The organism is Aeromonas sp. FDAARGOS 1416 (genome assembly GCF_019048085.1).
In the GTDB taxonomy this organism is placed as follows: domain Bacteria; phylum Pseudomonadota; class Gammaproteobacteria; order Enterobacterales; family Aeromonadaceae; genus Aeromonas; species Aeromonas veronii.
This window is the reverse complement of sequence record NZ_CP077301.1, coordinates 4,127,164-4,184,709: the sequence shown is the minus strand read 5'-3', so window position 1 is coordinate 4,184,709 and position 57,546 is coordinate 4,127,164. Positions and strand designations below refer to the sequence as shown.

At 59.3% G+C, this 57,546-nt stretch carries 53 protein-coding genes, 1 pseudogene and 1 riboswitch (1 of these 55 only partly in view); of the genes and pseudogenes, 13 read left to right on the top strand and 41 right to left on the bottom strand.

Features of this window, described 5'->3' with window-relative positions; all coding sequences use genetic code 11:
• Positions 1-231: 231 nt before the first annotated feature.
• Positions 232-1,122, bottom strand: a complete 891-nt coding sequence (locus tag I6L46_RS19065; RefSeq protein ID WP_216976746.1) for a sensor domain-containing diguanylate cyclase — start codon at positions 1,120-1,122, stop codon at positions 232-234.
• A 349-nt stretch (positions 1,123-1,471) separates the two neighbouring features.
• Here I6L46_RS19065 and I6L46_RS19060 point away from each other — a divergent pair, with 349 nt between their 5' ends.
• From I6L46_RS19060 to I6L46_RS19045, 4 genes and pseudogenes are all read left to right on the top strand, one after another.
• Complete coding sequence (locus tag I6L46_RS19060; protein WP_005355042.1) at positions 1,472-1,789, top strand: hypothetical protein; 318 nt, start codon at positions 1,472-1,474, stop codon at positions 1,787-1,789.
• Positions 1,790-1,812: 23 nt separating this feature from the next.
• Positions 1,813-2,448, top strand: coding sequence for a Vat family streptogramin A O-acetyltransferase (locus tag I6L46_RS19055; RefSeq protein ID WP_181223424.1), 636 nt, complete (start codon positions 1,813-1,815; stop codon positions 2,446-2,448).
• A 28-nt stretch (positions 2,449-2,476) separates the two neighbouring features.
• Positions 2,477-2,905 (top strand): GNAT family N-acetyltransferase, encoded by a 429-nt coding sequence (locus I6L46_RS19050; RefSeq protein ID WP_216976744.1) that lies wholly within the window; start codon positions 2,477-2,479, stop codon positions 2,903-2,905.
• A pseudogene (locus I6L46_RS19045) lies at positions 2,905-3,362 on the top strand (GNAT family N-acetyltransferase); the annotation flags it as partial. The gene I6L46_RS19050 and the pseudogene I6L46_RS19045, both read left to right, overlap by 1 nt.
• Before the next feature lie 148 nt (positions 3,363-3,510).
• Here I6L46_RS19045 and I6L46_RS19040 read toward each other — a convergent pair.
• The 13 genes from I6L46_RS19040 to I6L46_RS18980 form a co-directional block, all read right to left on the bottom strand.
• Positions 3,511-5,397: an ATP-dependent endonuclease gene (locus I6L46_RS19040; RefSeq protein ID WP_254203112.1), complete on the bottom strand. Its 1,887-nt coding sequence runs from the start codon at positions 5,395-5,397 to the stop codon at positions 3,511-3,513.
• Between the two features lie 335 nt (positions 5,398-5,732).
• Positions 5,733-6,959, bottom strand: coding sequence for a 2-iminoacetate synthase ThiH (gene thiH / locus I6L46_RS19035; protein WP_302054303.1), 1,227 nt, complete (start codon positions 6,957-6,959; stop codon positions 5,733-5,735).
• Positions 6,960-6,976: 17 nt separating this feature from the next.
• The gene (locus tag I6L46_RS19030) at positions 6,977-7,744 is read right to left on the bottom strand and encodes a thiazole synthase (RefSeq protein ID WP_118854336.1); all 768 of its coding nucleotides are present in this window, start codon (positions 7,742-7,744) and stop codon (positions 6,977-6,979) included.
• A 1-nt stretch (position 7,745) separates the two neighbouring features.
• Positions 7,746-7,952, bottom strand: coding sequence for a sulfur carrier protein ThiS (gene thiS / locus I6L46_RS19025; protein WP_005308183.1), 207 nt, complete (start codon positions 7,950-7,952; stop codon positions 7,746-7,748).
• Complete coding sequence (locus I6L46_RS19020; protein WP_216976740.1) at positions 7,949-8,743, bottom strand: HesA/MoeB/ThiF family protein; 795 nt, start codon at positions 8,741-8,743, stop codon at positions 7,949-7,951. The genes thiS and I6L46_RS19020 overlap by 4 nt, the downstream gene beginning before the upstream one ends.
• Entirely contained in the window at positions 8,733-10,340 is a 1,608-nt protein-coding gene (gene thiE / locus I6L46_RS19015) for a thiamine phosphate synthase (RefSeq protein WP_216976738.1), read from the bottom strand. Before thiE ends, I6L46_RS19020 begins: the two co-directional genes overlap by 11 nt.
• Positions 10,337-12,328, bottom strand: coding sequence for a phosphomethylpyrimidine synthase ThiC (thiC, locus tag I6L46_RS19010; protein WP_302054274.1), 1,992 nt, complete (start codon positions 12,326-12,328; stop codon positions 10,337-10,339). Before thiC ends, thiE begins: the two co-directional genes overlap by 4 nt.
• A 280-nt stretch (positions 12,329-12,608) precedes the next feature.
• Positions 12,609-12,721, bottom strand: a riboswitch (TPP riboswitch).
• 74 nt (positions 12,722-12,795) lie between these two features.
• On the bottom strand, positions 12,796-13,950 hold the full coding sequence (locus I6L46_RS19005; RefSeq protein WP_216976736.1) for a glutathionylspermidine synthase family protein: 1,155 nt from the start codon (positions 13,948-13,950) through the stop codon (positions 12,796-12,798).
• Positions 13,951-13,952: 2 nt separating this feature from the next.
• Entirely contained in the window at positions 13,953-14,501 is a 549-nt protein-coding gene (locus I6L46_RS19000) for a DUF1190 domain-containing protein (protein WP_021231603.1), read from the bottom strand.
• A 7-nt stretch (positions 14,502-14,508) separates the two neighbouring features.
• Positions 14,509-14,922 (bottom strand): DUF350 domain-containing protein, encoded by a 414-nt coding sequence (locus I6L46_RS18995; protein WP_019446515.1) that lies wholly within the window; start codon positions 14,920-14,922, stop codon positions 14,509-14,511.
• Between the two features lie 124 nt (positions 14,923-15,046).
• Positions 15,047-16,510 (bottom strand): aerolysin AerA, encoded by a 1,464-nt coding sequence (gene aerA, locus I6L46_RS18990; protein ID WP_216978072.1) that lies wholly within the window; start codon positions 16,508-16,510, stop codon positions 15,047-15,049.
• A 260-nt stretch (positions 16,511-16,770) separates the two neighbouring features.
• A complete protein-coding gene (locus tag I6L46_RS18985; RefSeq protein ID WP_128815695.1) occupies positions 16,771-17,256 on the bottom strand; it encodes a hypothetical protein in 486 nt (161 codons plus the stop codon).
• An 86-nt stretch (positions 17,257-17,342) separates the two neighbouring features.
• Positions 17,343-17,765 carry a hypothetical protein gene (locus I6L46_RS18980; RefSeq protein WP_216976734.1) on the bottom strand — a complete coding sequence of 141 codons (423 nt, stop codon included), beginning with the start codon at positions 17,763-17,765 and terminating at the stop codon, positions 17,343-17,345.
• An 88-nt stretch (positions 17,766-17,853) separates the two neighbouring features.
• On the opposite strand from I6L46_RS18980, the gene I6L46_RS18975 reads away from it, so the two are divergent.
• The 3 genes from I6L46_RS18975 to I6L46_RS18965 are packed head-to-tail and all read left to right on the top strand — an operon-like array spanning position 17,854 to position 20,292.
• On the top strand, positions 17,854-18,522 hold the full coding sequence (locus tag I6L46_RS18975) for a response regulator transcription factor (RefSeq protein WP_128814791.1): 669 nt from the start codon (positions 17,854-17,856) through the stop codon (positions 18,520-18,522).
• On the top strand, positions 18,519-19,742 hold the full coding sequence (locus I6L46_RS18970) for a HAMP domain-containing sensor histidine kinase (protein ID WP_216976733.1): 1,224 nt from the start codon (positions 18,519-18,521) through the stop codon (positions 19,740-19,742). Before I6L46_RS18975 ends, I6L46_RS18970 begins: the two co-directional genes overlap by 4 nt.
• Entirely contained in the window at positions 19,735-20,292 is a 558-nt protein-coding gene (locus tag I6L46_RS18965; protein ID WP_216976731.1) for a hypothetical protein, read from the top strand. Before I6L46_RS18970 ends, I6L46_RS18965 begins: the two co-directional genes overlap by 8 nt.
• A 71-nt stretch (positions 20,293-20,363) precedes the next feature.
• Here I6L46_RS18965 and rimK read toward each other — a convergent pair whose 3' ends face one another.
• Together rimK and metH are read right to left on the bottom strand one after the other, a co-directional pair.
• Positions 20,364-21,260, bottom strand: a complete 897-nt coding sequence (gene rimK, locus I6L46_RS18960; RefSeq protein ID WP_005340088.1) for a 30S ribosomal protein S6--L-glutamate ligase — start codon at positions 21,258-21,260, stop codon at positions 20,364-20,366.
• 231 nt (positions 21,261-21,491) lie between these two features.
• On the bottom strand, positions 21,492-25,187 hold the full coding sequence (gene metH / locus I6L46_RS18955) for a methionine synthase (RefSeq protein ID WP_216976728.1): 3,696 nt from the start codon (positions 25,185-25,187) through the stop codon (positions 21,492-21,494).
• A 216-nt stretch (positions 25,188-25,403) separates the two neighbouring features.
• Here metH and I6L46_RS18950 point away from each other — a divergent pair, with 216 nt between their 5' ends.
• Positions 25,404-26,681, top strand: coding sequence for a sodium:proton antiporter (locus I6L46_RS18950; protein WP_019446508.1), 1,278 nt, complete (start codon positions 25,404-25,406; stop codon positions 26,679-26,681).
• A 505-nt stretch (positions 26,682-27,186) separates the two neighbouring features.
• A complete protein-coding gene (locus I6L46_RS18945; RefSeq protein ID WP_005340085.1) occupies positions 27,187-27,363 on the top strand; it encodes a hypothetical protein in 177 nt (58 codons plus the stop codon).
• 153 nt (positions 27,364-27,516) lie between these two features.
• On the opposite strand, the gene I6L46_RS18940 is transcribed toward I6L46_RS18945, so the two are convergent.
• Positions 27,517-28,014: a GNAT family N-acetyltransferase gene (locus tag I6L46_RS18940; RefSeq protein WP_216976726.1), complete on the bottom strand. Its 498-nt coding sequence runs from the start codon at positions 28,012-28,014 to the stop codon at positions 27,517-27,519.
• Positions 28,015-28,142: 128 nt separating this feature from the next.
• Entirely contained in the window at positions 28,143-28,964 is an 822-nt protein-coding gene (locus I6L46_RS18935; protein ID WP_019446506.1) for an HDOD domain-containing protein, read from the bottom strand.
• A 169-nt stretch (positions 28,965-29,133) separates the two neighbouring features.
• On the opposite strand from I6L46_RS18935, the gene I6L46_RS18930 reads away from it, so the two are divergent.
• Complete coding sequence (locus tag I6L46_RS18930; protein ID WP_216976724.1) at positions 29,134-29,400, top strand: hypothetical protein; 267 nt, start codon at positions 29,134-29,136, stop codon at positions 29,398-29,400.
• Between the two features lie 73 nt (positions 29,401-29,473).
• Here I6L46_RS18930 and aphA read toward each other — a convergent pair whose 3' ends face one another.
• Both aphA and I6L46_RS18920 read right to left on the bottom strand, forming a co-directional pair.
• A complete protein-coding gene (aphA, locus tag I6L46_RS18925; protein ID WP_005342927.1) occupies positions 29,474-30,193 on the bottom strand; it encodes an acid phosphatase AphA in 720 nt (239 codons plus the stop codon).
• A 106-nt stretch (positions 30,194-30,299) separates the two neighbouring features.
• Entirely contained in the window at positions 30,300-30,974 is a 675-nt protein-coding gene (locus I6L46_RS18920) for an adenine nucleotide alpha hydrolase (protein WP_216976722.1), read from the bottom strand.
• Positions 30,975-31,140: 166 nt separating this feature from the next.
• Here I6L46_RS18920 and I6L46_RS18915 point away from each other — a divergent pair, with 166 nt between their 5' ends.
• From I6L46_RS18915 to I6L46_RS18905, 3 genes are all read left to right on the top strand, one after another.
• Positions 31,141-32,460: an MFS transporter gene (locus I6L46_RS18915; protein WP_216976720.1), complete on the top strand. Its 1,320-nt coding sequence runs from the start codon at positions 31,141-31,143 to the stop codon at positions 32,458-32,460.
• 138 nt (positions 32,461-32,598) lie between these two features.
• Entirely contained in the window at positions 32,599-33,321 is a 723-nt protein-coding gene (locus I6L46_RS18910; protein ID WP_158113721.1) for a MarC family NAAT transporter, read from the top strand.
• Positions 33,322-33,480: 159 nt separating this feature from the next.
• Positions 33,481-33,684, top strand: coding sequence for a hypothetical protein (locus tag I6L46_RS18905; protein WP_005340062.1), 204 nt, complete (start codon positions 33,481-33,483; stop codon positions 33,682-33,684).
• A 131-nt stretch (positions 33,685-33,815) separates the two neighbouring features.
• Here the strand turns inward: I6L46_RS18905 and tldD are convergent, their stop codons facing one another.
• The 21 genes from tldD to I6L46_RS18800 form a co-directional block, all read right to left on the bottom strand.
• Positions 33,816-35,264, bottom strand: coding sequence for a metalloprotease TldD (gene tldD / locus I6L46_RS18900; RefSeq protein ID WP_216976718.1), 1,449 nt, complete (start codon positions 35,262-35,264; stop codon positions 33,816-33,818).
• A 133-nt stretch (positions 35,265-35,397) separates the two neighbouring features.
• Positions 35,398-36,204, bottom strand: a complete 807-nt coding sequence (locus I6L46_RS18895) for a carbon-nitrogen hydrolase family protein (protein WP_216976715.1) — start codon at positions 36,202-36,204, stop codon at positions 35,398-35,400.
• 25 nt (positions 36,205-36,229) lie between these two features.
• Positions 36,230-36,550, bottom strand: a complete 321-nt coding sequence (locus I6L46_RS18890; RefSeq protein ID WP_216976713.1) for a Dabb family protein — start codon at positions 36,548-36,550, stop codon at positions 36,230-36,232.
• Between the two features lie 34 nt (positions 36,551-36,584).
• Entirely contained in the window at positions 36,585-40,481 is a 3,897-nt protein-coding gene (locus tag I6L46_RS18885; RefSeq protein ID WP_216976712.1) for a YhdP family protein, read from the bottom strand.
• Positions 40,482-41,951, bottom strand: a complete 1,470-nt coding sequence (gene rng / locus I6L46_RS18880; protein WP_005340056.1) for a ribonuclease G — start codon at positions 41,949-41,951, stop codon at positions 40,482-40,484.
• A 95-nt stretch (positions 41,952-42,046) separates the two neighbouring features.
• A complete protein-coding gene (locus I6L46_RS18875) occupies positions 42,047-42,634 on the bottom strand; it encodes a nucleoside triphosphate pyrophosphatase (RefSeq protein ID WP_005340055.1) in 588 nt (195 codons plus the stop codon).
• A 2-nt stretch (positions 42,635-42,636) separates the two neighbouring features.
• A complete protein-coding gene (mreD, locus tag I6L46_RS18870) occupies positions 42,637-43,122 on the bottom strand; it encodes a rod shape-determining protein MreD (RefSeq protein WP_005340054.1) in 486 nt (161 codons plus the stop codon).
• Complete coding sequence (gene mreC / locus I6L46_RS18865) at positions 43,122-44,012, bottom strand: rod shape-determining protein MreC (protein ID WP_064337478.1); 891 nt, start codon at positions 44,010-44,012, stop codon at positions 43,122-43,124. Before mreC ends, mreD begins: the two co-directional genes overlap by 1 nt.
• A 42-nt stretch (positions 44,013-44,054) precedes the next feature.
• Positions 44,055-45,095, bottom strand: a complete 1,041-nt coding sequence (locus tag I6L46_RS18860; RefSeq protein ID WP_005340051.1) for a rod shape-determining protein — start codon at positions 45,093-45,095, stop codon at positions 44,055-44,057.
• A 204-nt stretch (positions 45,096-45,299) separates the two neighbouring features.
• The gene (locus I6L46_RS18855; RefSeq protein ID WP_216976710.1) at positions 45,300-48,983 is read right to left on the bottom strand and encodes a DUF6701 domain-containing protein; all 3,684 of its coding nucleotides are present in this window, start codon (positions 48,981-48,983) and stop codon (positions 45,300-45,302) included.
• A complete protein-coding gene (locus tag I6L46_RS18850) occupies positions 48,983-49,456 on the bottom strand; it encodes an MSHA biogenesis protein MshP (RefSeq protein ID WP_216976708.1) in 474 nt (157 codons plus the stop codon). Before I6L46_RS18850 ends, I6L46_RS18855 begins: the two co-directional genes overlap by 1 nt.
• Positions 49,446-50,375, bottom strand: coding sequence for a PilW family protein (locus I6L46_RS18845; protein WP_216976706.1), 930 nt, complete (start codon positions 50,373-50,375; stop codon positions 49,446-49,448). The genes I6L46_RS18850 and I6L46_RS18845 overlap by 11 nt, the downstream gene beginning before the upstream one ends.
• Entirely contained in the window at positions 50,375-50,935 is a 561-nt protein-coding gene (locus I6L46_RS18840) for a prepilin-type N-terminal cleavage/methylation domain-containing protein (protein ID WP_216976704.1), read from the bottom strand. Before I6L46_RS18840 ends, I6L46_RS18845 begins: the two co-directional genes overlap by 1 nt.
• Positions 50,922-51,416 carry a prepilin-type N-terminal cleavage/methylation domain-containing protein gene (locus tag I6L46_RS18835; RefSeq protein ID WP_150997636.1) on the bottom strand — a complete coding sequence of 165 codons (495 nt, stop codon included), beginning with the start codon at positions 51,414-51,416 and terminating at the stop codon, positions 50,922-50,924. Before I6L46_RS18835 ends, I6L46_RS18840 begins: the two co-directional genes overlap by 14 nt.
• A gap of 56 nt (positions 51,417-51,472) precedes the next feature.
• Complete coding sequence (locus I6L46_RS20795) at positions 51,473-51,922, bottom strand: prepilin-type N-terminal cleavage/methylation domain-containing protein (protein WP_021231582.1); 450 nt, start codon at positions 51,920-51,922, stop codon at positions 51,473-51,475.
• Between the two features lie 14 nt (positions 51,923-51,936).
• On the bottom strand, positions 51,937-52,608 hold the full coding sequence (locus tag I6L46_RS18825; protein WP_216976702.1) for a prepilin-type N-terminal cleavage/methylation domain-containing protein: 672 nt from the start codon (positions 52,606-52,608) through the stop codon (positions 51,937-51,939).
• Positions 52,609-52,685: 77 nt separating this feature from the next.
• Positions 52,686-53,147, bottom strand: a complete 462-nt coding sequence (locus tag I6L46_RS18820; protein ID WP_216976700.1) for a hypothetical protein — start codon at positions 53,145-53,147, stop codon at positions 52,686-52,688.
• Between the two features lie 77 nt (positions 53,148-53,224).
• Entirely contained in the window at positions 53,225-54,445 is a 1,221-nt protein-coding gene (locus I6L46_RS18815; protein ID WP_005340027.1) for a type II secretion system F family protein, read from the bottom strand.
• 3 nt (positions 54,446-54,448) lie between these two features.
• On the bottom strand, positions 54,449-56,158 hold the full coding sequence (mshE, locus tag I6L46_RS18810; RefSeq protein ID WP_203119415.1) for a GspE/PulE family protein: 1,710 nt from the start codon (positions 56,156-56,158) through the stop codon (positions 54,449-54,451).
• A 74-nt stretch (positions 56,159-56,232) separates the two neighbouring features.
• Positions 56,233-57,312 carry a tetratricopeptide repeat protein gene (locus tag I6L46_RS18805; RefSeq protein WP_216976698.1) on the bottom strand — a complete coding sequence of 360 codons (1,080 nt, stop codon included), beginning with the start codon at positions 57,310-57,312 and terminating at the stop codon, positions 56,233-56,235.
• Positions 57,309-57,546, bottom strand: the final stretch of a protein-coding gene (locus I6L46_RS18800) for an ExeA family protein (RefSeq protein WP_216976696.1). Its footprint extends 653 nt past the window's final position; 238 of the gene's 891 nt are visible here — the last part of the coding sequence; its start codon lies beyond the right edge, outside the window — the gene reads right to left on this strand; its stop codon occupies positions 57,309-57,311. The genes I6L46_RS18805 and I6L46_RS18800 overlap by 4 nt, the downstream gene beginning before the upstream one ends.

The window sequence follows — 57,546 nt, the reverse complement described above, 5'->3', positions numbered from 1 at the left end:
TCGTCACCCAAAACCCGATTCAAACCTGTTTGATAACATACCGATAAAACCTCATGCTGTTGCCCAACAACATAAATAAGACCAGCGATCAGGCCGATAATATTAACACCTTAAGCTGTGGAATATGAGTTAAATAATACGGCCAACTTTTCTACTAATTGACAGTGATGTCAGCCAATTTATTCAGGGTAAAAGCGCAGGCTATTTCCGACAGCGACCGGGGTGGCACTCTTAACCTGCCGGGCAGTGCGCCACCCGGTTACGGCCTGCCCGCTTGGCCCGATAGAGCCACTCGTCGGCCCGAGCCAGCGCCTGATTGATCTCCTCCTCCGGCTGCACCAGGGTTGTGCCCAGACTGACCGTGATGGCGACCGGATCGGCAGGCAGCGCTTCGACGGCGGCACGGATCTGCTCCGCCATCTGCTGCAAACCGGCTTCATCGATCCGCGGCAGCAGGATCAGAAACTCCTCGCCACCGCTGCGCACAAAGAGGTCATCCGCCCGCAACAGGGCATCGATACAACAACTAAAGCGCTGCAAGGCCCGATCTCCCTGCTGATGGCCGTAACGATCGTTGAGCTGCTTGAAGTGATCGATGTCGAGCATGATAAGACCACAGGGGGCCTCCCCTGCCCGCAACGGCTGGCAGTGCTCAAAGAAGAACCGGCGGTTGTAGAGGCCGGTCAGCTGGTCGGTTTCACTCTGGCGCAGCAGTCGCTGCTGCAACTCGTACTGGCGGGTGATATTGCGGGTCACCCAGGCCACCGCCCGCTTGCCGTCATAGAGGGAGGGCAGCGGCGCAATCTTGCCCTCGAAACGCTGTATCCCTTGCGGCCCGGCGGCGGCATTAATCCCCCCCACCTCGGCGGCGGAGAGCTCATACTCCACCACCCGCACCTGACCGCTTGCCAGTGACTCGGCCACCTGCGCCTTGACCCACATGGCCATCTCGGGTGGCAGCACATCGGCCAGCTGCTTGCCCGCCAGCGGATTGCCATCGTGGTAGGATTGCTGCTCCATGCCGCCGATATATTCCACGTAATAGCCATCTTCACTGAGGATAAAGACGGGATCTGGCAGCTGGGCCATCACTTCATAAAGCTGGGTTACCGAAAGCGCCACGGAGACTCCTGTACTTCAGCGTCAAACAGGGGGGAGATATTCTGCCTCAAGAGGACTCACGCACCCTCATCGGCAGCGCAGAAAAATCTGCGGCCACAGCCAACAATCCTTTACATCTAGCAGCCTGCCAGCCTCTCGGCCACCACAGGTGGCCAGCGCGTTGCTACTCCCGCCACTGCGCTCGCTCACGGCGGCGAAAGCCCCCTCCCCCGGTCGCGCATATCCCGTTGTTTCAACTCACAAGTTCATTTACGCTGGCCGTCCTGAGTCCAGTTTTCACCTCATCAGCCATCAGGAACGCCAGCCACCCGCAACCGCAGGGGCTGTACCACGGAAAAGGAATCGCCAGATGAAAAACGCCATCGTTACCGCCCGCTTCGACGCCATCAGCACCGAAGGGGAACAGCTCACCCTCAAGATCGCCATCAAGGCCCCCGAGCCGGATCCCAAGTCCGCCAGCGGTGACTGGCGTTGCAAGGTGAAGCTGGCGGGGCTGAGCGACAAGACCTTTATCTACGGCATCGACAGCCTGCAGGCCCTGAGCCTCGCCATCAAGTTTGTCGAAACCGAACTGCGCGCTTTCTCCGATGCGGGCTGGCAATTCTATCTACCCAATTGCCCCGATCACCCCATCGACATGAGCGCCTGCTACTTCCCGGCGCTCTAGCCCGGCCCATCCAAGGAGACCAGATGCACGGACCCGATCCCGCCAATCCCCACCCCATGAACGGCTTTCCCCAGGTGTGCTTTATCAAGAACACCATCAAGGGGCCCAATATCGAGGTGGGTGACTACACCTATTACGACGACCCGGAGGATTCGGCGGGCTTCGAGCGCAACGTCCTCTACCACTTCCCCTTCATCGGCGACAAGCTGATCATCGGCAAGTTCTGCGCCATCGCCCGCGGGGTGAAGTTCATCATGAACGGCGCCAACCACCAGACCTCCGGCTTCTCCACCTACCCCTTCTTTATCTTCGGCAACGGCTGGGAGCATGCCGCACCCGCCCCGGGCAGCCTCCCCTACAAGGGCGATACCGTCATCGGCAACGATGTCTGGATTGGCTATGACGCCCTGATCATGCCGGGAGTAAAGGTCGGCAACGGCGCCATTATCGCCGCCCGCTCCGTGGTTACCGGTGACGTACCCGCCTACGCCGTGGTCGGCGGCAATCCCGCCAAGGTGATCCGCTACCGCTTCGACGACGACACCATCGCCCGTCTCAATGCCATCGCCTGGTGGGACTGGCCGGTGGAGCAGATCAGCCGCAACCTGCCGCTTATCAGCGGCGGTGAGATAGCCGCGCTGGAAGCGGCAACCCGTTAGAGACAACCACCATCAAGCAGGAAGCACTATGCAACTCACCCCACCCCAACCGCCTCAGGACGATGAGATCGAAGCGCTTCGTATTGGTCTCTCGGGCTACAACGTAAGCCAGGCAGGCCCTCAACTGTACGAACTTCGGCGCGAGCGGATCGCCAGCTTTATCAAAGATAAAGAGGGCAAGGTACACGGCGGCATCATCGCCGACATCAAGTGGGGCTGGCTGCATGTCGACTGGCTCTGGATCGACGAAAGCATCCGCCGTGATGGCTGGGGCGGCCGCCTGCTCAGCGCCATGGAGCAGTACGCCCAAAGCAAGGGCATCAGCAACTACCACTTGGAAACCACCAGTTTTCAGGCCCTCCCCTTCTATCAGAAGCAGGGTTACGAGGTCTTTGGCCAGCTGCCCGATATGCCGCCGGGGCATATCAGTTACTTTCTGAAAAAGCAGGACAAGTGATGACACTCCCACGCCTTGCCAACGCCAATATCGTGATCCGCCCGTTCAAAGCGGACGATGCCGACGAGTTTGTCCGCGCGGCCCACGAATCCATCGAGACGGTCGGCAAATGGATGAGCTGGTGCTCCCTTTCATTTACCCGGGAGAGCGCACTGGAGTGGTTTGCCAGCTGCGAGCAGGATTGTGCGGCGGGACGCGCCTTTGACATGGGCATCTTCTGCGCCACCACCGGCCAATTGCTGGGTGGCGCAGGTATCAACCAGCGGTCGCCCTGCTCCGTGACTTTGGCTTTCAGCAGTTGGGACTATTTCGACTGGAGATCGTGATGGGGGTTGGCAACAACGCCAGCGAAGCTGTTGCCATCGCTGCAGGGGCCGCCTTTGAATGCCGGGCAAGGAACCGTATCTTTCTTCATGGCCAGCCTCTTGATGCTCATATCTATGCTCTTATTCCAGCTGACTTCTGTAGTAAGGAAGATTATATAGCGTTATCCGAGGTGAACGGTGATAGGCAATCACACTCTCCGTCACCTCTTATATCCGGTAATCCTCTACGTTACGGACAAAATAATAAATATTCTGTCATCTAGCTAGATGATTCATCCGCTATGCTTTCGTGAGGATAAGAGGCGGCTCTGAGTTCTCAGCGGTTGTTCTTTCTAATGAAATAGGTGAAAGCTTTAGCTTCTTAACAATTATTTCAATCACCGGTTCGAAAGCCGCAACAATACCTTTTGAAAGTAATTCATCATCACTCATGTTCTTAATGTATTGACTTACATGTCGCTTACCTTGATGTGTGAAAGCATAATCAACGATAAATCTCTGGTAACCTGACAAATCAGCCTTATATGTAATTGGGCTTATGCCACTATTAAATAGCTCTTTGCGCTTACCATCAGTAAACTTTTGCTCTTCATCAAGAATTTCTTCAAGCCAAGATTGTTCTAATGCATAACTCCAAATACACTCTGGATAGAGGTGTTCCAATTCCACTCTCCACACATAACCTTTAGCCTTAAGTTGCTTAGGAGCTTCATGTGGAGGATAGGTTGCAGCACTAACGGGTGATTGTTGTCCCTTAAAAAATTCTGTTAATTGAGTTTTTGCATCTTTACCAGCTGCATCATCATCCAGAAGGAGAAGCCCTAAAATTTTTGCTTTCTCATGTTTCTGAAGCAAATAAAATGCCTTAGCTCTATCACTAGCAGCATTCGCACTATTATAAGCATTATCTGGAACATCAATAAAAACTTCATCTGCCCTGTTTAAATACTGCAGAACCCTATTAATTACAACACGATCACTAACACCCTCAAGAAATAATCTTGGCTTGGAAGATACTGCCAACTGAGATGACAAAGTACCTAATGTGCTCTTATATTCATCTTCTCTCTCTTGCCATACTTTCCGATGCTCTTCAATTAACGGTGTTACAAGATTTAGAAATCCTGTATTACCGTGAAGATCATACTCACTACATGATTGTAGCTTAGTATCATGTCCCTTTTTATCAACATAATAGCTAATACTCTTTAGACCCGATGGCAATGAAGAGTTAAACGAAAGTGAGTATATAGCAGGTGAGTGTGTTGTTATAAATATCTGCGTATGCTTCTTCGCCGCCTCAACTAACTGGTTATTAAGTTCAAAGCACGTTGAGAATTCAACATTATTTTCAGGTTCTTCAAATCCCCAGATCTGAGGCCGGATAGTTATTTTTGCGCCAATGCTTTGCTGTTTCAGAGCAATAAATGAAAGCATCATGGGGATATGCCTGATTTTTATCCCATCACCTCTGCGGCTTAAAGGTATATTGTCGGCTTTAAACTCAAGGGCGCCAAAGATATTTCTTAAATTTTGAGGGAGTTTTATTTCATTATTGCTACTAGCGAAGACAGTATCAATCTCCCCCATCAACTCACTGATATGCTCATTGATCTCTTGCTCAAAACTATTCGCTGAAGCGTGCAATCCTTGTTCAGATGAAATAGCTAGCACATCGTATAACTTACCTTGCAGGTCTCGAAAAAAATTAGCATCTTTAATTGCTGGTATATATATGTAGTTAATACTTTTCAACAGGCTAGGTATTTTACTTCTTTTAGGGAAATTCTTTTTGTTTACTACGACGCCACTTTTAATTTCACAGTGCTGTTGCACTTCAGCGTGAAAACCATCCGCACGCCATGTTTTACTCCAATATACGGTGTCAGGTTGCTCTGGCTTGCGATAACTTCGCGGAAGTTTAAGAACTAACTCGACTTTAATTTCCTTCGCTTTCCTTTGCTGCACAATAGCATTAATATTAAAATCAGATTGAAAATTATAGTCAGCATCGGCATCAGTCTTACCATTAAAAAATAAATTCAATGCTCTAAGAAGATTTGATTTTCCTGCGTCATTTTTACCCACCAGAGTGGTAATTTCTTCCGTTGATATTGTCTCTTTACGTATAGAGCGAAAGTTAGTTATGGTAATCTGTCTGATCATGATATATGCCAAAATTGCCAACTTATGAGTATTGTATGGCATATTTATGATAAGTCTAGATATTCTACTGATGGTTAATAGCTTTCACGTTCCTCATTTCTCATTGCGCCTCGTTTATTGCATGAAGAAACCAATTTATCTGATTAGAACAGCTGGCAACTCATAAACAACAGCAGCAAGCATCTCGTATGTTGTTGGGCTTCGCTACGCTCAGCACCAACCTACCACAGATGTAGGTTGCGGCTGAGCTTGCGAAGCCCAACGTTTACCGCGAATAGCTATTGAGTTTCGGCATCACACTCCCCGATCTGCGTATGGCAAAGTGAAATCACCCTCTATCTCCCCAAAAACGGTTCCCAGTCCTTAAACACCGGCTGCAACCCCGCCTGCCGCACAGCGGCGGCGACTTCACCGACCGGGCGATCGTCGTGGATGGCGAACTGCTCCAGCTCCTCTTTATCCCCCTCGGCATAGCCACCCGGTTGGGTGCGCGATTCGGCCGACATCTGGGTGATGCCAAGGCGCACCGCGCCGTTGCGAAAGGTGGCGGACTCGCGGGTGGAGAGGGACAAGTCCAGGGTGGGCGAGAAGAGGCGCCAAGCGCAGATCAGCTGGGCCAGCTGGCGATCCGACATGACCACGGCAGGCTCCAGCCCACCGGTGCAGGGGCGCAGGCGCGGGAAGGAGAGGGAATAGCGGCTCTGCCAGTGGTGGCGCTCAAGCCAGCTCAGGTGCTCGGCGACAAAGTAGCTGTCGGCGCGCCAGTCCGAGGAGAGGCCAATCAGCGCCCCCAAGCCAATTTTGTCGATACCGGCGCGGCCCAGCCGATCCGGTGTGGCGAGGCGCCATGCGATGTCCCGCTTGTTGCCGCGCAGGTGATGGCGGGCGTAGGTGGGGGCGTGGTAGGTCTCCTGATAGACCATAACGGCGTCGAGGCCGATGCTCTTCAGCTCGGCATAGTCAGCCTGCGAGAGGGGCTGCACCTCCATCCCCACCGTGCTGAAGTGGCGGCGGATGATGGGCATCACCTCGCGAAAATAGGCGAGCCCCACCTTGTGCTCGTGCTCGCCGGTCACCAGCAGCACGCTGTCAAAACCGCGCGCCTTGATGGCCAGACACTCGCGCTCTATCTCCTCTGCATTCAGGGTCTTGCGCTTGAGGCGGTTGCTCATGGAGAAGCCGCAGTAGGTGCAGTCGTTGGCGCAGAGGTTCGACAGATAGAGCGGCACATAGAAGCCGATGGTGTTGCCAAAACGCTGACGGGTGAGCCGCTCGGCCTCGGCCGCCATCTGCGGCAGATACGCCTCGGCGGCTGGGGAGATCAGCGCCATAAAATCGCTCAGGGTGCGGCGCGGTGCGCTTAGCGCTCGCGCCACGTCGGCGGCAGTTTTGGCGCGGATCTGCATGCCGATATCGTCCCAATCAAGCTCTTGCCAGCGGTCGAGAAAGGAAGGCTCCTTAGCCCTCACCCCCAACTCCTCTCCCTTATTTTGTGAAGAGCCGAGAGGGGGGCTATCACTCGGGCGCACTTGGGGTTGTTCAAAAGGCTCGAAGTCACTCATCGCACCAGCATCATGACTCATAACGCCCCCAGAAAATCGGTGAGCGGGCTGGAGGCTTGGGCCTGCAGGGCGCGGGCGCCGAGACCTGCCTCATAGGCGCTGCGACCGGCGGTGCAGGCCAGCGCAAAGGCGCGGCCCATGGCGACCGGGTCGCCGCTCACCGCGATGGCAGTGTTGACCAGCACGGCATCGGCACCCAGCTCAAAGGCGGCGGCAGCGTGGCTCGGCGCACCTATGCCCGCATCAACCACCACAGGCACATTGGCCTGCTCGACGATGATGGCGAGAAACTCCCGGGTCACCAGCCCCTGATTGGAGCCGATGGGGGCGCCGAGCGGCATCACGGCGGCGCAGCCCACCTCTTCCAGCCGCTTGCAGAGCACGGGGTCGGCGCCGCAGTAGGGCAGCACCACAAAGCCCTCTTTCACCAGCTGCTCGGCGGCTTTCAGCGTCTCGATGGGATCGGGCAAGAGGTAACGAGGATCGGGGTGGATCTCCAGCTTGAGCCAGTTCGTCCCCAGCGCCTCGCGGGCGAGATGGGCGGCAAACACCGCCTCGGCGGCGGTCTTGGCGCCGGAGGTGTTGGGCAGCAGCTTGACCCCGAGTTGCAGCAAGGGGCTCAGGATATCGTCGTGGGCCTTGCCCGGTTCGAGCCGCTTGATGGCCATGGTGACCAGCCGGGAGCCGCTCGCTTCGATGGCGGCGGCCATCAGTTCCGGGCGGGCAAACTTGCCGGTGCCGGTAAAGAGGCGCGAGGAGAAGGTGTGATCGGCAATCTTGAGCATGTCAGCCTCCGGCAATGGCAGTGAAGAGGTGAAGTTCGTCCCCGTCATTGAGACGGGTCTCGGCCCAGCGGCCACGGGGCAGCACGGCCCCATTTAGGGCTACCGCCACTCCCTGTGGATTAACGTCTTGCGCCGCCAGCAGGTCGGCCACGCTCTGCCCTGCCGCCAGCGACTGGGCTTTATCGTTGAGTCGAATGGTGAGGGTCATGGGGTGATCTCCTTATCGTGTGTCGGGCATCGGCGCTGTCCGCAAACCGGGCAATCGGGGTCGGGAGCCAGAGTGAGGGTCTGCCACTGATGGGTCAAAGCATCGAAACGGCGCAATGTGCCGGCGACCGGGCTCGGCATCCCGAGCAGCAGTTTCAGTGCCTCCAGCGCCTGCAAAGAGCCCATCACTCCGACCAGCGGGCCGGTGACGCCGCTGGTCTCGCAGCTCTGGGCGAGCTTGGTATCCAGCGGATAGAGGCAGGCGTAGCAGGCGTGATCGCTGCTGGTACGCGCCATCAGCTGCCCCTGCCAACCCACTGCGGCGGCGGAGATCCAGGGCTTGTCCTGAGCCACGCAGGCGGCGTTGATGGCCTGGCGGGTGGCGAGGTTGTCGCAGCAGTCGATCACCAGATCTACCTCGGCCACAAACTCCGGCAGGTTGGCGGCATCGAGCCGCTGGTTGATGGCAATCAGCTCCACCAGCGGGTTGTGGGCGGCCAAACGCTCGCGGGCCAGCTCCGCCTTGGAGTGGTTGACCGCCTCGCTATCGAACAGGATCTGGCGCGGCAAGTTGCTGGAATCGACCGTATCGCCATCGGCCAGCCACAAGGTGCCCACCCCGGCCCCGGCCAGATAGAGGGCCAGCGGCGAGCCGAGCCCGCCCAAGCCCACGATCAGCACGGATTTATCTTTCAGTCGTGCCTGACCTTCTTCACCCACTTCCGCCAGCATCAGCTGGCGGCCGTATCGCAGATACTCTTTGTCACTAAGAGAAGCGGCATCAGAGAGCATGTTCTGCCTCCCGTATAACAGTGGCCGAGCGCGGCTCATCCCCCGCCCCCACGGCAGCAAGCAGCCGCTCGGTCGCCCCCTGCCAGTCGTCGCTGGCCGTGATGGCCGAGACCAGCGCGATACTGCCGACCCCGCTTGCCTTGACCGCCGCCACCCGCTCCTCGCTGATGCCACCGATGGCCACCGTCGGCCACTCCGCCATCAGGGCGCGGTAGCGATGCAGCCGCACCAGCCCCTGCGGGCGCGAAGGCATCGCCTTGGTGTTGGTCGGGAAGATATGACCCAGCGCCATATAGGAGGGGGCCAGCTCGCGGGCCCGCATCAGCTCGAAGTAGCCGTGGGTGGAGATGCCAAGGCGCAGCCCGGCCGCCTGAATGGCGGCGAGATCGGCGGTCTCCATGTCCTCCTGTCCCAGATGCACGCCCCAGGCGCCCGCCTCAATGGCCTGCTGCCAGTAGTCGTTGATAAAGAGCCGCGCCCCATGACGGCGACCAAGCTCAACCGCATCGCGAATGGCAGGTGCCACCTGAGCGGCGGGCAGATTCTTGATCCGCAGCTGGATGGTCTTGACCCCAGCCCCCAGCAGGCGACGCAGCCACTTGACCGAATCGACCACCGGATAGAGGCCGAGGTTGTGTTCGGTTGCGGCAAAGGGACCCTGCGGCAGGCGGGCACTGCTTGTCTCATACAATCCGAAGCGGTGATCGAGTGTTGAACCCGCCAGCACGGCGCGAGGGAAGTGGGCAAGATCGGCGGGCCAGCCGAGATGGGCGATGGGGCCCGGGCCTGCGCCCACCCCCTGCGCCGCCGCCAACCCCTGTTGCAGGTAGGCCCGCGCCAGGGTGATGGCGTCCTCCAGTGGGTAGTCCTGCGCCACCACGGCGGCGATGGCGCTGGCGTAGCAGCAGCCGGTGCCGTGGCCGTGGCGGGTATCGAGGCGCGGCGCCGCCAGCCAGAATTCGCGGGTCTCATCCTGGTAGTAATCGAGGCAGAGATCGCCGCTCCAACCCAGATGGCCGCCCTTGACCAGCACGGCGCGGGCGCCGAGTTCACGCAGACGGCGGGCGGCGAGGCGCACCAGTTCGGGGCTGCTGACCGGCAGTCCGGTCAGGGCTTCCAGTTCGGGGCCGTTGGGGGTGATGAGCGACAAACGTGGCAACAGCTGCTCGCGCACCGCCTCCAGCATATTGGGCTCCGCCATCGGGGTGCCGCTGCTGGCGATGGCCACCGGGTCGTAGACCACGAAGGGGGTCTCGATGGCCGCCAGTCGGCGGGCCAGTACCTCCACATGGAGCCGGGTCGGCAGCAGACCGATCTTGATGGCGGCGGGCGGCAGATCGACGCCGAGGGCGTCGATCTGGGCGGTGAAGGTCTGCATCAGCACGGGGTCGACCATCTTCACCGCCACCGAGTTCTGGGCAGTGATGGCAGAGATGACCGAGCAGCCGTGCACGCCAAGGTCGTGCAATGTGTGTAAGTCGGCCTGAATACCGGCACCGCCACCGGAGTCGGAACCGGCGATGGTCCAGACCACAGGTAGCGAGTCGGTCATGGGCAACAGATCGGCGGGGCTGACAGCCCCGCTTGCGCTGCTCACGCCTCCTCCCCTGCGGCCTGTTTCAGTGCTGCCGTCTGATGGTAGATCTCGCCACCGGTCTCCTTGAAGGTCTCAGCCATGCGGGCCATGCCGCTCTCCACCTGAGCCACTACCTGCTCCTGCTGGCCATCCATGCCGACCAGCTTGATCTCAACGGCCTCCAGCTTTGCTGCGTAGTCACGCACGTCCTGAGTGATCTTCATGGAGCAGAACTTGGGCCCGCACATGGAGCAGAAGTGGGCCACCTTGCCGGACTCCTGCGGCAGGGTCTCGTCGTGGTAGGCACGAGCGGTGTCGGGGTCGAGGGCCAGATTGAACTGATCCTCCCAGCGGAACTCGAAGCGCGCCTTGGACATGGCGTTGTCGCGGATCTGGGCGCCCGGGTGACCCTTGGCCAGATCCGCGGCGTGGGCGGCGATCTTGTAGGTAATCAGCCCCTGCTTCACATCCTCCTTGTTGGGCAGCCCCAGATGCTCCTTGGGGGTGACGTAGCAGAGCATGGCGCAGCCGTACCAGCCGATGAGCGCGGCGCCAATGCCGGAGGTGAAGTGATCGTAACCGGGCGCGATGTCGGTGGTGAGCGGGCCCAGCGTATAGAAAGGCGCCTCGTGGCAGTGCTCCAGCTGCTCGGTCATGTTGCGCTCGATCATGTGCATCGGCACATGGCCCGGCCCCTCGATCATCACCTGCACGTCGTACTCCCACGCGATCTTGGTCAGCTCGCCCAGGGTGCGCAGCTCGGCGAACTGAGCCTCGTCGTTGGCGTCATAGACGGAGCCGGGGCGCAGACCGTCGCCCAGCGACAGGGCCACGTCATAGGCGGCGCAGATCTCGCAGATCTCGCGGAAGTGCTGGTAGAGGAAGTTCTCCTTGTGGTGGGAGAGGCACCACTTGGCCATGATGCTACCGCCGCGCGAGACGATGCCGGTGAGGCGCTTGGCGGTCATCGGCACAAAGCGCAGCAGGACGCCGGCGTGGATGGTGAAGTAGTCCACCCCCTGCTCGGCCTGCTCCAGCAGGGTGTCGCGGAACAGCTCCCAGGTGAGGTCTTCGGCGATGCCGTTGGTCTTCTCCAGCGCCTGATAGATGGGCACGGTACCGATGGGCACCGGGCTGTTGCGCAGGATCCACTCGCGGGTCTCGTGGATATAGCGACCGGTGGAGAGATCCATCACGGTGTCGGCGCCCCAGCGGGTCGACCAGACCAGCTTCTCCACCTCCTCTTCGATGCTGGAGGTGACCGCCGAGTTGCCGATGTTGGCGTTGATCTTCACCAGAAAATTGCGGCCGATGATCATCGGCTCCGCTTCCGGGTGGTTGATATTGCTGGGGATGATGGCGCGACCGGCGGCCACCTCATCGCGCACAAATTCGGGGGTGATGTTCTGGGGCAGGCGGGCACCAAAATCGCGGCCCGGATGCTGGGTGCGCAACAGTTCAGAGCGCACCCGCTCGCGACCCATGTTCTCGCGAATGGCGATAAATTCCATCTCGGGAGTGACGATACCGGCACGGGCGTAGTGGAGCTGGGTGACCCGGCGACCCGGCTTGGCACGGCGCGGTTTCGGCAGATGCTCGAAGCGCAGGTGATCCAGCCCCTCGTCGGCCAGCCGCTCCTGAGTGAAGGTGGAGCTGAGCCCCGGCAGCTCGTCGGTGTCATCACGCTCCAGCACCCAGTTCTCCCGCAGGCGCGGCAGGCCGCGGCGCACGTCGATGGCGACCCCCTCCTCCCCGTAACGGCCCGAGGTGTCGTAGACAGGCACCGGCTCGTTGTGCTCGAACTGAGGTGCCTCTTTGGTGCCGCCGACGAAGGTGTCGGCCAGCTGGATCTCCCGCAGGGGCACCCGGATATCGGCGCGGGAGCCTTCGATAAAGATGCGGCGGGAGTTGGGGTGAGCCATCCCCTTGAGGCTGTCGATAAAGGCCTGAGCGCTGGAACGCTGCTCGCGGCGGCTGGATTTGGCGGTATCAGATACGGAAGTAGACATAGCAAAACTCACATTAACTGGTTGAAGTTATGGGTATTTGCTTGTCTGGAGTTCGAGGAGAAGATGAACTTGCGGCGGGGTGTTTATGTCGGGAGGGAGTGCGCGCGGGATGGATCTCCGCGCTGCTGTTCTGCCGCTTCCCGCTCTCTGCATGCTGTGGGCAAGGCGCCCCACGTGCTGGACAACCGGACGGGACAGACTCCCTCCTGTGCGCCCTGACCCATCAAGGGTTATCCCTTCGATGAGCGGAAGAGGCTTGTTCCTCCTCCGGCGCGGTAACCCGCAAGTTACCCTTGTTCCCTTCGCAGGTTTTAACCTGATCAGGTTCCACGGATCCCGAATTAACGGTCTCAGCTTCGCGTCGTTCGACGGTCAGCACTCCGACAAGATGGCGCCAGTATAAGGGGGAAAATCTAAAGCACAAGCCGTTAACAAAGTCGACCTCTTGCTCCCCTTGGGGTCTACGGCTAGTCGAGGATGATATGGGGCAGGAAACGGGAGCTGTCTTTGGTGATCAGGGTCGCATCCTCGCGAATGCCAATGCCAGCCGCCGCATCGCCGACCACCCAGCTGCCGATCAAGGTGTAACTGCCAGCAAAGCAGGGTAAGGGGTGAAAGGCCTGAAGCACATAACCCGAGTCGTTGTATGGGCCTGGCTCATGCAAGCGCATACCCTGATAATCCATCAGCTCGATATTGGCCCCCTCTCGTGAATAGAGAGGCTTACGTACCCAACCCGGCGCCATCTGACTAGCGGGATCGGGATCAAAAAAAGCGGGCAGCAGGTTGGGATGGTCAGGAAAGGCCTGCCACAACAGGGGCAACATCCCCTTGTTGGAGAGAATCATCTTCCAGGCTGGCTCGATAAAGCGGGTCTGGCTTGTGAGCAGCGTCTGGCCAAATGGCTCGCGCACCATGAACTCCCAAGGGTAAAGCTTGAATATCTCGTGGATCGGCTCGTTGCCCAGATCCACTAGCTGGCCCTGCAGCTCGCCGATATCCTCCAGATCCACAAAACGGGCATCACAACCAGCCTGCAAGGCGATATCGATGAGGTAGTCGAGGTTCCCCCTGTCTTCCAGGTTCTCGCCCACGCAGGTGAAGTGCAAAGGGCCACGATTGCCAAGGGCCGCGAAGGCGCCGTACAGCTTCTCCTGCAGGGAGTTGAACTGATCGACTCCGGCTGGTAGCACACCGCGATGCAGCTGATCCTCCAGCCAGATCCACTGAAAAAAACCCGACTCATAAAGGGAGGTGGGGGTGTCGTAGTTAAGCTCCAGCAGCTTGGCGGGCCCATGCCCGTTATAGGCGAGATCCAGCCGACCATAGAGATGGGGATCCCGACGTCGCCATGAGGCCTCCAGTGCGGGCCAGCAGTATTCGGGAATATCGAGCCGGGTCAGCAACTCTTCGCTGCCCACTATCTTTGAGACCAGCGAGAGGGCCATCTGATGCAGTTCCTCGGTGGGCGCCTCCAGATCATCCTCTATCTGCGAAAGGGTGAAGCGATAGCAAGCGCTCTCATCCCAATAGGGCTCCCCATCGAAGGTGTGAAACGCGAAACCAAGCTCGGCAGCCCGTTCGCGCCAATCCGGACGTTCGGGTAAGGAAATGCGCTCCATCTTTAACCTCCGCTGCTGTAGCTATTGCTATGGCAGAAGTTGGCTCGCCGCGCAGCTTCTCCACCGAAGCCACCACGCCGTACTTGTAAGGCGGGCTCCAGTGTCACCGCACTCTGGCAGACCCGAACCAGGCTACTGCCTGCGGGCAAGCGTGTTCCCTGAGCGGTGCGCAGCGCATAAGGCTCATCTGTACGTTGATAGAGCGGCTGGGTCGGGATCCCGGGGAGAGGGTCTGTTCCGATGGCAACGCCGCTGGTCAGAATCCCCCTCATCCGCGGCACCTTATCCTCACACCCTCCTGCGCCAAAATCCGCCTCACACTCCACCCGGTCAGGATAACGGGGCGCCCGCAGGAGGTGGCGACTGCGGGCCTCTTCAAAGGCCAGCTGGCACCGAGCCGGATCATTACTTGGGACAGCGACACATGTCTCGACCGAGGTGTAGACATAGGCCAGCTCGGGGCGTTCGTTGCACCCCTGCAGCCAGAGGGAGGCTGTCGGCACCATCATGACCAGTGCGACCTGGCTACTTCGCTTGTTGCTGCTCTTCATGGGATCCTCAGTAGGTCATGCAGGCAGCGTTGAGCAGCCCCACCGACAGGGAGGCAGCAGCCAGCAAAATGGCGCCAGCCATCTCCCCACGGGAGATCCGTTCGCTCAGGTCGGTGAGCCAGCGTTGCATTACCCGAAACGCGGCAACCTGCACCAGCAGGGCAATCGCGCCCCAGATGGCGCAATCGAGCAGGGAGAGAGAGTGACTGATTGCACTGGCCAAGGGCAGCGCAAAGCCAATCAGCGCGCCGCCAAACGCGGTGGCAGCAGCCGGATTACCCGCACGGATCAGGGCAAATTCGTGGTGTGGCGTCAGCCAGGTATAGAGGCGAATGAAGGTCGCCAGCAGCGCCATGGCCAGCAGAAAGTAGGCGATAAAGGGGAGCAGCCCACTCAAGGAGCCGAGCAATTGGGAGAGCATCTCACAGTTCCTGTGACAAAAAGAGTCGACATCATAATGAAAGGAAAAAGGGACAACAATGGGCCCCTTGAGAACGGCGGATACGAAAACAGGGTCCCCCCGCCAAGGGGATTTACCCCTTGGGTCAATAGGCAGGAGTCACCGTCAGACTGACATTGCCAAACCCTTCGTTTGCAAGGGCCTCGCTGTCCAGATCCACACCGGTCAGAGCCACACCTTCAGCAGAGGCGTTACGCAACTGAGCAGAGGCCGCGGAACGAGTCTGGGGCTGACCGATTTCGATATCGCCGGCAAACTGGCTCTCGGCATAGAAGTCACCGGTCACCGCCGAACGGATCGGGCGCAGCACACGACCCAGGTTATTTTGCATGGTCGACAAACCATACTCGCTGATGGTCCAGTTCCAGTCCCACCACTTCACTTCACCCGGGATATAACGCTTGTCCCACTGGTAGCGGATGCTGCTCGCCTTGTCGCGGAACGGGCCGACGGCAAAGGTGTGCTCCCAGGTCGGACGATTCTCCGGATGGGTATACCAGGCATTGCCGCCCCAACGCAGGAAGCCCTTCATGGTCAGGTCATAATTGACCTCGGCTTTGAACTCGTAGGGGTAGGAGATGTTGGACTTGTAGAGGGCAACCCGCACCGGCAGGCTGGAGTGAGGCGGTACCGTGGGGCGCGCTTCAACCGAGACGGTCTCGGTCGTCGAGCCCCCTTTCTGGGAGGCCCAGCTCTGGCTCGCAGCGATCTCGATGGCCAGTTCGGTTTCTCCCACCAGCGGCCACTGAAACTTGTTCTTGGTGGTCACCTTCTCGCTCAGGCTGTAGGTGTCGGTCTTCGACCAGTTGGTGGCCTTGTCGTACTTCAGGGTCACCACCACCTGCTGGGGCAGGTCGGTGTAGTTGGTCGCATTGGCCGTGATGGTCTTCACTAACTGCTTGCCGCTCTCGGTGACCTGACCATGGCTGAAGGAGTCGGGTTCCAGGGTATATGAGAAGTTGCTTACCTTGATGGAGCTCTTCTCCCCGCAACGATATCCGGAGCAGCCGCCGTCATTATTTCCCTTTATCAGCCAGCCATCGCCAACCCGGGTAACATCCATATCTTCCCCGACATAGGGGCTATGATTTCCACCCACCCAGGCGTACCCCAAATAATGAGCGAGATAACTGACTGGCTTGATAAAATAATCATTGTCGTGGACAAGCCGCCATTGCACATCGACCTCATCACCCGCCGGAATATTCCAGTCAGAGAGTGTTGGTATTTCTCCGGAAACTGGTGAGTTGGGATAGCACCAGGTTTCTCCGGCAGTGCCCTGTTTGATTTCGCCATTATATCCCGGCCCCATAATCACCCAGCGATCAGCCAGCCCGGTGATCTGCCACTGCCCCATGCGGCTGACCAGATTACCCTTGATACTCATGGCTTCATCGCGGGTCAGAGGACGATAACCACTGGCACAGACGCCCGTCCCAAGACCCGCCCACTTGACCTGATCAGGGTAGACAGGTTCAGCCGCCTGCACCTGAGCGAGCATCAATGAAGACGCCAAAAACGCCAGATTGGCGGTAATTATTCTATTCATCATTTATCCCTCTTTCAGACATACGATAATTGTTATTGTGTAGAAATATCCTTTTTCATTTGACAGGTATGGACTCCGACAAAACCTGACACAAATAAAATAAACCACCAAAAAACATCCATGACAAACAAAATAATGGTGATACAGGAAAATAATTAGAGCGATGACTTTATTGAGGAATAAATCATAAATATTGTGACAGTCATTATTTAATGGCTGCCACAATATGGTGAAACCATATTAAATAAGAAGATGCTGAATTACTCTTCCGGATTGTTCACTTCAATTCCCTGCAATATTCCATCCGCCGAACGGATCAATACCAGCTCGCTCCCGGCGTGCAGATCGGCGACCGAGCCGTTGACCCAGCGCACCTGCGAATTGAGTGGCACAGTGCCCAGGGTGGCCAGCGTGAGCTGCCGATCATCGAAGGATTGCAGGCGATCTTGCGCCCGCTGCCAGGGCTGATTGGCCAGCGGGGCTCTGGCGGCCAGCAGCTCAATCCGGGTGGCAACGCCATCGGCCACCAGCAGGGCGAGCTGGTCGCCGGGTTTGAGTGGCTGCGGCCAAATCTCCCCCTGCCGCCAGATGGCGGCACTGCCCTGCTCCACCTCGGCCCCCTGAAATTGCAGGCGGATGCCATCGCTGTGCTCCAGCTCCACCAGCCACAATTCGTCGGCTCCCGCCTGCGCCGCCCAGAGCGGCACACCCAGCATCCATGCACACCACTTTCTCGATTGTTCCATCTTCGTTCGTCCCTGAACAAAAAGCCCATGCTGGACAAGCATGGGCTTCATTCGGGAGCATTTCTAATCGGAACGCAGAGATCGGATCAGTCATCCTCGCGGCAACGGCTCAGGCGCATGCCGTCAAACTTGCACTCCAGCTCGAGCCAGCGCCCTTCGAACGGCGCCAGACTGTTATCCGAGGTGGTGTAGCCCCAGATCCGCCCCCCTTCCACCGGCCCCTCCAGATCCATCTCATCCTTGTCATCTTCGTCGAGGGCTTCGACCTTGCGCACATAGCGCACGCCGTTCTCCACCACCCCCTTCATCTCGACCCAGGTACCGCCGAGATCATCTTCGTTGAGCCAATCCTTGAAGCGGGTCTGGTCGTCGATCACGAACGGCATGCCGTTGACCATCAACTGGCCAAGCTGCCAGGTGGTGCGGCCGGTCAGTTTGAATTCGGTCGCCTGTGCGGTGCCAAGTGACAACAACATCAGCAGCAGAAGGGCGCAGAGAGACTTCTTCATCAGGGATCCTCGGGGTTACACTGGCAAACAGGATGCCGAATCCGGTGTGAAAAGAGCGTGAAACGCTCGCCAACCAGGAGAGCAAAGCATGAAGATTTTGGTAGTGGAAGACAATCCTCAGGTGGCGGAAACCATCATGGATTATCTGGAGCTGGCCGGTCATCGCCTCGATTGTGCCTATCACGGTCAGGCGGCGCTGCAACTGCTGGAGGATCAGCGTTTCGACGTCATCATCATGGATGTGATGATGCCGCGCCTCGATGGCCTCAGCACGGTAGCGCGCCTGCGCGAGCAGGGGATTGCCACTCCCGTGCTGTTTCTCACCGCCCGCGACAGCCTGGAAGACAAGCTGGCAGGCTTCAAGGCGGGAGGGGATGACTATCTGGTCAAACCGTTCGCCATGGAGGAACTGGAGGTGCGACTGCAAGCCCTCAGCCTGCGCGGCCCGCGCGGCGATGTGGGGGCCATCAGCTTTGGCGATCTGACGGTCGATGTCGCCAGCGGCCGCGCCACCCGCGCCGGTGAGCCCCTCAAGCTCGGCAAGATCCCGTTCCGGATCCTCGCCCTGCTGGCCCGCCGCGCCCCCGCCATCGTCAGCCGTCAGGAGATGCTCGACACCGTCTGGGGGGATGAGGAACCCGACTCCGATGCCCTGCGCAGCCATATCTATGCCCTGCGCAACGCGCTGGACAAGCCCTTCCCTACTCCCATGCTGGAGACCCTGCACGGCCAGGGCTACCGACTGGTGAGCGCATGAGTCTGCCGAGCCTGCGCCGCCGCCTGATCATGGCGCTCGGTGGCGCCGGAGTGGTGCTGCTGATCCTGCTCTCCGGCCTGATGCTGGTGGCCGAAGACAAGATGGAGGAGCTGAGCCTGCGCCACTGGCTGGAAGCCGAAGTAACCCGCTACAGCGATGACTGGCTGCGACTCGGCCCGGCGGCCGCCGCCCCAAGCCCCAGACAGTTCTCCAGCTACTGGACCGAGGCGGGCCGCTTGCCCAAGTGGTTGAAGCCCTACCAGACTCCCGGCTTTTTCGAGCACCAACTGGGCAAGGAGGACAAACACTTTCTGGTGGCCCGTCACCCCTCCGGCGAGGGACTGCTCTATCTGGTCTTCAACGACGACGCCGACGACTACCTCGACCCCTACGAGGACAAGCTGCATCTGGCCACCCGGCTGATCGGGGTGACCCTGCTGCTGGGCTGCCTCGGCTTCGGCATCTGGCTGGTACGCCATATCACAGGGCCGCTGCAACGGCTGCAACAGAGGGTCGCCCACCTCACCCCGGATCAAGCGGATTTCGAACCCGATGCCCCCTGGCAGGAGCTGCGGGACATCGAGCTGGCGCTGCTGGCCGGCAAGCAGGAGGTGAGCGCCGTATTCGCTCGCGAGCAGGAGTTCAGTCGCTTCGCCAGCCACGAGCTGCGCACCCCCAACATGGTGATCCAGGGCTCGGCCGCCCTGCTTGGCAAGGTGACAGATCTGCCCGCACCGGCCGCCCGCGCCACCACCCGCATCCGCGCCGCCGCCGACGAGATGGCACTGCTCACCGAGACCTTCCTGCTGCTGGGCCGCAAGGAGGCAGTGGAGCGACCGCTGCAGCAGGTGACCCCGCTGATCCGTCAGGAGCTGGCCCGCCTCGCTCCGCTGTTGCAGCGGGAGGCCCTCGATATCCGGCTTAATCTGGACGAGAGCAGCGAAGTCAACGCCCCCCTCTCCCTGCTCGCCATCGCCCTCGGCAACCTGCTGAAAAATGCCCTGAGCTATGCCGAGGGACATATCGACATCGAGCTGTGTGGCCCGGTGCTCACCATCAGCAACCCGACGGCAGCGGCGCCGGATCAGATCCTCGGCTACGGCTGTGGCCTCACCATCATCCAGCGCATCTGCGAGAAGCTGGGCTGGCAGATCGACACCCGGCTCGAGGATGGCGTATTTAGCGCCCAATTAGAGATGAGGTCCAATTCACATGAGTGAAAAAGAAATCTTTATCCGGCAAATACGTCATCGTTCCAATGAACATATAAGGGCAATGGAGGTTCTTAGTACTGCGAATATCCCAAGCCAAATGATTGCTGTACTTCGGCAAGAATTAGACTCAATGGTGCGAGTCATTTACTTACTAAGCCAAGAGCCATCCAGACAAACTCAACTGATAGAGGATTCAGTAAATGGCCGAAAATGGCAGCAATCTAATCGTAAAGGCAACGTAACAGACCGAGAAATGGTTGAGCTAGCTCAGCAGCTCCAAGGCTGGACTCAATCAGTTTATAAATTTGGGTGCGCATTCATTCACTTATCCAACTTACATGATTACAACAACCGTGACCCATTGAAGCTGCTTACAACAGAAGAGCAAGATGCAATCCTTGAGCACTGTAGACACTATCATGGCGGCCCAGAACAGTCTGAATTCACAGATCTAATTCCATATCTACCAAGGGTTCTGCAGAAAGTCACAAGTAATCTTGAGTGCTATCTTGCGCAATTGGGGGAAAGCAGCCCACATAAACCTGACCAGATATAAAAGGATTCATACCAATAAAACAGGGCGCCCGAGGGCGCCCTGTTTCTATCTGACGGATGCAAGCCTGAGGCTCACTCCGCCGGTTTGTTCTTGCGGCTCGCCTTGAGTTCGAGGAACTCGATGATCTTGCCGGCCACATCCTTGCCGGAGGCGGCTTCCACCCCTTGCAGGCCGGGGGAGGAGTTGACCTCCAGCACCAGCGGGCCACGGGCGCTGCGCAGGATATCCACCCCCGCCACATCCAGCCCCATGATTTTGGCGGCCTGCACCGCGGTGGCGCGCTCTTCCGGGGTGATCTTGATCGCTTCGGCGGTGCCGCCACGGTGCAGGTTGGAGCGGAACTCCCCCGGCTGGGCCTGACGGCGCATGGCGGCCACCACCTTGCCGTTGACCACCAGACAGCGGATGTCGGCGCCATTGGCCTCGCGGATATACTCCTGCACCAGAATGTTGTTGTTGGTCTGGATAAAGGCCTCGATCACGCTCTCGGCGGCTTTCTGGGTCTCGCAGAGCACCACGCCAATCCCCTGGGTTCCCTCCAGCAGTTTCACCACCAGCGGCGCCCCGCCCACCATGGTGATGAGGTCGGGCACGTCGTGGGTGCTGTGGGCATAGCCGGTGATGGGCAGGCCGATACCGTGGCGGGAGAGCAGCTGCATCGCCCGCAGCTTGTCGCGGGAACGGCTGATGGCCACCGAGCTGTTGAGGGCCATGGTGTTCATCATCTCGAACTGGCGCAGCACGGCGGTGCCGTAGGCAGTAATGCTGGCCCCGATCCGCGGGATCACGGCGTCATAGCTTCCCAGCTCCCCACCCTCGTAGTGAATGGAGGGGTTGTGGGAAGCGATATTCATATAGCAGCGCAGGGTGTCGAGCACCTCTACCTGATGACCGCGCGCCTGTGCCACCTCGACCAGACGGCGGGTGGAGTAGTTTTTCGGCTCACGGGATAAAATGGCGATCTTCATGACAATTCCGCTAGAAGGCTGTGCCTGGGCAGGATGGGGCGGGAGAGTATAAGGTGCCACAGCGCCAAGACAACGCCAATTGTTTATCCTGACAACAAGACAAACCACACCAAACCGCACTCTAACCTGTCACTGTGACCAACAGGTTAAACGGCGGCTCTGCGCAGGTTGTTCAACCCGTGCAAGAATGCCGCCGTTTCTCGTTAAAGATCAACCGGTGTCACGCGGGAGTCAGTTCAGGTTTGGCCCCAGCCAGCGCTCGGCCTCGGCCAGCGTCATCCCCTTGCGAACGGCGTAATCCTCCGCCTGATCTTGCTGGATCTGCGCCACCGCGAAGTATTTGCTCTCGGGATGAGAGAAGTACCAGCCCGACACCGCAGCCCCCGGCCACATAGCGTAGGATTCGGTCAGCTGCATGCCGATAGCCTGCTCCACCTCCAGCAGCTCCCAGATGCTTCCCTTCTCGGTATGCTCCGGACAGGCTGGATAACCGGGGGCCGGGCGGATGCCCTGATAGTTCTCGCGGATCAGCTCCTCGTTGCTGAGGGCCTCGTCGGGAGCATAACCCCAATGAACCTTGCGCACCTGCGCGTGCAGATACTCGGCAAAGGCTTCGGCCAGACGGTCGCACACCGCCTGAATAAGGATGGCGTTGTAGTCATCGTGCTGCGCCTTGTAGGCCTTGGCGATGGCCTCCTCACCGATACCGCCGGTCACCGCGAAGGCGCCGATCCAGTCGGGCTTGCCGCTCTCTTTCGGCGCCACATAGTCCGCCAGACAGTAGTTGGGGAAGCCCTGCTTCTCGCTCTGCTGGCGCAGGTGGTGCAGCACCTTGATGACCTCGGTGCGCGACTCGTCGCTGTAAACTTCGATGCTGTCCCCTACCGCGTTGGCCGGGAACAGGCCGATCACCCCGGCGCAGCGCACGCTCTGATCCATTTCCAGTTGATCCAGCATGGCGTTGGCGTCGGCAAACAGCTTGGTCGCCTCCTCGCCGATGATCTCGTCCTCGAGGATGCGCGGATACTTGCCTGCCAGCTCCCAGCTGAGGAAGAACGGCGTCCAGTCGATGTAGGGGCGCAACACCGAAATGGCCACATCTTCGAACTTCTGCACCCCGAGCTCGCGGGGCTTGGGGGGCTGGTAGCCACCCCAGTCCAGCTGGTGCCGGTTGGCGCGGGCATGGGCCAGACTGACCGGGCGGGAGCGCGGCTGCTTGCGGGCATGCTGCTCGCGGGCGATCTCGTACTCCTTGTCGATGCGGGCGACAAACGCCTCCTTCAGATCCGGGCTGAGCAGGCTCTGGGCCACCCCCACCGCGCGGGAGGCGTTGGAGACATAGACCACAGGCTCCGAGTAGTTCTGCTCGATCTTCACCGCGGTGTGCGCCTTGGAGGTGGTGGCACCGCCGATCAGCAGCGGCAGCTTGAAGCCCTGACGCTCCATCTCCTTGGCCACGTGCACCATCTCGTCCAGCGACGGGGTGATGAGACCCGACAACCCGATGATATCGGCGCCGACCTCCCGCGCAGTCTTGAGAATGGTCTCGCAGGAGACCATGACCCCGAGGTCGACAATCTCGAAGTTGTTGCACTGCAGCACCACCCCAACGATGTTCTTGCCGATGTCGTGCACGTCCCCTTTCACGGTCGCCAGCACGATTTTGCCGTTGCTGGAGCCGCCCGACTTTTCCGCCTCGATATAGGGCTGCAGATAGGCCACCGCCCGCTTCATCACCCGCGCCGATTTCACCACCTGCGGCAGAAACATCTTGCCCGCGCCGAACAGGTCGCCGACCACGTTCATACCATCCATCAATGGCCCTTCGATGACGTGCAGCGGCTTCTCGGCGCCAGCGCGCGCCTCTTCTGTATCCTCTTCGATAAAGTCGGTGATCCCCTTGACCAGCGCGTGCTCCAGCCGCTTGCCCACCGGCCAGCTGCGCCACTCCTGATCCCGCGGATCCTCCGCCTGGGCACCGGCACCGCGATACTTCTCGGCGATGACCAGCAACTCCTCGGTGGCGTTGTCATTGAGGTTGAGCACCACCGCCTCGACCTTCTCTTTCAGCTCCGCCGGAATGTCTTCATAGATGGCGAGCTGACCGGCGTTGACGATCCCCATGTCCATACCGTTTTTGATGGCGTGGTAGAGGAAGACGGCGTGAATGGCTTCCCGTACCGGCTCGTTGCCGCGAAAGGAGAACGAGACGTTGGAGACGCCGCCGGAGATCATGGCGTGGGGCAGGTGCGTCTTGATGTCCTTCACCGCCTCGATGAAGTCCACCGCGTAGTTGTTGTGCTCGTCGATGCCGGTCGCTACCGCGAAGATATTGGGGTCGAAGATGATGTCTTCCGGCGGGAAACCGACCTGATCCACCAGGATCCGGTAGGCACGCTGGCAGATTTCGAACTTGCGGGCGCGGGTATCGGCCTGACCCGCTTCATCGAACGCCATCACGATGACGGCGGCGCCGTAGCGACGCAGCAATCTGGCCTGCTGAATAAACTTCTCCTCCCCCTCTTTCATGGAGATGGAGTTGACCACCGGCTTGCCCTGCACGCACTTGAGGCCCGCTTCCAGCACCTCCCACTTGGAGGAGTCGATCATCACGGGCACCCGGGCGATATCCGGCTCACCGGCGATGAGGTTCAGGAAGCGCACCATGGCCGCTTCGGCGTCCAGCATCCCCTCGTCCATATTGATGTCGATGATCTGGGCGCCGTTCTCCACCTGCTGTTTGGCAACATCGAGCGCCTCGTCGTAGAGCCCCTCTTTGATCAGCCGCTTGAACTTGGCCGAACCGGTAACGTTGGTGCGCTCCCCCACGTTCACGAACATGGACTCAGGGGTGATGATCAGGGGCTCGAGGCCCGACAGGCGGCAGGCCACCGGCAGCTCGGGCAGCACACGCGGCTTGATGCCCGCCACGGCGTCCGCCATGGCGCGGATATGGGTCGGGGTGGTACCGCAACAGCCACCGACCAGGTTGAGAAAGCCGCTTTGGGCCCACTCGCGGATATGCTCCGCCATCTCACCCGCATCGAGGTCGTACTCACCGAACGCATTGGGCAGACCGGCGTTGGGGTGGGCACTGACATGGGTCTCGCTGATGCGAGACAACTCCTCCACATACTGGCGCAGCTCATCGGGCCCCAACGCACAGTTGAGGCCGAACGACACCGGTTTTACGTGGCGCAGGGAGTGGTAGAAGGCTTCGGTGGTCTGGCCGGAGAGGGTTCGGCCGGAGGCATCGGTAATGGTGCCGGAGATCATCACCGGCAGGCTGTAGCCCAGCGCCTCGAACACCCCTTCCACCGCGAAGGCGGCGGCCTTGGCGTTGAGGGTGTCGAAGATAGTCTCGATCAGGATGATGTCGGCGCCGCCCTCGATCAGGGCATGGGTCGATTCGGTGTAGGCGGCCACCAGCTGGTCATAGGTGACGTTGCGCTTGCCGGGATCGTTCACATCCGGCGAGATGGAGGCAGTGCGGTTGGTGGGGCCCAACACCCCTGCCACGAAGCGAGGCTTGGCGGGATCTTTTGCCGTCCACTCGTCTGCCACGGCGCGGGCCAGACGGGCGGCTTCACGGTTGATCTCGGCCGAGAATTCTTCCATCTCGTAATCGGCCATGGCGATGCGAGTTGCGTTGAAGGTGTTGGTCTCGAGAATGTCGGCCCCGGCAGCGCAATACTGCTCGTGGATCTCGCGGATCACCGCCGGACGAGTCAGCACCAGCAGATCGTTGTTGCCCTTGATGTCGGTATGCCAGTCAGCAAACCGCTCACCCCGATAATCCGCTTCCCCCAGCTTGTAGCCCTGGATCATGGTGCCCATGGCCCCGTCGATGATCAAGATCCTCTCCCTGAGGCAGGCTTCCAGCTTCTTTGTTACGTCCGACTGCTTGCTCGGCTCTCTGCTCGACATTACGTTCGACACCGCGTGTTCCTCTTACATCCATGCAACTGCGTAAACAGCATCCTAACAGCAAACAAATAAAATGGAAATCTAGCCGTCTATCAGTCCAAATGCGCCACCATATACTCATTTATGGGTAATGAGTAACATAGGGCCCGAGAGTAACCTATGCCCGTCCTGCATAGGGATACGTGCTTGCTGTCTACCAACGAGAAAAAAATAACTATGAGCGTCTACTACACACTCTGTTTTCTGGCAGCGTTGGCGATTTTTATCGCCTTTGCCAACCAGTATGTTGTGAAGATCCAGACCACCATCGCCATTACTGCGGGCTCCATGCTGATCTCCGCACTGCTGGTGCTGTTTGGCAAACTGGGTTGGTTCAATCTGGAACCTCTTGCCGTCAAGACCATGGAGAGTATCGACTTCCAGAACTTCCTGCTGAAGGGGATTTTGGGCTTCCTGCTGTTCGCCGGTGGCCTTGGCATCAACCTCAAGGCACTGCGTAGCCAGAAGTGGGAGATCACCATTCTGGCCATCATTGCCACCCTGCTCTCCACCTTCCTCATCGGATACGGCTTCTGGTTTATCGCCAAGCTGCTGGGCTGGGAGTTGCCGCTGGTCTACTGCATGCTGTTCGGCGCGCTGATCTCCCCCACTGACCCGATTGCCGTACTGGCCATCGTCAAGAAGATGAAAGCGCCACCCCAGATCGCCATCCAGATCGAAGGGGAATCCCTGTTCAACGACGGTGTTGGCCTCGTCATCTTCGCTACCGTGTTTGCCGTCGCCTTTGGCGGTGTCGAGCCCACCTTCGGTAGCGTGGCCGGTCTGTTCCTGCACGAAGCCCTCGGCGGCATCCTGTTCGGTGCCGTGCTGGGCCTCATCGCCCACGTGATGATCAGCGCCACCGACGACGGTTCATTGGAGCTGCTGCTGACCCTCTGCATCCCGACCGCCGGTTTTGCCTTTGCCAACATGATCGGCGTCTCCGGCGCACTGGCCATGGTGGTCACCGGCATCATGATCGGCAACTGGACCCGTCACTCCGGCTTCTCCGAGCAGAGCAGCCATCACCTGGATCACTTCTGGGAGTTGATGGACCAGTTCCTCAACGCCCTGCTGTTCCTGCTGATCGGTCTGGCGCTGGTACTGCTGGATCTCGCCTGGCGTGACTGGATCCTGCTGGTCATTGCGGTGCCGCTCTGCCTGGGCGCCCGCTTTATCAGCGTGTCGCTGCCCTATGTGGCTTTCCGCCGATTCCGCAATTACAACACCTTCTCGGTGCGGATCCTCACCTGGGGTGGCCTGCGCGGTGGTCTGGCGATGGCGATGGCACTGGCACTCCCCTCCGGCGTCATGATGATCCCGGAACACGGCGTCGACCTGCGGGAGGTCATCCTGGTGATGACCTACTCGGTGGTGATGTTCTCCATCGTGGTGCAAGGCATGACCATCACCCCGATGATCACGGCTGCCAAGAAGGCCTGTGGCGACTACTGAGTCGGCCCACTGTGCTGATTGCAGAATGAGAGAGGGCTCCCGTCGGGAGCCCTCTTTTTATGACTGATAGCTGTGGATATTTGCTGCTGATAGCACCTTGATTACACAGAGGAAAAGCGTACTGACTTCAACATAGGCAAATTATTGTTTGCTTTTTATTCATTTCGAGGAGAGAATGCGCGTCGGCTAGTTAATCAGCCTGTTTATGTTTGCCCTGCAATGCTTCACCTCACGATGAATCCTGCCAGTACCCGCATAACCTTCTTCTGATTTACTCGCCTTGAGAACCGTCAGGCTGTCTGCCTGCGTTGCCCGGCTCTCACGGTGCAGACCCGATCTGCCCACCCAATTTGATTTATGCATCAGCATATTCCTTGAAAGTGCAGACGCCCCTTAACCGGGCTGGGTATTCCTGCGCGCTTGTCGTTCACCCAATCGACCGCGCCCATTGACCTGACATTTGCCAATACAAGGAGCAAACACTTAATTTATATAGAGAAATACCATGATGAAAGCAGTACAAACACACAAGCCCCTGCGTCGCAGCAAACCCATCAACCTGCCTGTGCAAGAGCACGACAATGATGCGTTTCTGATCCAGTTCAGCACCCGCTTCAGCGGCGGTTTCGCCATCTCCTGTGATGGTATCGCTGGCGAGTTCTCCATCGAAGACCTCAACTGATCCTGCCTGCCCTCCGGCAGCGCCCGATGCAGACAGGCCGCAACTCACGGCGGCCTCTTTGCTTCTCTCACGCCTTTAGCCAGACCCGGCCTCTTGCTTGTCACTCAGCCTGACAGCCACCTCGCCATTCGCTTTCCCGCTCTCTGACCTTGATCACTGCTCCAGCAGCAGGCACTCATCGGCATCTTCGCTCAATTTGACCAGTCGACTGCGCACCAGCCCCAGCTTGGCCAGCAGGCCGATGGATCGCTCGTTGCCCGGGGTGACGATGGCAACTACCTGCCCGATCCCCAATCGGCTTTTGCCATCGGCAAGGGCGGCCTGCGCCGCTTCAATGGCGTAGCCCTGACCGCGATATTGCGGCAGGAAGGCGTAACCGATATCGACCTGCTCCAGGGTATCGCGCTTGATCAAACCGCAGATACCGAGGCTGATACCGTCCTCTTTGCGCTCCACCAGATAGAGTCCGTGACCATAGCGGGCATAGCTGACTGCCGGCCCCTGCTGGATATACTCCTGCGCCTGCTCCAGGGTGCGAATGCCCCGATCACCGATGTAACGATAAAAGTCGCCGTCATTGAGCAGCTCAAGGATGAAGGGGGCGTCGGTGGCGATCATTTCGCGCAGGATCAGGCGGGAGGAGGCAATCATGGCAAGGGCTCTCAAACGGAAAGTGAAGGGCAAAGAGTGCCCCGTCACTCCCGGGCTGGCAAGTCTGTGGCACCATCGGCCATGAAAAAGGGGCCGCGTTGGCCCCTGATGAGATGGGATAAACGGGCTCAGGCAGCCAGTAACCCGGCGTAGCCATTACCCTGCTCGCGCAGTGCAGTGAACTGGGCGGCGCAATCGGCCCAGCTCAGCCCCAGTGCATCTGCCACCTTGTGGGGCCACTCGGGCGGCGCCTCTTCCCCCACATCGGATTGCGCAGCCAGCACGATCGCCAGATGGATCAACCCGGCCTCGGGAGAGAACTCCTTGGCCAGCATGGGGTTGTAGTGATACTCCACCGCGTTGCTGATGGTCTCGGGAAACTTCCAGTAACGTGCCATGGCCGCCCCGACCTGGGCATAGTTGAAGCCGACCACCAGCTCTTCCGCCTTGGCCCGTCCCTTGTGCAACTCCAGATCGTGAATGTGGTGGACTGTGTTTTCCGGCAGGCCTACGTGCATCACCAGTCGGCCAAGATCGTAGAGCAGGGCGCAGGTAAAGACCTCATCCCCCTTCATCCCCTTCTTCACCGCCAGACGACGCGCCAGCTCAGCCACGTTGAAGACGCAACCCCAAAAATGTTTGAGGTCAATGCCGGGCACCGCAGTGACCGATTCGGTGAGCCCGCAGGCCAGCACCATGTTGCGCACCATCGCCAGTCCAAGCCGCACCGCGGCTTCATTGACGGTGCCGATCTGGCGACTGCTGCCGAATTTGGCCGAGTTGGCCAGGCGCAGCAACTTGGCGGAGATGACAGGGTCCTTGTTGATCAACTTGCTGATCTTGAGCAGATCCGGATCCTTTTCATTGAAGGTCTGGATCAAATCGCGCATCACTTCCGGGATCTGGGGCAGTAGCTTGGGCTCGGCCAGCAGGGAATCTATCGTGGGCATAGGCGTGTCCATCCATGTTATCTGTGTTCCAACCTGTTTGCCTTGGCAAACTCCTCCTAATTATGGGTAACAAATGGCCTCCCCATCGGATTGTTTATTCGCAGGCTGTTCAAGGTGTTAGCCCCATTCAGGCTATACTGGCCGCCACATTCACTGTTGCGGATATCCCATGAACGACACTCAGGAATTTTTTGATGAAGACGCGCTGCTGGAGATGGTGGAGAACCAGCTCAACGACGGTCACCCGCCCCATGTGAAGGCGACCCTGATGCGGCTGGTAATGAAGGGCACCCCGCGAGAAGAGGCGCTGCAATATATCGCCTGCGCCCTCGGGGCCGAACTGATGGCGATGGAGGCCGATCAGGGCCCCTTCAATCTGACCCGTTACGGCGAGTTCCTCGGCAGCCTGCCCGAAATGCCGTGGGCAGACGAGTGACCCGATCTGGATGCCGGATGCAAAAAGGGCGGGTGCCAATGGCCCCGCCCTTGTTGCATGGATCCGCTCCGGATCAGAACTGGGAGTTGATGATCACCTCTTCCCCCAGCGCCCCTGCCAACGGCAGTGGCCGATAGCTGGAGTTGGCGGCCCGCAGCAGACGAATGCCGCGAATGCCGACCTCCTGCGCCGCCTTGATATCCCCATCGGCGTCGCCGTAGAACAGCTTCATCTGCTTATCTTTGAGCCACTGCACCTTGGTGTTCTGGCCCGGCTGATCACCGGCGAAGATCACCGGATTGAGCTGGTCGGCCGGAATATTCATGGTCTGCTGCAAGGTCTGGCTCACGGTTTCGGTCTTGGTGGCCGAGCGGCCGGTGACGAAATAGATGTGGTCTCCGCGCTTGAGATGCATGGCGATGAGCGCCTTGCCCACCTCTTTCGGCATGCTGAACGCATCCCAGCCGTTATTCATCTTCTCCCAGAAGGCGGGGTTCTTCAGATAGCTCTCGTCGTTGGGTGAGAACTCCTGCTTGCCGCGATAAAAACCCGGGCTGGAGAAGAGCAGGGTATCGTCGATATCAAACCCGACTGCCATCGGGGGCAGGCCATCCAGACTCTTGGCAATCTGCTCCACCGACACCCAGTGGATTGGCGCCTGCTGGGCCAGAGTGACGGTGGTGACACCGGCAGGGATAGGCTGAACGGTAGCGGCTTGACCCGCCACGGCAGGCAGAGAGAGGGCGGCAGCCAGCAAGGAGGCAAGCAGCGCCGGACGAGAGATGTGTTTCATAAGGCAGGTTGTCATCTTCAATCAAAAGAGGGGGCCAATAGTGCCCCCATCCCGCCTCTCAAATCTGTGAATGCTCCAGCAAAAGGGAGCATTTGACGCCCGATAATTAATCTTCGATTGGCAGCAAATCGGTAAAGACAAAGCCGTCGCGCAGCACTGTTTCACCGACCCGAATGCCGAGCGGACGGGAGAACATGGGGCCATCATAGGCCAGGGTTTGAAACTCGCCGTTCTCGCCGCACGGATCGACCCCCTCCGGCAGCGCCGCCAGCAGTGCCTCGTCAAAATCGTGCCCCCCCAGGCTGGCATCCAGCTTGTTCGGGTCGAGAGCACTGATCCGCGCCTTCAACCCGGCGGCCACCATCTGCGGCGCCAGTTCACGGGTATTGCTGCCCCACAGCGGGAACAGTGGTTCGATGCCTGTGCCTGCCAGCTGCTTTTCACGGTAGGCGCGCACATCCTCGAGGAACAAGTCGCCAAAGGCCATATGGCGGATCCCCTGTGCCACCACATCGGCGATAAAGCCGGTCATGATGCGGGCGTAATCCTCGTTGCTGCAGGGCCAGGGCAGATCGATGGTGATGAGGGGCAGCCCGACGCAGGCGGCCTGCTCGGTCAACAGCTGCTTGCGCACCCCGTGCATCGCCACCCGCTCGAATGCCTGATTGAGGGTGGTAAACAGCCCCACCACCTCGATGGCGGGATCTTGCCGCAACTGATGCAATGCCCATGCGCAATCCTTGCCGCTGCTCCAGGAGAGCAATACCCGTTTCTTTTCCATCATTCCTCCGTCAGCGGGGCATTCGGATTGCCCCAAAAAGATGCAAGACAGTGTTGCGAATTGCGCGATTTACACACAAGAGGCAGGCAGCATACTCTCGATCACCTGTATATGCCCCTTGCACGGGGGGACAATAACTAAAAAAACCGATGGGAAACATACGGATATGACGAAAACCGCACAACAACACGATCACGCCCGCCCCCTCAATCGACAGGATTACAAAACCCTGAGTCTGGCTGCCCTCGGCGGTGCGCTGGAGTTTTACGACTTCATCATCTTCGTCTTTTTCGCCGTGGTCATCGGCGAGCTGTTCTTCCCGGCCGACATTCCCGAGTGGTTACGCCAGTTCCAGACCTTCGGCATCTTCGCCGCCGGCTATCTGGCCCGCCCGCTCGGCGGCATCATCATGGCCCACTTTGGCGATCTCATCGGTCGCAAGCGGATGTTCACCCTCAGCATCATCATGATGGCGCTGCCGACCCTGTTGATCGGTCTGCTGCCCACCTATGCGGTGCTCGGCATCGGCGCCCCCATCGCCCTGCTGGGACTGCGGATCCTGCAAGGCGCCGCCATCGGCGGTGAAGTGCCGGGCGCCTGGGTATTTGTCGCCGAGCACGTCCCTGCCCGTCGGGTCGGGGTCGCCTGCGGCACGCTCACGGCGGGATTGACGGCCGGCATCCTGCTTGGCTCCCTCATCGCCACTGCGGTCAACAAGAGCCTGACTCCGGCCGAAGTGAGCGAGTGGGGCTGGCGAGTGCCCTTCCTGCTCGGTGGTATCTTCGGCATCGTCGCCATGTACCTGCGGCGCTGGTTGCACGAGACCCCGGTCTTCGCCGAGATGCAAGCCAACAAGACCCTGGCTGACGAACTGCCCCTCAAGTCGGTGCTGCGCAACCACAAGAGCAGCGTGGTGGTCTCCATGCTGCTCACCTGGCTGCTCTCCGCCGGTATCGTGGTGGTGATCCTGATGACCCCCACCTATCTGCAGAAGGTCTATGGCATCAGCCCGACTGACGCCCTGACCGCCAACTCGCTGGCGATCATTGCCCTGACCCTCGGCTGCATCGTCTATGGCCGACTGATCGACCTGCTGGGCAGCGGTCTCACCTTCATGTTCGGCTCCCTGCTGCTGGCGGGCTCCAGCTACGCCTTCTATCACGGTCTGGCGGCCGGTACGAGCCAGCTGGTACCGCTCTACATGCTGGCAGGCTTTGCGGTCGGGATTGTCGGCGCCGTGCCTTACGTGATGGTCAACGCCTTCCCGCCGGTGGTGCGCTTCTCAGGTCTGTCGTTCTCCTACAACGTGGCCTACGCCATCTTCGGCGGCCTCACCCCGATGGCGGTGACCCTCTGGATGAAGAGCGACATGCTGGCCCCCTCCCACTATGTGGTGAGCCTGTCGGTGCTGGGTTTCGCCATCGGTCTCTGGCTCTGGTTCCAGCAACGGGCCATCCGGCAGCAGCAAGCGCCGCAAGCGGCCTGACCCGAACAACAAGCCCCGGTATCTGCCGGGGCTTTTTTGTACTGCTTATGTTCAGTTTCGCCAGCATAAGATAGCCTCCCTCTGGGGCCTGCCACCCGCATCGCCCCATGACGTCCAACTCTTTATCCGAGGCTCAAGATGTTCTTTCAGGTCGTATTACTCACCTTGCTGGCGCTGCTGCCCATGGTCAACCCGCCCACCACGGCCACCCTGCTGCTGGGACTGAGCAAGGGGATGTCGCGTGAACACGTGCGCCGTCAGGTCAATCTGGCCGCCATCTATCTGTTCTGCACCCTCTGCATCACCTTCTTTATCGGATCCTCGATCCTGGATCTGTTCGGGATCTCCATTCCGGGCTTGCGCCTGGCCGGTGGCCTCATCATCGGCTTTATCGGCTTTCGCATGCTGTTCCCCGCCCCCAGCCAGCAGAGCGGGGTCGATATCAACCAGAGCATTGCCTTCGTACCGCTCACCATGCCCAGCATGTGCGGGCCAGGTACCATGGCGCTGGTAATAAGCGGAGCCGCCCAGATTGCCGAGCTGCCTGACGAGTACAACCGCATCACCATCTACGCCGGTGTGGTAACGGCGTTTGCCCTGATGAGCCTGATCAGCTGGGGCGTGCTCAAACTGGCCGACCCGGTCTGCAAGATCCTCGGTGCCACCGGCATCGACGCCATGACCCGCATCATGGGCTTCCTGCTGGTCTGCATGGGTATGCAGTTTTGCATCAACGGTATCAAGGAAGTGGCACAGGATCCGGTCTTCCACGGCGGCCAGGCTGTGCAAACCGCACCGGCGCAACCAAAGGCTGCCGGCACGTTTGATCAGTTGCCGCAGAAGCCCACCGGCTCTGATTGAAAACGGTATCAAAAAGTCCCTGACGATCTGCATTGATCTTGTCCCTGATCATGTTATTGACACACAAATGAGTTAGTTTGTTTTTCATACAGACTTTATTCAGATGGACGCTGATAGGTTTGTTGATGAATACCCACTCAACTTCAGGAGAGTATGCAGATGGACAAGATGCTGACCGAAATAGGGAGCCATAGCCTGTTTCACGAGTACCTGAACGTGGTTGGGATTGCGAGCCCATCCCTCGCCAAGATCGAGCAACGCTGGGAATATAAAGATCAAGAGCAGCTGGTTGCCAAAATCCAGATCGACAAACAGGGTAACGCTCGCTATTTCATCGACGCCCGCGCCATATCCGTCAACTGATACCGAATAACCCGCCAGCCCCGGTCCACCGACCGGGGCTTTTTGTTGCCTGTGGTTCCATGAATAGCAAAACCCCGGCAAGAGCCGGGGTTTGAATGCATCGGGTTACGCCGCTGCGCGGCTAACCCAACCTACGACGTGCCACCCACAGTGAGCTGGTCCAGTTTGAGGGTAGGCTGGCCGACACCGACCGGCACGCTCTGCCCCTCCTTGCCGCAAATGCCAACACCGCGATCCAGCGTAAGGTCGCTACCCACCATGGAGACCTGGCTCATCGCCTCGGGGCCGTTGCCGATCAGGGTCGCGCCCTTGATGGGAGCGGTGATCTTGCCATCCTCGATGAGGTAAGCCTCGGAGGCGGAGAAGACAAACTTGCCGGAGGTGATATCCACCTGACCGCCACCGAAGTTGGGGGCATAAATGCCCTTCTTCACCGAGGCGATGATCTCGGCCGGATCATACTGACCCGCCAGCATGTAGGTGTTGGTCATGCGCGGCATCGGCATGGCGGCGTAGGATTCGCGGCGACCGTTGCCGGTGAGCGGTACCCCCATCAGGCGGGCGTTCTGTTTGTCTTGCAGATAACCCTTGAGAATGCCGTTCTCGATCAGCACGTTGTAGCCACCCGGCGTCCCCTCGTCATCAATGGAGACGGAGCCGCGCCGACCCGGCAGGGTGCCGTCATCGACGATGGTACAGTGCTTGGAGGCCACCTGCTCGCCGATGCGGCCAGCAAACGCGGAAGATCCCTTGCGGTTGAAATCCCCCTCCAGACCATGACCCACCGCCTCGTGCAGCAGCACGCCAGGCCAGCCGGAGCCCAGCACCACCGGCATGGTACCGGCTGGCGCATCGATGGCTTCCAGATTGACCAGCGCCTGACGCACCGCTTCACGCACATAGCCAAAAGCGCGGCTCTCCAGCCCGTCCAGTTCGAGGAACCAGTCGTAACCAAAGCGGCCACCGCCACCGGCACTGCCACGCTCGCGGCGATCGCCCTTCTCGGCGATCACGGTCACCGACAGACGCACCAACGGGCGCACATCGGCGGCCAGGGTGCCGTCTGTGGCGGCCACCAGCACCTCTTCGTAGACGCCGCTGATGGAGGCCATCACCTGATTGATGGCGGGATCCAGACTTCTGGCGAACTTGTCCATCTGCTCCAGCAGGGCGATCTTCTGGTGCTTGTCGAGGGTCTGCAGCGGATCCATGGCCGGATAGAGCAGGTTCGCTTCGGTGCGGGCCCACGCCTTCACCTTGCCGTGAGCACCTGCGGCGGCGATGCCACGAGCGGCAGTCACCGACTGTTGCAGCGCCAGCAGGCTCAGCTCGTCCGAGTAGGCAAAGCCGGTCTTCTCGCCGCTGACGGCGCGCACCCCCACACCCTGATCGATGTTGTAGCTGCCATCCTTGACAATGCCATCTTCCAGCATCCAGGACTCGTGCCAGCTGCGCTGGAAATAGAGATCGCCGAACTCCACCTGATGGCTCATCAGGCTGCCGAGCAGCTGCTGCAGGTGCCCTTCGTCGAGATCGTTCGGGGCCAACAGGGAGGCACTAACCTGGCTCAATAGACTCAATCTTCTTCTCCACTCTCGTAACGAGCTGTTTTAAATCGTCTTGCCGACGGGTTGGCAACAAGCCACACCATCACAACAAACGGGCATGCTCCAGCACGGACAAACGGCTGCGTTTCAATTTTTCACCACACCATCAGAGCAAACGGGCGTGTTGCAACACTGGCATGGTGCGCTTCAATTCGTCGATAAGCCCGGGCTCCATCTTCGCCAGCACTGTGCCGCGCCCGCACTCTTTGCTCGCCAGCACCCGACCCCAGGGGTCGATCACCATGCTGTGGCCCCAGGTCTGGCGCCCTGTCTCGTGAGTGCCGCCCTGATTGGCAGCGACTACGTAGCACTGGTTTTCGATGGCGCGGGCCCGCAGCAGCGGCTCCCAGTGCGCCTCGCCGGTCACGGCGGTAAAGGCGGCAGGCACCAGCAGCACGCGGGCATCGGCACGGGCCAACTGACGGTAGAGCTCGGGAAAGCGCAAATCATAACAGATCGAGAGGCCGAGGGGACCAAAGGGAGAGTCCACCAACACAGGCGCCTCCCCCGGGCTGAAGGTCTCCGACTCACGGTAGCGACCATGATTGTCCGCCACATCCACGTCGAACAGGTGGATCTTGTGGTAGTGGCCCCTGAGCTCACCGCTTGGGTCAAACACCAGCGAGCTGGTGTGGATATGGTCGGAACCGGCGATGGTGGTCGGCATGGCCCCGGCCACCAGCCAGATGCCGTAATCGCGGGCCCATTTGGCCAGCTGCTGCTGGATCGGGCCCTCATCTATGGCCTCGGCGCCATCCAGATAGCCCTGCCGTTCGCCAAACAGGGCAAAGTTCTCAGGCAACAGCACCAGTAGCGGCCGCTCTTTGGGCAAGGCCGCCAGCTCGGCGACGATCTGCTCCCGGTTATCCTGCCAGTGACGACCAGATACCAGCTGTATTGCGGCTAACCACATGGCGTTCTCCTTGTCGCTTGGGCCATCAGACGGTGACAGCATCCGCCACCTGCAGGGTGTAATCCAGCACTATGATGCGCTCCAGCACCGGACGGAAGATGGCCTTGATGGCATCGTGATCAGGATGGGGCAGATAGTGTTGGCGAGCCGCTTCGTCGGCAAAGGTCATCAGTACGCTGTGGGTAAAGCCACCATCCCTCCCCTCCGGGCTGTCATTCTCCCCCCACTCCACGGCGGTCACGCCGCTGACCTGATGGGGAATGGCGAGAAAGGCGGTACGCACCGCATCTATCTGGGCAGGCTGGGTGCCCGGTTTGAAGGCGATCAGCAGGATATGTCGGATCATGGCTCACTCCTTGTGATGGTGCCGGGCCGCTCGTTCAGCGCTGAGCGGGCCCCGCATGTTTGGGGCTCAGCAGGAAAGGGGTCACCTCTTGTGTCGGCAGGCTGGGAGCAACGGCGTCAACCGCCTCTTTCTGCTGCTGGTTGAGCTTGATGCGCGCGCGATCTCGTCCCGCCTCGATCAGCTTGGGTGCGTCGAGCGGGCCCGAGATGCGAAAATCGATGCGGGTCACCACATCCACCACCGGCTCCAGCAGTTTGGAGAGGGCCAGCACATAGAGACCCGTGACCGGCGTGATGGAGAAAGCCGCCACCACCGGCAGGGTGCCCCCCAGATTGGGAGAGAAGCTCAGCTCGTAGTCGAGCCGCCAGCGCACCAGATCGGCGATCCCCTCGCCGCGCAGGTTGCCTGCCGCCCCCTTCATATAGAAATCATCGTTGCTGACCAGCCCCTGCTTGATGGTGGCAGAGGCGGACATGGATTCGAAATAGAAGCCCTTGTCGAACACATCGCGAAAATCGAGCCGCAGCTTGCGCAGCAGGGAATCGAGGCTGAGCAGGGAGAGCAGTCGCGCCCCCTTGTCGTTGACCTCCCGCAGGGTGCCGCCCTCCAGCTGATAGTTGGCACTTCCCCCCAGAGTCGGCAGGTTCGGACGATAGGGCACATCCTGCCAGTTCAGATCAAAAGCGAGGGAGCCGGGGGCATCGCCGATGGGCGAGGTGTAGCCGAGCCGCTTGAGCAGCAGTTCGCTGTTGTTGCTGACCAGCTTGCCACGGGCGCGGGTCTCCATCCGGTTGCCATTGGCCAGCCAGTCGACGCTGCCGGTGAGCTGACTCCCCGCCAGCCGCACATCCAGCCCCTTGAGGGTCACCTTGTTGGCGCCGGGCACCAGCTCCCCTTTCACTTCCCCAAGAGGTAGCTCGCCAAAGCGGCAATCGACACAGCTCACCTTCAACCAGGGGATGGATGCCATGATGGCGTTGTCCTGCTGCGCATCGGGATCCGGGCTGAGATCCGAACTCTTGCCGGACCAGTAGATGCGGGCAAACTTGGCGTCCACCGGGCGATTGGCCACTGCGGGCAGGCGGATCACCCCCATCACATCTGGACTGTCGATCATCACCTCGGTCGCCTGATTGGTCGGCCCCACGGTGAAACGCGCCGCCTTGAGGGTGGCACTGCCGATATAGGCGCGAGCCAGTTGCCCATCCACCCACCACTCCTGTGGCAGGAAAGAGGGGCCAACCACGGCAGTACCGGTCGGCGCATTGCCGGAGGGTAGCCACTGCTTGAGTCGGGCCAGCCAGCCACCGACATCGGCCTCCTGCTGGTTGATGGCGAGCAGCATGGGGGCATCGCGCATTACCCGGGCGCCCGGCTGACCCACATCGACCCGCACCCGACTGAGATAAGGCACCCCTTCGCCGTAGACCAGTCGGGTCTGCATATCCACATCAGCCCCCAGCACGGCACGAATGTCGGCGCTGCCATCCCGGCCACGAGCGATCACCTTGAGCGGCAGCCGGCTGGCACTGCTCTTGGCCAGCGGCAGCGGCAGATCCAGCCCCATCCCCTGCAGGTTGGAGTCAAGCGCCAGCTGGAAGCTGAACGGCTTGCTCTCGGGCAGGGTCAACCCGAGCTTGCCGCCCCAGTTGCTGCGACCGTTGAGGATACCGTACGAAGAGATGGCAGTGGGCTGGCGCCGGCTATCCCACTGCCCCTTGAAATCGAGGTCGACCTGATAGTGATCCGGATGCTGGCGCCCCTGATAGTCGAGGGTCAGCGGCTGGTTCCACAGGCTCGCCTTGAGGTTGCTGAAACGGGTCTGTTCGTTGTCATATTCGAGGCGCCCCTGCACCTTCTCCAGCGGCAGATCCAGACTGGCGACCCGCACCTTGTTGTTGCTGAAGGTAGCATCGCCACTCGCCTTGACCTCGCTCTCGCCATCGAGAGGAATATCGAGCTTGACCGAACCGGTCATCGGGCCGCGGATCTCGATCTCCCGCAGCGCCTGACCTACCGAACTGCCCAGCGGGGAGTCCTGCAGGTAGTCGCTGATGGCCTTGCCCTCTCCCTGCACCTTGGCATCCACATAGAGGTGGGCACCGGGGGAGAGATCCGGGATCCAGGCATGCACCGAGTCGGAGCTCGCCTTGCCGAGTTTGGTGGATCGGCTGCGCATATCGAGACCGGCATTCTGGAACAACAGGTCGATCTGCAGGTCGGTGAGCGGTTGCCAACCGGGGAAGAACTCGTAGGTAGCCTGCTCCAGCGGCACCGCCACCTGGAAGATGCCCTTGCCGTTATCGTAGGGGAAATCCCGAAACTCCCCATACCAGAGCAGGTCGGCCCCCTTGGCCTTGCCCCCCTTGATGGCGCCGCTCAGGTAATCCACCAGCCCCTTGTCCATCGCCTGCAGCGGGAAGTAGCGATCCGCATGGCCCGCATTCTTCACATCGATGCGACCGGTCAGGGCGAGGAAAGGGTGCTCGAACAGATCGAGGCGGAAACGGCTGGCCAGGGTCAGATCCGGGTTATCCAGCGCGATATCCTGCCCGTAGAGCACCCAGCCCTGTTCCTCGAGCCACCAGTCGAGGCGGGCCGAGAAGTTGTCGACCGGGATTGGCATCTTGAAGTGACGGGCGGGATCCACCTTGTCGTTCGCCAGCACCAATCTGGCGCTACCGCCGGTCGGGGTAAGCCAGAACTCGCCGTTGAGATCCTGCATCCCGGGTATATCCTGCCACGCCTTGAGGCGCACCTTGCTGAAGCGGCCGCTGAGGGAGAGACCCTGCCAGTCGGCGTTGGCCAGCAGTGTCAGATCCTGCACCGAACCCTGCGGATTGGTCTGGCGCAGGGTCTCGCAGAGTGTGGGGTAGAGCGCCGAGACCAGCTGACTGATCTGGGTGATCTTGTCGAACTCTATGCTGGGCAGATAGCCCTGCACCCGATCCCCAATCCGCTCCAGCTGCAAGCGGCTCTGCAACCAGGGTTTGCCGTCCAGCTTGAAGTTGACGTTGTGGCTGGCCAGTTGCCAGTCGGAGCCCTCACGGCGCAGCTGGATCTTGCCACCATCGAGGCCGAAACGGTGCATCTCCCCTTTCTTGGGATCCTTCCAGATCAGGTAGTTGTTGCCAAACGCCAGCAGGGTATTGCCCAGCTTGCCACTGTCAAACTCGCTCCAGAGCTGGAAGTCGAGCTGACCGGCAACCTTGGGTTCGCCCGCATGGATTTTGGCCAGGGTCGGGGTGATATCGAGCTGGCGGGCCCCCAGATAGAGTTGCCCCTTGAGGCGATCGAGCCGGGCCGTCGGGGCGTCCACATCCAGAATCAGATCGAGGGTGCTCTCGCCCACCCCGTTGATGAGGTAGGCCTTGCCGACCCCCTGATGGCGCTTGCCACGGTTCTGCCAGCGCAGCTGGGCGATGTCGAGGGCGCGCAGATCACCGAGGGAGGTGGTGATGCTGAGACGAGTGTTGTGCACATCGAAGGTGGAGAGCTGGGTCAGCAGAAAACGCAGCAGGGCGCCCTGCTGGGGATCGCCGGAGGGGCTCTCGTCAGCCGGTTGGCGCAAGTCGATGGTGATATCGCCATCGCTCAGGATCAGCTCGCCAAACACCGGCTTTAGCTCGTTAATGGTGCGCCAGAAGTCGAGATGCACCCAGGCTTTACCGAGCTGTACGGCAAAACGCCCCGAATCCGGGGCGATGGCGAGTTGCTGCAGTTCGAGCGCGGGCCCGGACTGTGTCCAGTCCAGCCCCACTTGCTCCACGCTGACCTTGAGCTGCGAATCACCCAGCAGAGTGTGGATCAGACTCTCCCGGTATTGATTCAGCAAAGGGCCCCCGACCCGTACCAAGGTGACCAGCATGGCCATCAGTACGAACAGGACCCCCAGGGCCAACCAGCCCCGACTCAGCCAGCGATAGACCAATTACATCATCACCACGTCGAACTGCTCCTGACCACAGAGGGGTTCGCTCACTACCCGCACCTGCTTGCCGATGAACACTTCCAGCTCCGCCAGACTGTGGGACTCCTCGCCATGGAGGTAGTCGGCCACGGCCGGGGCCGCGTAGACGGTGAACTGATCCGCATCGTAGGCACGATTGACCCGGATGATCTCCCGCAGGATCTCGAAGCAGACCGACTCCACCGTCTTGACCCGGCCGCGCCCTTTGCACTCGGGGCACTCGGAGCAGAGCACATGCTCCAGACTCTCGCGGGTGCGCTTGCGGGTCATCTCCACCAGACCGAGCTGGGAGAAGCCGTTGACGTTGGTCTTGGCACGATCCTTTGACAACGCCTGCTCCAGACTGTGCAGCACCCGACGGCGGTGATCCTCGGACTGCATGTCGATGAAGTCGATGATGATGATGCCGCCAAGGTTGCGCAGGCGCAGATGACGGGCGATGGCCGCAGTCGCCTCGACGTTGGTGTTGAAGATGGTCTCTTCCAGATTGCGATGGCCGACAAAGGCACCGGTGTTGATATCCACCGTGGTCATGGCTTCGGTCTGGTCGATGATGAGGTAGCCGCCGGATTTCAGCTCTACCTTGCGCTCCAGCGCCCGCTGGATCTCGTTCTCCACGTCGTAGAGATCGAAGATCGGCGACTCGCCTGGGTAGTACTCCAGCTTGCTAGCCAGCTCAGGCACGTACTCTTCGGTGAAGCGCTTGAGCTGATCGAAGCTCTGGCGCGAGTCAACGCGGATCTTGTCGAGCTCGGCACCGACGAAGTCGCGCACTACCCGGAATGCCAGGCTGGGATCCTCGTAGAGGATCTTGCAGGGGGGATACTTCTGCTTGCGCTCGAGGATCTTGCGCCACAGCCGTTTCAGGAAGGCTGCATCCTGCTCCAGCTCCTGCTCCCCCACCCCTTCGGCGGCGGTGCGGATAATGTAACCACCCAGTTCATCCACATAGCCGGCCACGGTGCGCTTGAGGCGCTCCCGCTCTGCTTCGGACTCGATACGCTGGGAGACACCGACGTGGGCACTGCCCGGCATAAAGACCAGATAGCGGGATGGCAAGGTGATATCGGTGGTGAGACGGGCACCCTTGGTACCCAGCGGATCTTTCACCACCTGCACCATGATGTCCTGCCCCTGGCGCACCAGCTCGGCGATGTTGCCGACCTGGAACTGCTCCTTCTCCTTCACCGCCACACACTCGGTGTGCGGCACTATATCGGAGGCATGGAGAAACGCCGCCTTGTCCATGCCGATATCAACGAACGCCGCTTGCATGCCGGGCAGCACCCGACTGATCTTGCCTTTGTAGATATTGCCCACGATGCCGCGTTTGGCCTGACGTTCTACATGCACTTCCTGCAGCAGACCGTTTTCGACCAGAGCGACCCGGGTTTCGGAGGGGGTAACGTTAACCAGCAGTTCTACCGACATAAGTAACCTTGCCTGTTCCAGTTTTGAATTCTATAGAGCCAATCCGGTACAACGCGCGCAAGGGAGAAACGCAGCAGAGCACAGCTGACGGGAAATTATTTGAGCTGTTCCAGATGATGCTTGATCAGCAAGTCTGTCTCCAGCAGGGGCAGGCCGACCACGGCGCTATAGCTCCCTTCGATGCGGCTGACAAACTTGCCGGCAATACCCTGAATGCCATACGCCCCGGCCTTGTCACAGGGCTCACCGGTCTGCCAGTAGGCCTCGATCTCGGCCTCGTCCAGCTTGCGAAACGCCACGTTGGTGGTGACCAGACGCACGTCACAACGATCCTTGCTGGCCAGCGCTACCGCCGTCATCACCTGATGCACCTTGCCGGAGAGGGACTCCAGCATATCTTTGGCATCCAGCAGATCGGACGGTTTCTCCAGTACCCGGTCGCCCAGCACCACTATGGTGTCGGCACCCAGCACCGGCAACGCCGTCGGCGCACACGCCACGCCCGCCATCGCCTTGTCACGGGCGAGACGGCAGACGTAATCCTGCGCCTTTTCACCCTCTTCCCGCTGCTCGGGCACATCCAGTTTCAGCACCTCGAAGCGGTAGCCAATCTGGGTCAGCAGTTCACGGCGACGGGGAGAAGCCGAGGCGAGATAGAGTTGTGGTTCGTTGTTTTTGTTCATATTTACCTGATATTGAAGCGGCGCCGCACCTTGCGCAGCACCAGAAACACCCAGGGCCATATTAGCATCGTCGTCAACGTCGACCAAAAGTAGGAGAAGTTGAGACTGGCCTGGCTGAACAGATGCTCGGCCCAGAATACCGTCATTTTACCCACTAGCGAGAGGCCACCGATGATCAGTGCCTGCTGCCAGAGGGAGAAGTTGCGGATCTTCTGGAACTGGAAGGCCGCCAGATAGGTGGTGATGGCCATCGCCATCGCCCGCACGCCGAGGGTGCTGCCAAGCAGCACATCCAGCAGCAGGCCCGCCACCCAGGCGGTGCCGACGTTGGTCCGGTGCGGCAAGGCCAGCGCCCAGTAGATGAGCACCATGGCCAGCCAGTCCGGGCGGAAGGGGTCAAATTCGAAAGGAAGCGGCAGGATCGACAGGCTCAAGGCCAGCAGGATCGAGATCCAGATCCAGATCCTGCCGCTGGCGGGTTCTAGCATCAGCGGGTGGCTCCTGCGGCGGACGCAACGGGAGCCGCCCGTTCGCCATCCTCATCATGTACTTCAGGCTTCTTGTCGGTCCACAGCAGCAGCAGATAGCGCAGTCTGTCCAGCTCCACCAGCGGCTTGGCCTCGACCTGAGCGAAGGGCTTGCCCTCCACATACTCGGAGCGGGTCACAGTCGCCACCGGATAACCTTCCGGGAAGCGGCCACCCAGACCCGAGGTGACCAGCAGATCACCCACCTGAATATCGGTGTTGCGCGGCAGGTTGCGCAGCTCAAGCTTGTCGAGCTCACCACTGCCGGAGGCAATGGCGCGCAAGTCGTTGCGCAGCACCCGCACCGGAATACCGTGGCTGGAGTCGGTGATCAGCAGCACGCGACTGGTGGTGGAACCCACGTGGAGCACCTGACCAATCACCCCCTGATCGTTGATCACCGCCTGACCGTTGTAGACGCCATCCAGCGCCCCCTTGTTGATCAGCACCTGATGGCTGAAGGGGTCGGAATCCACCGATAGCAGCTCGGCAACCATCTTGCGGGACTCCTTGTGCACCGGCGACCCCAGCAGCTCACGCAGCCGCTGGTTCTCGTGTTCCAGTTGATCCATTTTGAGCAGACGGGCACGCAGGGTAAACAGCTGTTGCTCCTGCTGTTTGGTCTGCTCGATGAGATCGGCGCGGGTCTGCACCTGGGTCGACATGGTGTCGAGCAGGGTACCGGGCGCATTGGCCATGTATTGCAGGGGACTGACTAACGAACTGAGGTAGACGCGGACATGGGTAAACACACCGAAGCGGGAATCCGCGACGATGGCAGCGATGGAGATGATGACGGCGAGAAACAACCGTAACTGAAGCGAAGGGCCTCTACCAAAAATGGGTTTCATGGGTCGTCAAAAAAGAGCCGGCACGCTGGCCGGCTTTGGGTCTTATTCGTAGTGGAACAGATCGCCACCGTGCATATCGATCAGCTCCAGCGCCTTGCCGCCGCCACGGGCCACACAGGTGAGGGGATCTTCGGCCACGACGACAGGAATGCCGGTCTCTTCCATCAGCAGACGGTCGATATCTTTCAGCAGTGCGCCACCACCGGTCAGCACCATGCCGCGCTCGGAGATGTCGGAAGCCAGTTCCGGCGGAGACTGCTCCAGCGCCACCATGACGGCAGCCACGATACCGGACAGCGGCTCTTGCAGCGCTTCCAGGATTTCGTTGGAGTTGAGAGTGAAGCTGCGCGGTACACCTTCAGCCAGGTTGCGACCACGGACTTCGATCTCGCGCACCTCTTCGCCCGGATAGGCGGAGCCGATCTCGTGCTTGATGCGCTCGGCAGTCGCTTCACCGATCAGGCTGCCGTAGTTGCGACGGACGTAGCTGATGATCGCTTCGTCAAACTTGTCGCCACCGATACGGACGGACTGGGAGTAGACCACACCGTTCAGAGAGATGATGGCCACTTCAGTGGTACCACCACCGATATCAACCACCATGGAACCGGTCGCTTCGGATACCGGCAGGCCGGCACCGATGGCAGCAGCCATAGGCTCGTCGATCAGGTAGACCTCACGGGCACCGGCGCCCAGTGCGGACTCCTTGATGGCGCGACGCTCAACCTGGGTTGAACCGCACGGTACACACACCAGCACGCGCGGGCTGGGGCGGAAATAGTTGTTGTCGTGAACCTGCTTGATGAAGTGCTGCAGCATCTTCTCGGTCACGTAGAAATCGGCGATCACGCCGTCTTTCATCGGGCGGATTGCGGAAATGTTGCCCGGGGTACGGCCCAGCATCTGCTTGGCGGCATGACCGACAGCAGCGACCGATTTGGCGTTCCCGCGCTCTTGGCGAATGGCGACAACTGAGGGTTCGTTAAGGACGATCCCTTGATCTTTTACATAGATCAGGGTGTTGGCAGTTCCCAAATCGATCGACAGATCGTTGGAAAAGACGCCTCTGAGCTTTTTGAACATGGCTACGGGAAATCCTAAGAATTTGGAGGTGCAGAAAACCGGCTAACTTTACCAATGCCCACCCCAATGGGCAAGCGCTCAAACTGTCGCCAATCAATCAGGCGCGACAAAAATGCGAGTCATCACTCACTCGGACACGCTTGCAAACACTAATAAACAAGGATTTAGGGGGATGCTGTTGAGCCAACCCCCCTTACACATCAATTACTGCAATACTTCGCGCCGATAAATAATTCTGTCATTACCCCGGCTGGAGCCGAAAATGGCCTCACCTTGCAGGTTGCCGTCATTGGCACTCGTTGGGTCAGACAACCAGAGGGGCTGCGACGGCTGTTTTGCCAAATCGACCTTGTAGGGAATGCGCACCGAGATATCCGGCTTGGCAAAGTGGAACAGGATCTCCCCGTCTTTCGCCAGTGCAGCATCCCCACCCGGTGCAGAACTACCCAACCCCAGCTTGATCTTGCGACCTGCCCCCAGATTCAGCTCGCGAGTCGCCGCATCAAAGGTGTGACTCGGATTGAGGAAAGTGAACCCCTGATTGGCCAAAGAGAGCTGGGTACATTGATCTTCCTTGTTTTGCAGCCAGTTGCCCGCTTCGTAATATTGCATCTGCAGTGGAATGGCCAGCGGCGCCGAGGCCAAGCCCGCCGCAGTGCCAGCCTGCAGGCGGCCAAAATAGGCTTTCATAGGCACACTGTCTATCTGACGGGCATTACAACCGCTACCACTGCAGTTACCTACCACGGCATCATTGAAATTCGGGCTGGCAATCAGCGTTCTGTCGCCATCGTTATCCCTCATATACAGACCAAACAACAAAGACTTGTAGGGACCATCCGGTTGCGTGCCAGAGAGGCGCACAAACTCGCTGCTACCGGTAGTCAAGGCCGCACGGCCATCGAGCCATGGCAGCGGCTGCAGACTGCGCAAGCGGCTCGACAGGGATTTACCATCCTTATCATTGGCAACCGAGAGATAGGCTTCGCCCTTGGCAAAGGGCCCAGTATAGTTACGCGTCTGTACACCCGTCGTATTACGGGCCAGCACATCCAGCATGACACCAAAGGGTTGCCCCATATAGGAGAACGCATCGCAGGCCGGCACTATGTCGCCACTCACCAGATTGAAGTCGGCAGGAATAAAACGCCCCACCGGCTGGCTCTGGGCTGATGGGATGGTGTAATTGAAGTAGCCATTGGCTGGTGGCGTCGCCGTCATTCGGAACACTCCCACCTCGCTCACAGTCTGGCTAACGTTATTGGCACTGTTGGCCGCAGCCACATGGCTATAGCTGGTAGTACCCAGCGTTGCATTGGTGCCCGGATTGGGTGCCACCAGCGTACTGCCCAGAGCAATATTGGGCAGGGCAAAGTTGGGCGTAGTCTGATTCCCTACGCAGATATCCCCATCATTGGCGGATTCCCAGGCCATCGCCTTGATATCTACCTGGAACGTTTCCCCCGCTTTTTTGAATACCGGACAGCTGCTGTCACCTGCCGCGCAGACCCCTTGCGGGGGCGTGATGCACAGACCGACCGGGCGAGCCACAAACTGATCCGCGCCTAGCATCACCAGACCGGCTTCACTGCCAGTACCATCATAGCGGGCATCCAGTTGCACCTTGCCCGCATCCGGGTACTTAACCGTTATGCTCGACTGCCCCTGCGAATCAAATGCGAGGGAGAGCGGCGTTGCAGCCCCCTGACTGGCACCAATCGTACTGCTGTTGACGCTCATCTGGCTGTTATAGGGGTTACTGGTGGGGGTGATATAGCTGCTCCAGAACTTGACGCTCTTGGTCTGGCTGGCAAAGCCCGGCACGCACTGCTTGGTCACATCGCTCTTTTTGACTGCCTTGATGGTGACCGTCTGCGGCTGGTTGGAGTAGGTGTCCGGCACATCGAAGAAGAAGCCGCTATCGGCAAAGCTCAGGGTACAGGCTGCCGCACTGGGCGTACCGGCCCCGGCCTTGCACAAGGTGGTACTGAATGGCTTGGTCGTCGGAGTCGAGCCGGAAACGCCTATGGTCACCGCGGTCGGCGTATTATTGCGCAACTGCACCTTGGTCGAACCGCCGCTAAAGGTCACCGTATTGCCACCAATCCAACCATTGCTGGCAGAAGTAGGGATAAGACTCAGGGTCGCAGTAACCGGGTCTGTGATAAGCGTGTTACAAGCGGCATCGGCGCACGCCTTGACCGTCACCGTCTCGGGGTTGCAGGTCAGTGGCTGACCGGAGTGATCAAGTTGGAAATGATCAATCTGCACCCCGATCGGGTTGGAGCGCAGGGCGCAGATCTGGATATCATCCAACTCATGGTTATTGTTGGCACCTCCGGTTGACCCTGTAAGCGACAGCAAAAAATCTGCAGGAACCTGCTCCTGCCCAGCAGTCGCCATCGCATTGAATGGGGCAACAAGGTTACTAAATCCTAAGCCACTGTCTCTATCGAGCGAGACCATGGAGCGGCCAGCCACGCGTGAATCAATCCTTAACCGATAGAGATGGCCGGGCTGGGCGGAACTGGTGCCACTCACATCAATCTTGGGATTAAGATTGGCCGCCGTGCCTGCCAAATAGCGATAACTTGAACCGACGCCCCCCCGAATCGCAATTGCTTGAGCACGGAATCCCGGGCCACCAACTTTTCCTTCATTACCGTTGGAAAAGTTTCCATATTCGTCAAGCCCGACGCCAAGCCAACCACCGGCAAAACCGGGCGTTCCATTATCACGTTGAGCATAACCGAGCGCGCCACCAAAACTACCAGGCTGCGGGGTTACTGTCGCATCAGAAAGAATCACCGCTAATCCATCCCCCCCGGTATTAAACCAAGTGGGTGACCATGCATAATAACGAAAGGTTACTTCAACCAAGTTGTTTGCAGCCGGGAATAAACGCTGATAGGTAGCAGAGGTGGCCTGATTGCCAATATTTCGGGTCATCCGCAAGCGACCGCTCTGAATAGATGGCAACTCACTATTATTTCTCTGAGATACAACCCAGTTATCGCCCAGACTTGGTCTCGAAAAATCGTCACTGAAACATTGTGATAATGGGGTATCAGCACTTATATTTATCACTGCATTGTTATACATCAATAAATTGCGAGCGCTGACTCGACCATTGATAACAGAACTACCTTCCATTGTTAGCGTTTGATTGCTGTAAACATAGCCATCAACACGACTGCTGCTATTCATAGTTATACTGTTATAGCCAAATAATAGAATAGAACCACCGTTTGCACGTAACAAGCTGGCATTTTCAAGTGATGTAGAGTTATTGACAAATATTCTTACCTGTCCAAGAGCCTCAATGAGGCTACCACTAAATAGATTCAACGAGTTTATATAATAATCACCAGCCGGAAGAATGGCCTTGCCACCATTATTGATTGTTAATGTCCGTAGTCGGTATTCACTCTGGCTATCTGAAAAAGTGAGCCTGCAGCCATTATTGAGAGTGAGGTCTCGAAACTGACTTTGCACATTTGAACCAATGAGCAGTGAAGAGTTACAGGTTACGTTACCGCCTGCGTTAGAACTGGTTAAAAATACGTTTTCACCGGTGATGGGTAATGCAAGCTCCCGGGAGCCCGCGATGGTACAACGCCGATCTCCACTATCAACTGTATCGCAACCTCTTTCTGGTAATGGGGAGTTTGAAGAACAAAAATTTAAATCAGCCCCTTGTGTACCATTGATACGAGCATTGCCATATTGTTCCAGACGCCCCCCACTACCGGTTGAGCAGGTACCTCCACCATCACCTCGATGCCCTTGCGCCACCGCGGGAAAAAAGGTTTCACTATCAATCTGCTGAAACGCCCCTGCTGCGCCACTAAATAGCCACACGGCTACGACGATCCATAAATTGCGCATCAGGGAGTTCCTCCATCATAAGCTTCGACCATCAGGGTTCGGCTCACGGCAAAATCAGGATTGGCACTGTTAAGGTCGGAGCTGCCACAGGTTCCGACACTCTCGAGACGATAGCCATTGGTCACAGATCCGTTATAAGTCACCGGCACCGTGGCGCAACGAACCACAGACTGACAGTTGGTCAGCCCTGGATTGCTGGCAAAGCTCAGTGGGCTGCTTGCCAGGCAGACCGCTGGGGGGGTCGGTTGGGCAAGCGTGCGCTTGGGGAACAACCGATAGAGCGCTACTTCCAACCCGCTCTGGGCGGCCAGCAGAGCACGCACACTGCGCACCTCCACGGTATTTTTCTCACCACTGTCGACCAGAAAACGGCCCATAGCAGCCGCCAGCAGTGCCATCACAACAATCACAAACAGGGCGATCATCAAGGCACTGCCTCGCATCCGTCCGAAAGCCTGTGGATCAGGGTACATTGAACACCTCTATCTTGTGGTTAAAGGTGACCGACTCCCCTTTGCGCTCGAACACAAAGCGCATGCCAAACTCCCCTTCGGCGTTAAACGCCGAGGTTTCCCGATAGAAGGTGCCAATACGAAGGGAATCCGCCATCAACACGCCCTGTGCAGGTAAGGATGCTCCAATGGGGGCTGTGGCACGGGTCAGCGTGTTTCCTTCCACACAGTAGCGAACCTGCTGGTTGGCAAAGTAGACCCGGCTGCCGGGAGAGAGGCCAGTCAGACTCTCGGTGCTGGTATAGCGGATGGTTTGCGCTCCGGATACGGGCGTCAGCACATCGGTAACCCTGGCTACACAACGGCCATAATCGCAGCCTGCCGTAAGCGAACCGACATTTTTGTCCGGCACGGGGAATACTATCAGCTGATCGTCTTTTTTAACGGCGGTGGCATCCACATCCAGCGGATTGGCAGCAGAAGCCGGGGTCGCCATCACCAGCTCAAGGGTGGCCGTGCTCCCCGACATAGCGCGGTTAAGTGCCAGATAGCGGCTGGAGGTGCTGATGGGCCAGAACCGCAAACAGGCACCGGTGTCGTCCCATGTCCCGCCAGTCGTCTCGATCCGCTCCGATCCCGGCACCGCATCACGCAGTTCGCGGTTAAGCCGCTCCATGGCGAAGCGGGCATCGCTCATCAGCTGCTCACGGCTGCTGGCATCGCCATAAATCTGGGTGCCGATACCGATAAACTGGCTGGTAAAGGTCGCCATGATGCCGAGCAGCAGGATCACCATCACCAGCTCGACCAGAGTAAAGCCACGGTTACCCCGAGGTTTGCGGTCGGTTCGATTGGCCGCCAGGCTTAATCTGGCGCCGGAGTTGGCTAGGGGCGCGGATATTCTGGTAGAGAGGCAACCCCCAACAGCAGAGCGATCCATCAGTAGTTCCCCCGATAGAAGGAGAAGTCGAGTACGCTCCCATCCGGTAGCTTGATCTGCAGATCAATACGCTTGCCCACAGAGCAGGGTGCGGCACAACTCTTGAAGGTGCCGTCGCTGAAATCGGCTCCGCTCAGCGCAATTTTCACCTGATAGTTGCGATACTCCTCGCTGCTGACTCCCGTCGCAGTCTGAGTCAGGGTGTTGGCATCCACCCAGTTACCTGCGGTATCGAAATCATCCACATCGTTATAGGCATAGGATGCGGGCTCGCCATCAGGGCCATAACTGGTGGAGCAGGAAGAGATGGTCACCCCAGCCACCTGCTCGCCACAACGATAACGACCACCGTTATGATCCGAATGTTCATCAAACGACTTTTGCAAGATCTCGCCGGAGAGGCGCTGGGCCAGCTGGGCGGCGCGTACCTGCTGCACCGAGTCTACCGCCTGCGGCGCCTGATTGATAAGCAACCCCAAAATGCCGGTCAAGGCCACCGCCAGCAGCACTATGCCGACGATCAGCTCGATCAGGGTAAAACCACGCTTAAGGGATCTCATGGATAAACCCCTCGGATTCAATCTTGATACGGCTGATTTCGCGGCCATCACTCACCAGCAAGGTACAACCGGTAGCACAGTTGCCTAGCGGTCTGCCCATCTGATCGAAGCGCAGCACGAAGCGGTTGTTGTTATCTAGGGAGATGGAGATACCGGCAGAGGGCGTAACCAGTCGACCACGAGTCTCCAACTGGGGAGTCCAGCCACTATTGGTATCCAGATCATCGCTGGCGGGACACGCAGCATAAGTTCGGTGGGCAAAACGGGGAGAGGCAACCACCAGCTGGGTACAGCGGTTGGCAGGCTCATGCATATTGACGGTCTGTACCAACCGCAGCCGGGTAAGCAGCTCGTCACGCACGGTTTGAGTTTCAAAGCCGCCTTTGCCCAGCCATTTGGGCACGGCAAAGGCGGCCAGAATCCCGAGTAACAGGATCACCAGTACCAGTTCAATCAGGGTAAAGCCCTTGGTTGCAGGCATGGAGGTTCTCATTAGGGAAAAGAGAAAGCGAGGCCGAAGCCTCGCTCGAACATCAATCAATTACACGCAGTGTTGATAGAAATCGTTGGTCGATTGGTATTGCTGGTCAAAGTATTAGCGTAAGTAACGTCACACTTGTCATCTTGTGCACTTGCCGCACGGAAGGTGCCTTTGCTGCCAGATACTTCTGACCATCCATCCAAAGTTACGGTTTTGGCAACTTCATCTGTTACTGGATAGCCATAGTTAGTTTTCACAGTATCTGTAGTGCTGATTGCCACAGATACGGTTGCACCTGAAGCTGTATTCTCCAGGCCAGCAATAGCAGCCTTGCTATAGATCATTTGAGAACTGCTCTGCAGTGCAGCCTGCACGCCTTGTGCAGCAGAATAACGAGCATCATCCTGCAGATTCAGGAACTTGGGTGCAGCGGTGACCGCCAGAATACCCAGAATGATGATCACGATAACCAGTTCGATCAGGGTAAAACCCGCCTGTTTTTTCATTTCACTTTCCTCTGTTAATTAATATTTGTGGTCACCTGACCGGACGCCGGACGGTAACTGAAACTCATAAATGCATCAGTCTTGCCTTGCGGATCCTGATACTTGCCATCACTGCCCTTACTCAAACTATTGACCAAATAGTAACGGCAGACCGAATCCAGTCCATTACTGCTTACTGTGGCATAGTATTTCAGGTCATTGCCGCTACCGCGCACTTCATTGAAGCTGGCTGTAGCCTTGGGCGGGTTTTGCAGTAACCCCTCCCAAATATTGAGACAACGTTCGGCGGTCAGATTGGCCGGATCCACATCGGGATTACCGCTTGCAACGGTATCCATCGGATAGCCGGGCGACAGCTCGCCGTTACTGATCTGGGTATCGGTCGGTGTGGTCAGATAGAAGCGACTACCGTCATAAAGCACGGTATTGAGGCTGTCCTGTTTGGCGCGACCTTCCGCCTCCCATTGCGCCCGCACTAGTGAAACGCCGGTAGCAAAACCGCCAGAGACCCCCTCCACGCTAGCCTTTTTCGCTTCGTCAGTCACATCGAGAAAGCGCGGCAGTGCAGTCACCGCCAGGATCCCCAGGATCACGATAACGATCACCAGCTCAATGAGGGAAAAGCCGGTAGACTGTCTTCTCATCCCGTTTTCCGGCATTGTTGGTGCCATTGGTTTCATTGTCATGCTCCCTCCGTAATGCCCCGCATTATTTCATGCAGGCCCAAAAAAATCATGTAGTTGGGTCATATGATTAGCTTCATTCAAGGCTTTTTCATCACCCGCCCGTCAGAAAACTGATAAACCAGCCAATAACCATCCCACCCCATCTCGCAACCACTGCCATCGGGGCGGGCCAGAACCTGCAGGGGAGGCATTCCCCCCTCCGTCTCACCCATCAGTGCCAGCCACAACTGACGGCAATTTTCCGAAGGAGATTGCAGCGGCACCAGCCCCAAGGGCCACCCTCGGGCATCAAACTGCCACCCCTTGCCGGCGACATGCAGAGTCTGCGGACGCCGCTCATCGAGCCAAATGCCGTGCAAACGCTGTGCCCGCTCGGCAAATTGTTCCCCCAGCAAGGTGAGAGTGAGCTGCTGCGCCCCTTCCCGGTGGCCCTGATAGCTACGCACCAAGGTCGCCACGATCACCATCAGCAGGATGATCACGGCGATCCGCCTATATCCGGTCAGCCAGCGATCATCCTGCTGCGTCTGTCTGTTCATCCAGCCCTCGACTCCACCGATCACTTGCCTCTTACGGCTCTCATCATGTCCCACCATTCAAGCGTGAAGATGCCGAGTTACTTGCCGCGAACTGCGCGCATCATGTCCCACATGGGGGTGAAGATACCCAGTGCCAGGATCAGTACCATTACTGCCACGATCCCGATCAGGATCGGCTCGATCCGAGCGGTGAGACTCTTGAGGTCATAATCCACCTCCCGCTCGTAATACTCGGCCGCTTCGTGTAGCAGGTCATCGACCTGACCGGTCTCCTCCCCCACGGCGATCATCTGCATCACCAGCGGGGTGAACAGGCCGCTGCTGCTGGCGGTGCGCAGCAGGCTCTCGCCCCGCTCGATACCGGCGCGCATATCCCGCACTCGCCCCGCCATATAGGCGTTATCCACCGCATCGGCCACCAGGGTCAGCGCGGTGTTCAGCGGCACCCCGGCTTTGAGCATCATGGAAAAACTGCGGGCAAAACGGGCCAGCAGGGAGCGCTCTATGATGGTGCCGACGATAGGCAACTTGAGCTGCCAGCGGTGCCAGGTCAGCTTGCCCTTGGTGGTGGCGACCCAGCGGCGCCAACCGAATACCATCCCCGCCAGAATAGCGAGCAGCAGCCACCAGTAGTTGACAAAAAAGTGCGAGGTGGCGAGCAGAATGCGGGTCGCCAGCGGCAATTCCACCCCGAATTTGGCGAACATGCCGGCAAACACAGGGATCACCATGATATTGAGGATCACCATGGCGATACCGATGGCGATCATCACGAAGCTGGGGTAGCGCATGGCGGTCTTGATCCGCTTGCGGGTCTCCAGCTCCAGCTCGAAATAGTTGGCGAGCTGCAAAAAGGACTCTTCCAGCTGACCTGTGTTCTCACCCACATGGATGATGGCGACGAACAGGCTGCTGAATACCTTGGGGTGCGCCTGCATCGAGCTCGACAGCGGACGACCGTTGCCGAGATCTTCCCCCAGCGAGTGCAGCGCCCGTTTGAGCGGCTTGCTGTGAGTGCTCTCCTCCAGCCCGGCGATGGCACGCAGGATCGGGATCCCGGCCCGGGTCAGGGCATACATCTGGCGGCTGAAGATCACCAGCTCGTCCAGCTTGACGCCCCCTTCCAGCAACAGTGACCAGTCGATGGCGGCGGACTTGGCCTTGCCCGGTTTGAGCTCGGTGGGCATCACGCCACGGCGCATCAGCTGCTCGGCGGCCGCCATCTCGTTGGCCGCTTCGACCACGCCACTGGTGGCGTTGCCCTGGCTGTCACGCCCCTTGTAGGCAAAGTTAGCCATCGCTTACCCCAAATCCTCGGCCAGTCGCAACACCTCATCCACCGAGGTGATCCCCTGACGGGCATAATCGAGTGCCGTGAGGGCCAGCGGCCGATAGTGCTCATGCTGACGGGCTGCCTTGGCAAAACCCTCAGCGTCATTGCGGCGCAGTGCATCCATCATCGGCTGATCCAGCTCCAGCAACTCGTAAACCCCGATCCGGCCCGAATAACCGGTAAAGTTGCAGCTCTGGCAACCCCGCCCCTTGTGATAGGTGTGTTGGCCGGGAGCCTCGCCAGAGAGCACGGTGAGCCAGGTGGCCTGCCCTTCGTCGGGCGCCTTCTCCTCGACGCAGTGCTCACATATCCGCCGCACCAGCCGCTGGGCGACCACCGCCCGCAGGGCGCTCGCCACCAGATAGCCGGGCGCCCCCATGTCGATAAGGCGCAAGGCACTGGTCACCGCATCGTTGGTGTGCAGGGTGGTCAGCACCAGGTGACCTGTGATGGCGCCACGCAGACCGATCTCAACCGTCTCGTTGTCGCGCATCTCCCCCACCAGCAGGATGTCCGGATCCTGACGCAGGGTGGAGCGCAGCACGCTGGAGAAGGTGAGGCCGATCTTGGGGTTGACCTGCACCTGATTGACGCGGGAGAGACGATACTCCACCGGGTCTTCTACCGTGATGATCTTGTTGCTGGACTGGTTGAGCTCGGAGAGGGCGCCATAGAGGGTGGTGGTCTTGCCGCTACCGGTCGGGCCGGTCACCAGGATCATCCCGTGCGGCCGTTTGAGCTGGCGACGGAAACGGGTCAGGATCTCAGGCGGCATGCCGGTCTCGGTCAGCGACAGGATGCCGGAGGATTGATCCAGCAGACGCATCACCACTGATTCACCATACTGCACCGGCATGGTGGACATCCGCACATCCACATCGCGACCGCGCACCTTCATATTGAAACGGCCATCCTGCGGCAAGCGCTTCTCGGAGATATCGAGCCCCGCCACCAGCTTGAGACGCAGCACCAACGCTTGGGCGATCCGCACCTCGTTGAGGATATTCTCGTGCAGGATGCCGTCGATCCGCTGGCGAATGCGCAGCACCTTCTCGTCCGGTTCGATGTGGATATCCGACGCCCCTACCTGCACCGCATCCTCGAACAGGGAGCGCAGCAGCTTGGCCACCGTCGCCTCCCCCTCGTCATTGGCTCCCAGATTGCTGGAGCCCAGCTCGAAGCCGGAGTCCTGATACTCCTCCTGCAACTGTTCGGCGAAACTCTCAATCTCGCGGGTACGGCGATAGAGGCGGTCGAAATACTCCAGCAGCTGCCCTTCCCGCGCCACCGCCAGCACCATGATGCGTGGGCTGAGCAGGGCGGCGATGGCATCCAGTGCGCTCAGATCCGCCGGGTCCGACATCGCCACCGTCACCTTGTCGTCGGTAAGGTTGACCGCCAGCGCCCGATAACGGCGCGCCTGCACTTCGGGCAGCAGCGGCACCGCTGCGGCGTCGATGGTGAGGTTGTTGAGATCAAAGAAGGGCACATCCAGCTGGCGGGCGAGGAACTGCAACAGCTGCACCTCGCTGATAAAGCCGAGGTCGATGAGAGTGGTGCCCAGCTTGCGGCCGGTCTGACGCTGCTGCTGCAGGGCAAGCTGCAGCTGATCATCAGAGATGATCTGCTCTTGTACCAGCAGGTCGCCGAGGCGCATTTTCAGTCTGGGTTGTGCCATGTTTGCTCCGATCTCTGTTACTTCACACCCGTTGCCGCATCCGATCAGGCTTAGCTAATCGAACCTGCTGTTTATCAAGGGGTTAGTTGACCAATTCGTTGTTCCAGCCAGTTGGTCGACGCCTCGCCGAGGTTGCCGTGCAGCAGGGCGTTGCGATAGGCATCGAGCGCCCGCTGGCTGTGGCCCTGACCATCCTCGGCCACGCCGAGGCCAAGCCACCAGCGGCCCTGATCCGGCTGCTGACGCAGCAGCTTCACATAGAGCGCCGCCGCATCGGCATTCTGGCCCAGCTCCTGAGTCAGCCCGGCCCAGGTCGCGTAATAGTCCATGTTGCTGGCGAGATCCGGCTGATAGCCGGACAGCCAGCCAAGCGCCTGCTGCTGCTGCCCCTCGCTGATGGCAAGGCGGGCCAGTAGCAGACGAAAATCGGCCTGTTGGGGATCGAGCCGGATCCCCTCTTCCAGCAGCTGACGCGCCTCGGTCAGACGGCCCTCGCCGTAGAGCAGCCCCGCCAGCTGCTCGCGCGCGCCCTGATTGTAGGGATCGTGGGCCAGCACCTGATAGTAGTTGTCCTGCGCATCCCGCAGGCTTCCCTTGGCCATGGCGGTGGTCGCCTTGCGCTCAGCCAGTGCCGCCAGCTCCTTGGCCGACAGCTCGACCGTCTCGATCTTCAATACGCTCGGTTTGCGGGGCGTGCTGGCGACTGCCTGCTGCTCTGCCGCCAGTTCGGCGTAAAGCTCGGGCTGCAGCTCTTCATCGGTCGGCTCGGACTCGTCAACATCGCTGGAGGCATCAAAGGGCGCACCGTCAGCCGTGTCGCCAGAGTCATGCTCCCCAACCTCATCATTCACCTCGTCCTGACTTGGCAGCGGCAGCGCAGCCGACACCTCGACCGGCTCGGGCTGGCTGACGGGCACGGCGGCCCTAGCCACCACATCGGGGGCGACCACTTCGCTGGCCGCCGAGACGATATGGGTCTGCTGCCAATAGATCCAGGTTCGCCAACCGAGGATCCCCAGTGCCAGACCGCAGATCAGGGTCAACAGCAACATCCACCATCCCTGCTGGCGCGCAGGGGCAATATAGACGGCAGCACCTTCGGATCCTTGCTGGCGCCGATCCAGATCTTTCAGCATCTGGTTGATAACGCTCATGGCCAGACTCCATAAGCCAGGGCGCACCCCAGCAACAGTAACAGGGGCCACCAGTGCCGTGGCGCAAAGCGGCGGGCATCGTCGGTATCGCGAATGGCGAGCCGTACCAGACGGCTATCGACCTGACGCACACCCTGACCATAGGCCAGCATCAGGCACTTCTGCGCCAGGATATTGATCAGTCTCGGGATCCCTCGCGATGCACGCCACAACAGACGCATGGCTCGACCTGCA

Bases quoted from the DNA above. Each gene is read 5' to 3' on its own strand.
- I6L46_RS19060 (WP_005355042.1), top strand. From the start codon at position 1,472: ATGAAAAACGCCATCGTTACCGCCCGCTTCGACGCCATCAGCACCGAA.
- I6L46_RS19055 (WP_181223424.1), top strand. From the start codon at position 1,813: ATGCACGGACCCGATCCCGCCAATCCCCACCCCATGAACGGCTTTCCC.
- I6L46_RS19050 (WP_216976744.1), top strand. From the start codon at position 2,477: ATGCAACTCACCCCACCCCAACCGCCTCAGGACGATGAGATCGAAGCG.
- I6L46_RS19040 (WP_254203112.1), bottom strand. From the start codon at position 5,397: ATGATCAGACAGATTACCATAACTAACTTTCGCTCTATACGTAAAGAG.
- thiH (WP_302054303.1), bottom strand. From the start codon at position 6,959: ATGAGTGACTTCGAGCCTTTTGAACAACCCCAAGTGCGCCCGAGTGAT.
- I6L46_RS19030 (WP_118854336.1), bottom strand. From the start codon at position 7,744: ATGCTCAAGATTGCCGATCACACCTTCTCCTCGCGCCTCTTTACCGGC.
- thiS (WP_005308183.1), bottom strand. From the start codon at position 7,952: ATGACCCTCACCATTCGACTCAACGATAAAGCCCAGTCGCTGGCGGCA.
- I6L46_RS19020 (WP_216976740.1), bottom strand. From the start codon at position 8,743: ATGCTCTCTGATGCCGCTTCTCTTAGTGACAAAGAGTATCTGCGATAC.
- thiC (WP_302054274.1), bottom strand. From the start codon at position 12,328: ATGTCTACTTCCGTATCTGATACCGCCAAATCCAGCCGCCGCGAGCAG.
- I6L46_RS19005 (WP_216976736.1), bottom strand. From the start codon at position 13,950: ATGGAGCGCATTTCCTTACCCGAACGTCCGGATTGGCGCGAACGGGCT.
- I6L46_RS19000 (WP_021231603.1), bottom strand. From the start codon at position 14,501: ATGAAGAGCAGCAACAAGCGAAGTAGCCAGGTCGCACTGGTCATGATG.
- I6L46_RS18995 (WP_019446515.1), bottom strand. From the start codon at position 14,922: ATGCTCTCCCAATTGCTCGGCTCCTTGAGTGGGCTGCTCCCCTTTATC.
- aerA (WP_216978072.1), bottom strand. From the start codon at position 16,510: ATGAATAGAATAATTACCGCCAATCTGGCGTTTTTGGCGTCTTCATTG.
- I6L46_RS18985 (WP_128815695.1), bottom strand. From the start codon at position 17,256: ATGGAACAATCGAGAAAGTGGTGTGCATGGATGCTGGGTGTGCCGCTC.
- I6L46_RS18980 (WP_216976734.1), bottom strand. From the start codon at position 17,765: ATGAAGAAGTCTCTCTGCGCCCTTCTGCTGCTGATGTTGTTGTCACTT.
- I6L46_RS18975 (WP_128814791.1), top strand. From the start codon at position 17,854: ATGAAGATTTTGGTAGTGGAAGACAATCCTCAGGTGGCGGAAACCATC.
- I6L46_RS18970 (WP_216976733.1), top strand. From the start codon at position 18,519: ATGAGTCTGCCGAGCCTGCGCCGCCGCCTGATCATGGCGCTCGGTGGC.
- I6L46_RS18965 (WP_216976731.1), top strand. From the start codon at position 19,735: ATGAGTGAAAAAGAAATCTTTATCCGGCAAATACGTCATCGTTCCAAT.
- rimK (WP_005340088.1), bottom strand. From the start codon at position 21,260: ATGAAGATCGCCATTTTATCCCGTGAGCCGAAAAACTACTCCACCCGC.
- metH (WP_216976728.1), bottom strand. From the start codon at position 25,187: ATGTCGAGCAGAGAGCCGAGCAAGCAGTCGGACGTAACAAAGAAGCTG.
- I6L46_RS18950 (WP_019446508.1), top strand. From the start codon at position 25,404: ATGAGCGTCTACTACACACTCTGTTTTCTGGCAGCGTTGGCGATTTTT.
- I6L46_RS18945 (WP_005340085.1), top strand. From the start codon at position 27,187: ATGATGAAAGCAGTACAAACACACAAGCCCCTGCGTCGCAGCAAACCC.
- I6L46_RS18940 (WP_216976726.1), bottom strand. From the start codon at position 28,014: ATGATTGCCTCCTCCCGCCTGATCCTGCGCGAAATGATCGCCACCGAC.
- I6L46_RS18935 (WP_019446506.1), bottom strand. From the start codon at position 28,964: ATGCCCACGATAGATTCCCTGCTGGCCGAGCCCAAGCTACTGCCCCAG.
- I6L46_RS18930 (WP_216976724.1), top strand. From the start codon at position 29,134: ATGAACGACACTCAGGAATTTTTTGATGAAGACGCGCTGCTGGAGATG.
- aphA (WP_005342927.1), bottom strand. From the start codon at position 30,193: ATGAAACACATCTCTCGTCCGGCGCTGCTTGCCTCCTTGCTGGCTGCC.
- I6L46_RS18920 (WP_216976722.1), bottom strand. From the start codon at position 30,974: ATGGAAAAGAAACGGGTATTGCTCTCCTGGAGCAGCGGCAAGGATTGC.
- I6L46_RS18915 (WP_216976720.1), top strand. From the start codon at position 31,141: ATGACGAAAACCGCACAACAACACGATCACGCCCGCCCCCTCAATCGA.
- I6L46_RS18910 (WP_158113721.1), top strand. From the start codon at position 32,599: ATGTTCTTTCAGGTCGTATTACTCACCTTGCTGGCGCTGCTGCCCATG.
- I6L46_RS18905 (WP_005340062.1), top strand. From the start codon at position 33,481: ATGGACAAGATGCTGACCGAAATAGGGAGCCATAGCCTGTTTCACGAG.
- I6L46_RS18895 (WP_216976715.1), bottom strand. From the start codon at position 36,204: ATGTGGTTAGCCGCAATACAGCTGGTATCTGGTCGTCACTGGCAGGAT.
- I6L46_RS18890 (WP_216976713.1), bottom strand. From the start codon at position 36,550: ATGATCCGACATATCCTGCTGATCGCCTTCAAACCGGGCACCCAGCCT.
- rng (WP_005340056.1), bottom strand. From the start codon at position 41,951: ATGTCGGTAGAACTGCTGGTTAACGTTACCCCCTCCGAAACCCGGGTC.
- I6L46_RS18875 (WP_005340055.1), bottom strand. From the start codon at position 42,634: ATGAACAAAAACAACGAACCACAACTCTATCTCGCCTCGGCTTCTCCC.
- mreD (WP_005340054.1), bottom strand. From the start codon at position 43,122: ATGCTAGAACCCGCCAGCGGCAGGATCTGGATCTGGATCTCGATCCTG.
- mreC (WP_064337478.1), bottom strand. From the start codon at position 44,012: ATGAAACCCATTTTTGGTAGAGGCCCTTCGCTTCAGTTACGGTTGTTT.
- I6L46_RS18860 (WP_005340051.1), bottom strand. From the start codon at position 45,095: ATGTTCAAAAAGCTCAGAGGCGTCTTTTCCAACGATCTGTCGATCGAT.
- I6L46_RS18855 (WP_216976710.1), bottom strand. From the start codon at position 48,983: ATGCGCAATTTATGGATCGTCGTAGCCGTGTGGCTATTTAGTGGCGCA.
- I6L46_RS18850 (WP_216976708.1), bottom strand. From the start codon at position 49,456: ATGTACCCTGATCCACAGGCTTTCGGACGGATGCGAGGCAGTGCCTTG.
- I6L46_RS18845 (WP_216976706.1), bottom strand. From the start codon at position 50,375: ATGGATCGCTCTGCTGTTGGGGGTTGCCTCTCTACCAGAATATCCGCG.
- I6L46_RS18840 (WP_216976704.1), bottom strand. From the start codon at position 50,935: ATGAGATCCCTTAAGCGTGGTTTTACCCTGATCGAGCTGATCGTCGGC.
- I6L46_RS18835 (WP_150997636.1), bottom strand. From the start codon at position 51,416: ATGCCTGCAACCAAGGGCTTTACCCTGATTGAACTGGTACTGGTGATC.
- I6L46_RS20795 (WP_021231582.1), bottom strand. From the start codon at position 51,922: ATGAAAAAACAGGCGGGTTTTACCCTGATCGAACTGGTTATCGTGATC.
- I6L46_RS18825 (WP_216976702.1), bottom strand. From the start codon at position 52,608: ATGACAATGAAACCAATGGCACCAACAATGCCGGAAAACGGGATGAGA.
- I6L46_RS18820 (WP_216976700.1), bottom strand. From the start codon at position 53,147: ATGAACAGACAGACGCAGCAGGATGATCGCTGGCTGACCGGATATAGG.
- I6L46_RS18815 (WP_005340027.1), bottom strand. From the start codon at position 54,445: ATGGCTAACTTTGCCTACAAGGGGCGTGACAGCCAGGGCAACGCCACC.
- mshE (WP_203119415.1), bottom strand. From the start codon at position 56,158: ATGGCACAACCCAGACTGAAAATGCGCCTCGGCGACCTGCTGGTACAA.
- I6L46_RS18805 (WP_216976698.1), bottom strand. From the start codon at position 57,312: ATGAGCGTTATCAACCAGATGCTGAAAGATCTGGATCGGCGCCAGCAA.